Origin of the sequence: Paraburkholderia sp. SG-MS1 (assembly GCF_012275575.1) — a bacterium.
Lineage (GTDB): Bacteria > Pseudomonadota > Gammaproteobacteria > Burkholderiales > Burkholderiaceae > Paraburkholderia.
Genome location: NZ_NPIH01000245.1, coordinates 1 through 57,671, shown reverse-complemented (window position 1 = coordinate 57,671; position 57,671 = coordinate 1). Strand labels below are relative to the sequence as shown.

The 57,671-nt window shown below is 61.4% G+C and carries 47 protein-coding genes and 2 pseudogenes (1 of these 49 running past the window's edge); 32 read left to right on the top strand and 17 right to left on the bottom strand.

Translation table 11 applies throughout. The features are described 5' to 3' along the window. The 7 genes from ehuR to CIC12_RS24480 all read left to right on the top strand — a co-directional run. Positions 1 to 842, top strand: partial view of a MocR-like ectoine utilization transcription factor EhuR gene (gene ehuR / locus CIC12_RS24510; RefSeq protein ID WP_168667848.1) — the 3' portion only. Its footprint begins 556 nt before the window's first position; only the last 842 of its 1,398 coding nucleotides appear in the window; its start codon lies beyond the left edge, outside the window; it ends in the stop codon at positions 840 to 842. Between the two features lie 163 nt (positions 843 to 1,005). Beyond that, positions 1,006 to 2,025, top strand: a complete 1,020-nt coding sequence (gene eutB, locus CIC12_RS24505; RefSeq protein WP_168667846.1) for a hydroxyectoine utilization dehydratase EutB — start codon at positions 1,006 to 1,008, stop codon at positions 2,023 to 2,025. Next, positions 2,022 to 3,023, top strand: coding sequence for a cyclodeaminase (locus CIC12_RS24500; RefSeq protein WP_168667844.1), 1,002 nt, complete (start codon positions 2,022 to 2,024; stop codon positions 3,021 to 3,023). Before eutB ends, CIC12_RS24500 begins: the two co-directional genes overlap by 4 nt. A 109-nt stretch (positions 3,024 to 3,132) precedes the next feature. Continuing rightward, complete coding sequence (gene doeB, locus CIC12_RS24495; RefSeq protein ID WP_168667842.1) at positions 3,133 to 4,176, top strand: N(2)-acetyl-L-2,4-diaminobutanoate deacetylase DoeB; 1,044 nt, start codon at positions 3,133 to 3,135, stop codon at positions 4,174 to 4,176. Between the two features lie 7 nt (positions 4,177 to 4,183). Further along, positions 4,184 to 4,675, top strand: a complete 492-nt coding sequence (locus CIC12_RS24490) for an Lrp/AsnC family transcriptional regulator (RefSeq protein WP_168667840.1) — start codon at positions 4,184 to 4,186, stop codon at positions 4,673 to 4,675. Between the two features lie 144 nt (positions 4,676 to 4,819). Next, complete coding sequence (locus CIC12_RS24485; RefSeq protein WP_168667838.1) at positions 4,820 to 6,328, top strand: NAD-dependent succinate-semialdehyde dehydrogenase; 1,509 nt, start codon at positions 4,820 to 4,822, stop codon at positions 6,326 to 6,328. A gap of 41 nt (positions 6,329 to 6,369) precedes the next feature. Then, a complete protein-coding gene (locus CIC12_RS24480) occupies positions 6,370 to 7,767 on the top strand; it encodes an aspartate aminotransferase family protein (RefSeq protein WP_168667836.1) in 1,398 nt (465 codons plus the stop codon). 145 nt (positions 7,768 to 7,912) lie between these two features. Here CIC12_RS24480 and CIC12_RS24475 read toward each other — a convergent pair whose 3' ends face one another. Both CIC12_RS24475 and doeA read right to left on the bottom strand, forming a co-directional pair. Continuing rightward, positions 7,913 to 9,010 (bottom strand): alcohol dehydrogenase family protein, encoded by a 1,098-nt coding sequence (locus tag CIC12_RS24475; protein WP_168667834.1) that lies wholly within the window; start codon positions 9,008 to 9,010, stop codon positions 7,913 to 7,915. A gap of 61 nt (positions 9,011 to 9,071) precedes the next feature. Continuing rightward, positions 9,072 to 10,292, bottom strand: coding sequence for an ectoine hydrolase DoeA (doeA, locus tag CIC12_RS24470; RefSeq protein ID WP_168667832.1), 1,221 nt, complete (start codon positions 10,290 to 10,292; stop codon positions 9,072 to 9,074). Between the two features lie 441 nt (positions 10,293 to 10,733). Between doeA and ehuA the strand changes: the two genes are divergently transcribed. From ehuA to CIC12_RS24440, 6 genes are all read left to right on the top strand, one after another. Continuing rightward, a complete protein-coding gene (gene ehuA / locus CIC12_RS24465; RefSeq protein ID WP_168667830.1) occupies positions 10,734 to 11,636 on the top strand; it encodes an ectoine/hydroxyectoine ABC transporter ATP-binding protein EhuA in 903 nt (300 codons plus the stop codon). Positions 11,637 to 11,691: 55 nt separating this feature from the next. Further along, entirely contained in the window at positions 11,692 to 12,534 is an 843-nt protein-coding gene (gene ehuB, locus CIC12_RS24460; RefSeq protein WP_168667828.1) for an ectoine/hydroxyectoine ABC transporter substrate-binding protein EhuB, read from the top strand. A gap of 75 nt (positions 12,535 to 12,609) precedes the next feature. Beyond that, positions 12,610 to 13,269, top strand: coding sequence for an ectoine/hydroxyectoine ABC transporter permease subunit EhuC (ehuC, locus tag CIC12_RS24455; RefSeq protein WP_168667826.1), 660 nt, complete (start codon positions 12,610 to 12,612; stop codon positions 13,267 to 13,269). Between the two features lie 4 nt (positions 13,270 to 13,273). Then, positions 13,274 to 13,933, top strand: coding sequence for an ectoine/hydroxyectoine ABC transporter permease subunit EhuD (ehuD, locus tag CIC12_RS24450; protein ID WP_168667824.1), 660 nt, complete (start codon positions 13,274 to 13,276; stop codon positions 13,931 to 13,933). A 3-nt stretch (positions 13,934 to 13,936) separates the two neighbouring features. Beyond that, positions 13,937 to 14,716: an ectoine utilization protein EutA gene (gene eutA / locus CIC12_RS24445; protein ID WP_168667822.1), complete on the top strand. Its 780-nt coding sequence runs from the start codon at positions 13,937 to 13,939 to the stop codon at positions 14,714 to 14,716. A gap of 81 nt (positions 14,717 to 14,797) precedes the next feature. Then, positions 14,798 to 16,189 carry an MFS transporter gene (locus CIC12_RS24440; protein ID WP_168667820.1) on the top strand — a complete coding sequence of 464 codons (1,392 nt, stop codon included), beginning with the start codon at positions 14,798 to 14,800 and terminating at the stop codon, positions 16,187 to 16,189. Positions 16,190 to 16,369: 180 nt separating this feature from the next. On the opposite strand, the gene CIC12_RS24435 is transcribed toward CIC12_RS24440, so the two are convergent. Next, complete coding sequence (locus CIC12_RS24435; protein WP_168667818.1) at positions 16,370 to 16,771, bottom strand: GFA family protein; 402 nt, start codon at positions 16,769 to 16,771, stop codon at positions 16,370 to 16,372. A 408-nt stretch (positions 16,772 to 17,179) separates the two neighbouring features. Between CIC12_RS24435 and CIC12_RS24430 the strand changes: the two genes are divergently transcribed. Beyond that, positions 17,180 to 18,799, top strand: a complete 1,620-nt coding sequence (locus CIC12_RS24430; protein ID WP_168667816.1) for a glycoside hydrolase family 28 protein — start codon at positions 17,180 to 17,182, stop codon at positions 18,797 to 18,799. A 122-nt stretch (positions 18,800 to 18,921) separates the two neighbouring features. Here CIC12_RS24430 and CIC12_RS24425 read toward each other — a convergent pair whose 3' ends face one another. The 3 genes from CIC12_RS24425 to CIC12_RS24415 form a co-directional block, all read right to left on the bottom strand. Then, positions 18,922 to 19,362: a MarR family winged helix-turn-helix transcriptional regulator gene (locus CIC12_RS24425; RefSeq protein WP_168667814.1), complete on the bottom strand. Its 441-nt coding sequence runs from the start codon at positions 19,360 to 19,362 to the stop codon at positions 18,922 to 18,924. Positions 19,363 to 19,383: 21 nt separating this feature from the next. Beyond that, positions 19,384 to 21,279, bottom strand: a complete 1,896-nt coding sequence (locus tag CIC12_RS24420; protein WP_168667811.1) for an FAD-binding monooxygenase — start codon at positions 21,277 to 21,279, stop codon at positions 19,384 to 19,386. A 338-nt stretch (positions 21,280 to 21,617) separates the two neighbouring features. Continuing rightward, complete coding sequence (locus CIC12_RS24415; protein ID WP_238812872.1) at positions 21,618 to 22,835, bottom strand: ATP-binding protein; 1,218 nt, start codon at positions 22,833 to 22,835, stop codon at positions 21,618 to 21,620. A 1,070-nt stretch (positions 22,836 to 23,905) separates the two neighbouring features. On the opposite strand from CIC12_RS24415, the gene CIC12_RS24410 reads away from it, so the two are divergent. Continuing rightward, on the top strand, positions 23,906 to 24,931 hold the full coding sequence (locus CIC12_RS24410; protein ID WP_168667807.1) for a porin: 1,026 nt from the start codon (positions 23,906 to 23,908) through the stop codon (positions 24,929 to 24,931). Here the strand turns inward: CIC12_RS24410 and CIC12_RS33915 are convergent. Then, positions 24,889 to 25,862, bottom strand: a pseudogene (locus tag CIC12_RS33915) (hypothetical protein); the annotation flags it as partial. The gene CIC12_RS24410 and the pseudogene CIC12_RS33915 overlap by 43 nt on opposite strands. A gap of 3 nt (positions 25,863 to 25,865) precedes the next feature. Between CIC12_RS33915 and CIC12_RS33335 the strand changes: the two are divergent. After that, positions 25,866 to 26,006, top strand: a pseudogene (locus CIC12_RS33335) (alpha/beta fold hydrolase); the annotation flags it as partial. 63 nt (positions 26,007 to 26,069) lie between these two features. Here the strand turns inward: CIC12_RS33335 and CIC12_RS24400 are convergent. Together CIC12_RS24400 and CIC12_RS24395 are read right to left on the bottom strand one after the other, a co-directional pair. Next, the gene (locus tag CIC12_RS24400; RefSeq protein WP_168667805.1) at positions 26,070 to 29,249 is read right to left on the bottom strand and encodes a bifunctional diguanylate cyclase/phosphodiesterase; all 3,180 of its coding nucleotides are present in this window, start codon (positions 29,247 to 29,249) and stop codon (positions 26,070 to 26,072) included. 120 nt (positions 29,250 to 29,369) lie between these two features. After that, positions 29,370 to 29,516: a hypothetical protein gene (locus CIC12_RS24395; RefSeq protein ID WP_168667803.1), complete on the bottom strand. Its 147-nt coding sequence runs from the start codon at positions 29,514 to 29,516 to the stop codon at positions 29,370 to 29,372. 58 nt (positions 29,517 to 29,574) lie between these two features. On the opposite strand from CIC12_RS24395, the gene CIC12_RS24390 reads away from it, so the two are divergent. Then, entirely contained in the window at positions 29,575 to 30,450 is an 876-nt protein-coding gene (locus tag CIC12_RS24390) for a VOC family protein (RefSeq protein WP_168667801.1), read from the top strand. Positions 30,451 to 30,483: 33 nt separating this feature from the next. Here the strand turns inward: CIC12_RS24390 and CIC12_RS24385 are convergent, their stop codons facing one another. Next, the gene (locus CIC12_RS24385; protein ID WP_168667799.1) at positions 30,484 to 30,762 is read right to left on the bottom strand and encodes a hypothetical protein; all 279 of its coding nucleotides are present in this window, start codon (positions 30,760 to 30,762) and stop codon (positions 30,484 to 30,486) included. 106 nt (positions 30,763 to 30,868) lie between these two features. On the opposite strand from CIC12_RS24385, the gene CIC12_RS24380 reads away from it, so the two are divergent. Continuing rightward, positions 30,869 to 31,753 (top strand): LysR family transcriptional regulator, encoded by an 885-nt coding sequence (locus CIC12_RS24380; RefSeq protein WP_168667797.1) that lies wholly within the window; start codon positions 30,869 to 30,871, stop codon positions 31,751 to 31,753. 332 nt (positions 31,754 to 32,085) lie between these two features. Continuing rightward, positions 32,086 to 33,018, top strand: a complete 933-nt coding sequence (locus tag CIC12_RS24375; protein WP_168667795.1) for an MBL fold metallo-hydrolase — start codon at positions 32,086 to 32,088, stop codon at positions 33,016 to 33,018. 209 nt (positions 33,019 to 33,227) lie between these two features. On the opposite strand, the gene CIC12_RS24370 is transcribed toward CIC12_RS24375, so the two are convergent. After that, complete coding sequence (locus tag CIC12_RS24370) at positions 33,228 to 35,609, bottom strand: hybrid sensor histidine kinase/response regulator (protein WP_168667793.1); 2,382 nt, start codon at positions 35,607 to 35,609, stop codon at positions 33,228 to 33,230. Positions 35,610 to 35,803: 194 nt separating this feature from the next. Between CIC12_RS24370 and CIC12_RS24365 the strand changes: the two genes are divergently transcribed. Then, positions 35,804 to 36,934 carry an ATP-binding protein gene (locus CIC12_RS24365; RefSeq protein WP_168667791.1) on the top strand — a complete coding sequence of 377 codons (1,131 nt, stop codon included), beginning with the start codon at positions 35,804 to 35,806 and terminating at the stop codon, positions 36,932 to 36,934. 117 nt (positions 36,935 to 37,051) lie between these two features. After that, positions 37,052 to 37,564: a low affinity iron permease family protein gene (locus tag CIC12_RS24360; RefSeq protein WP_168667789.1), complete on the top strand. Its 513-nt coding sequence runs from the start codon at positions 37,052 to 37,054 to the stop codon at positions 37,562 to 37,564. Positions 37,565 to 38,096: 532 nt separating this feature from the next. On the opposite strand, the gene CIC12_RS24355 is transcribed toward CIC12_RS24360, so the two are convergent. Next, entirely contained in the window at positions 38,097 to 38,975 is an 879-nt protein-coding gene (locus tag CIC12_RS24355) for an alpha/beta fold hydrolase (RefSeq protein ID WP_168667787.1), read from the bottom strand. A gap of 112 nt (positions 38,976 to 39,087) precedes the next feature. Between CIC12_RS24355 and CIC12_RS24350 the strand changes: the two genes are divergently transcribed. Next, complete coding sequence (locus tag CIC12_RS24350; RefSeq protein WP_168667785.1) at positions 39,088 to 40,005, top strand: LysR family transcriptional regulator; 918 nt, start codon at positions 39,088 to 39,090, stop codon at positions 40,003 to 40,005. Between the two features lie 166 nt (positions 40,006 to 40,171). On the opposite strand, the gene CIC12_RS24345 is transcribed toward CIC12_RS24350, so the two are convergent. Continuing rightward, on the bottom strand, positions 40,172 to 41,086 hold the full coding sequence (locus tag CIC12_RS24345; RefSeq protein WP_168667783.1) for a LysR family transcriptional regulator: 915 nt from the start codon (positions 41,084 to 41,086) through the stop codon (positions 40,172 to 40,174). 383 nt (positions 41,087 to 41,469) lie between these two features. On the opposite strand from CIC12_RS24345, the gene CIC12_RS24335 reads away from it, so the two are divergent. The 4 genes from CIC12_RS24335 (at position 41,470) to CIC12_RS24320 (ending at position 47,248) form a co-directional block, all read left to right on the top strand. Then, positions 41,470 to 42,717 carry a serine hydrolase domain-containing protein gene (locus CIC12_RS24335; protein WP_238812869.1) on the top strand — a complete coding sequence of 416 codons (1,248 nt, stop codon included), beginning with the start codon at positions 41,470 to 41,472 and terminating at the stop codon, positions 42,715 to 42,717. 135 nt (positions 42,718 to 42,852) lie between these two features. Next, positions 42,853 to 43,719 (top strand): NmrA family NAD(P)-binding protein, encoded by an 867-nt coding sequence (locus CIC12_RS24330; RefSeq protein WP_168667779.1) that lies wholly within the window; start codon positions 42,853 to 42,855, stop codon positions 43,717 to 43,719. 88 nt (positions 43,720 to 43,807) lie between these two features. Continuing rightward, on the top strand, positions 43,808 to 44,830 hold the full coding sequence (locus tag CIC12_RS24325; RefSeq protein ID WP_168667777.1) for an aldo/keto reductase: 1,023 nt from the start codon (positions 43,808 to 43,810) through the stop codon (positions 44,828 to 44,830). A 261-nt stretch (positions 44,831 to 45,091) separates the two neighbouring features. Then, a complete protein-coding gene (locus tag CIC12_RS24320) occupies positions 45,092 to 47,248 on the top strand; it encodes a TonB-dependent siderophore receptor (RefSeq protein ID WP_168667775.1) in 2,157 nt (718 codons plus the stop codon). Positions 47,249 to 47,501: 253 nt separating this feature from the next. Here the strand turns inward: CIC12_RS24320 and CIC12_RS24315 are convergent, their stop codons facing one another. The 4 genes from CIC12_RS24315 to CIC12_RS32750 form a co-directional block, all read right to left on the bottom strand. Continuing rightward, a complete protein-coding gene (locus tag CIC12_RS24315) occupies positions 47,502 to 48,293 on the bottom strand; it encodes a DUF2182 domain-containing protein (protein WP_168667773.1) in 792 nt (263 codons plus the stop codon). Then, the gene (locus CIC12_RS24310; protein ID WP_168667771.1) at positions 48,290 to 48,934 is read right to left on the bottom strand and encodes a DUF1326 domain-containing protein; all 645 of its coding nucleotides are present in this window, start codon (positions 48,932 to 48,934) and stop codon (positions 48,290 to 48,292) included. The genes CIC12_RS24315 and CIC12_RS24310 overlap by 4 nt, the downstream gene beginning before the upstream one ends. Positions 48,935 to 49,287: 353 nt before the next feature. Then, complete coding sequence (locus tag CIC12_RS32755; protein ID WP_174772175.1) at positions 49,288 to 49,968, bottom strand: enoyl-CoA hydratase/isomerase family protein; 681 nt, start codon at positions 49,966 to 49,968, stop codon at positions 49,288 to 49,290. Further along, positions 49,965 to 50,426 (bottom strand): peptidase dimerization domain-containing protein, encoded by a 462-nt coding sequence (locus CIC12_RS32750; RefSeq protein ID WP_274597573.1) that lies wholly within the window; start codon positions 50,424 to 50,426, stop codon positions 49,965 to 49,967. Before CIC12_RS32750 ends, CIC12_RS32755 begins: the two co-directional genes overlap by 4 nt. A 472-nt stretch (positions 50,427 to 50,898) precedes the next feature. Here CIC12_RS32750 and CIC12_RS24290 point away from each other — a divergent pair, with 472 nt between their 5' ends. The 6 genes from CIC12_RS24290 to CIC12_RS24265 form a co-directional block, all read left to right on the top strand. After that, the gene (locus CIC12_RS24290) at positions 50,899 to 52,185 is read left to right on the top strand and encodes an FAD-dependent monooxygenase (RefSeq protein ID WP_168667767.1); all 1,287 of its coding nucleotides are present in this window, start codon (positions 50,899 to 50,901) and stop codon (positions 52,183 to 52,185) included. 20 nt (positions 52,186 to 52,205) lie between these two features. Then, a complete protein-coding gene (locus CIC12_RS24285; RefSeq protein WP_168667765.1) occupies positions 52,206 to 53,090 on the top strand; it encodes a fumarylacetoacetate hydrolase family protein in 885 nt (294 codons plus the stop codon). A gap of 71 nt (positions 53,091 to 53,161) precedes the next feature. Next, positions 53,162 to 53,959 (top strand): alpha/beta fold hydrolase, encoded by a 798-nt coding sequence (locus tag CIC12_RS24280; protein ID WP_168667763.1) that lies wholly within the window; start codon positions 53,162 to 53,164, stop codon positions 53,957 to 53,959. 119 nt (positions 53,960 to 54,078) lie between these two features. After that, complete coding sequence (locus CIC12_RS24275) at positions 54,079 to 54,939, top strand: VOC family protein (RefSeq protein ID WP_168667762.1); 861 nt, start codon at positions 54,079 to 54,081, stop codon at positions 54,937 to 54,939. Between the two features lie 11 nt (positions 54,940 to 54,950). Next, positions 54,951 to 56,141, top strand: a complete 1,191-nt coding sequence (prpF, locus tag CIC12_RS24270; protein WP_168667759.1) for a 2-methylaconitate cis-trans isomerase PrpF — start codon at positions 54,951 to 54,953, stop codon at positions 56,139 to 56,141. A gap of 123 nt (positions 56,142 to 56,264) precedes the next feature. Beyond that, positions 56,265 to 57,671: MFS transporter (locus CIC12_RS24265; RefSeq protein WP_168667757.1), on the top strand; the 1,407-nt coding region annotated here is incomplete at its 3' end.

Genomic DNA, 57,671 nt, shown 5'->3' with positions numbered 1-57,671 from the left:
GACCGGGCGACACGGTGCTGTGCGAAAGCCTCACGGATCACGGCGTGATCGGCTCGGCCAATGTGCTGGGCTTTACGCTGAAGGGCCTCGAGATCGACGAGTACGGCATTCATCCAGAACATTTCGAGGAGATGTGCGATAGCGAGCGCATCACGGCTCTCGTCTGCACGCCTACTTTGAACAATCCCACGGTCGCGCTGATGCCCGACTCGCGGCGCCGCGCAATTGCAAAGATCGCGGAGCGATACGGGGTGTACGTGATCGAAGACGATGTCTACGGTCCATTGCCCGCGAAAACCGCCACGCCGATTTCCAGTCTGATTCCGGACTTGTCTTTCTACTGCACGAGCCTGACGAAGTCGGTCATGGCTGGTTTGCGAATCGGCTATCTCGCCACGCCGCGGCGGCTCGCGCTGCGCGCCGAAAGCGTGCTGCGCGTGAGCAGCTGGATGGCGACCCCGCCGATGGCCGAGGTTGCGACACGCTGGATTACGGATGGCACCGCCGCGCGCCTCGTGGAGATACAGCGCGAACGGTTGGGGCGGCGTCAGGCGCAATTGCAGAAAACGCTCGGCAAGTATGTGCTCGGCGCGCACCCGCAAGCGCTCTCCGCCTGGTTGCGTGTGCCCGATCACTGGCGCACGGACCGTTTGGTGAGGGAGTTGCGCAATCGCGATATCGCGGTGACGTCTCCTGATCCATTTCTGGTGCGCGGCGCGGACCGGCCCAATGCCGTCCGCGTCTGCGTGGGCGCCGAAGTCGGCGAAGAGGTTTACAACGGCGCGCTGCAGACGATGCTCGACGTGTTCGAACAGTATCCGCAAGTGCACGATTTCGGGTGACGCAAGCCCGCTTTCGCACCCTGTGCATGAAATGAACTAGGACAATGAAAATCGCTTTTTAGAACATTAGACTGGGCCGGACTGAGAACGATGCAGCCGCCCCTAACGTGACAGGAAGGTACGGCGGCATCGGAAGCGAACCCTTTCGTGCAGAGCCAGGTCCATGTCCGTTCCTTCGCAGGCCGATCTATCGTTGGCCGATATCTACCGCGCGCGTCGCCGTCTCCAGGGGCATGTCCGTCACGCACCTCTGGTTGAATCGCCGAGCCTGGCGGCGATCGCGGGCGTGCCGGTCTTTCTCAAACTGGAGACCGTGCAGCCGACCGGCAGTTTCAAGGTGCGCGGCGCGACTAACGCGCTCGCTCACCTTGCGCAACAGGGCTGCCGGCAAGTCGTGACCGCCTCGACGGGCAATCATGGCCGCGCGGTTGCGCATGCGGCTCGCACGCTAGGTCTCGACGCGACCGTCTGCATGTCGGCACTCGTGCCCGCCAATAAAGTCGATGCCGTGCGCGCCCTCGGGGCGCACGTGCGGATTGTCGGAAAAAGCCAGGATGAGGCCGAACACGACGCGCTGAGACTCGTGCGCGAAGAAGGCTTCGCCTATGTCCCGCCATTCGACGATCCCCATGTGATCGCCGGGCAGGCGACGATCGGGCTGGAGATCATCGAGGCGTTGCCGGATGTCGCCAATATCGTCGTGCCGCTTTCGGGCGGTGGGTTGTTCGCGGGCGTGGCGTTCGCCGCTAAAAGCGCGAACCCTGCGGTCGGCCTCGCCGGCGTGACGATGGCGCGCGGCGCCGCGATGCACGCGAGCCTCGCGGCCGGGCAGCCGGTGCTGGTCGAAGAGGTCGAAACGCTCGCGGATTCGCTCGGCGGCGGCATCGGGCTCGAAAACCGCTACACGTACGCGTTCACGCGCGACCTGATCGACCAGACCGTGCTGCTCGACGAAGCGTCGATTGCGCGCGGCATCGCGCATGCCTACCGGCAGGAACGGCTCGTCGTGGAAGGCGCGGCGGCGGTGGGCATCGCCGCGGTGCTCGATGGCGTGCTGCCTGCTGAGCGGATTGCGCGGGGGCCGCTCGTGCTCATCGTGACCGGCGCCAACATCGATATGGATCTGCATAGGCGGATCGTCGATGCCACTTCGACGCGACCCGACCCGCACTCCACGCTATGACTTCCATCACGCTCCTCGGCGAAACCGAGCTTCGCAAGCTCGTGCCGCTCGATCTTGCCGCCATCGATCAGGTGGAAGCGGCCTTCCTCGCGCTCGCAACCGAAGCCGTCGCGATGCCGCCGATCCTTCGTCTCGACCTGCCTGACCATAACGGCGAAATCGACGTCAAGACGGCGTGGCTGCCACGCTTCGATAGCCTCGCGATCAAGGTGAGCCCCGGCTTTTTCGACAATCCGTCGCTCGGGTTGCCGAGTCTGAACGGGTTGATGCTGGTGTTGTCGGCGAAGACCGGTCTGACCGAGGCGGTGCTGCTCGACAACGGCTACCTGACGGCGGTGCGCACGGCAGCCGCGGGCGCGGTCGCGGCGCGTTGGTTGGCGAAGCCGCACACGCCGCAAGTCGCGGTGCTGGGTGCCGGCGAGCAAGCGCGTTTGCAATTGCGGGCGCTCATGCTGGTGCGGCGCGTGGAGCAGGTGCGCGTGTGGGCGCGCAACGCCGCCAGTGCGCGGGCTTTTGCGGAACAGATGAGCGCCTCGCTCGGCGTGCGATGCGACGTCGCGCGCGATGTTCACCATGCGCTCGCCGAGGCGGATGTCGCGATCACCACCACACCAAGCCGCTCGCCGCTGATCGAAGCCGCCGACTTGCACCCCGGTTTGCACATCACAGCGATGGGTTCGGATGCCGAGCACAAAAATGAAATCGCGCCGGCGGCATTGGCGGCGGTGCGCTACGTGTGCGACCGCGCGCAGCAAACGCGCGTGCTGGGCGAACTGCATCACGCGCTGGACGCGGGCGTGCTATCAGCCGACGCCGTGATAACGGAACTGGGCCAGGTGATTGCGCAACAGGCACTCGGCCGTGCGAATGACGCAGACATCACCCTGTGCGATCTGACCGGCACCGGCGCGCAAGACACCGCGATAGCCACGCTCGCAGTGAAGCGGGCGCGCGCGGCGGGCGTCGGTGCGACTTTCCGCAATGACGTAAAACGCTGAGCGTCGACAACATCAGGGGCGATCCAACTGGAACGGCACGGGAGCGTGGCTCCGTCGCCGAAGCGTTATGAGCAACGCCGCGTGAGCGGCTCGTGAAGGAGCAGTGCAGATGCGGGCATCACCTATTCAACCAACGGTCGATTTCAACGCGGACGGCGAACAGCACGGCTTTCTGAAGCTGCCCCATTCGCACGACGGGTCAGCGTGGGGCGCGGAAATGATTCCGCTCACCGTGGTCCGCAACGGCGCAGGACCGACCGCGCTCCTTACCGGCGGCAATCACGGCGACGAATACGAAGGTCCGATTGCGTTGTCGAAACTGGCCGGGTCGTTGAAGGCGAAAGACGTCACTGGGCGTGTGATCATCGTACCGTTCATGAATTTTCCCGCCTTTCGCGCAGGCAGCCGCACGTCGCCGATCGATCGCGGCAACCTGAATCGCAGTTTCCCGGGCAAGCCGGACGGCACGATCACCGAAAAGATCGCCGACTATTTTCAGCGCTATCTGCTGCCGCTCGCCGATTACGTGCTCGATCTGCACGCCGGTGGCCGCACGCTCGACTTCGTGCCGTTCGCCGCCATTCACCTGTTGCCCGATGCGGCTCAGCAGGCTCGCTGCGAAGCGGCGATGCGCGCATTCGGCGCGCCGTATTCGATGCGAATGCTCGAACTCGATAGTGTCGGCCTGTACGACACGGCGGCCGAAGATGCGGGCAAGGTGTTCGTGTCGACGGAACTCGGCGGCGGCGGCACGGCGACGGTGCAAAGCGTCGCGGTGGCGGAGTGCGGCGTGCGGGGCTTCCTGCAGCATGCCGGTATTCTCAACCAACACGACGGCGAACAGCATGCGCCGCACGAGACCGGGCGCGCACGTACGACGACGCTGCTCGACATGCCCGACGGCACCTGCTTCACGACGAGCGAGCACGACGGTCTGCTGGAGCTATGCAAGGATCTCGGCGAAACGGTCAAAAGCGGTGAAGTCATCGCGCGGATTTACGACGCGTCGCGCACCGGTGTCGCGCCCGTCGAATACCGCGCTCGCCGCGCGGGCATGCTCGCGGCACGGCATTTTCCAGGGCTCGTGCGAGTCGGCGATACGGTGGCGGTGGTGGCAGACGTCGTCGAACGCGGCATCCCGGTGACGGTGTGAGCATCCGATGAAACTCGACCGCTACGATCTCGCGATCCTGCGCATCCTCGCGCGCGACGGACGCATCACGAAGTCGCGTCTGGCCGAGGAGATCAATCTGTCGATATCGCCTGCATGGGAACGGGTCAAGCGTCTGGAAGAGGCCGGCGTGATTCGCGGTTATCGCGCCGATATCGACTGGGTGGGCGCGTTCAAGGGCAGCCGCGTGGTGGTGGAAGTCACACTCGCGCGCCATACCGCGCACGACATGCGGCGCTTCGAAGAGCGCATTGCCGCGGCCCCACAGGTCGTGCAATGTCACGCGACAGGCGGTGGCGTCGACTATGTGATGCACGTGATGTCGCGCGATATCGACCACTATCAGCGCTTTATCGATTCGCTGCTGACCGACGAACTGGGCATCGAAAAGTACTTTACCTATGTCGTCACGAAGGTGGTGAAAAGCGGCGTGGAAGATTTGCCGGATTGGGCGCAAGAGCATATCGGCGACAGCATATGAAGCGCTCGCCGCGCACGCCAGAAAATCACCCTAAGTCGCTGCGAAATCCAGAAAAAATCCCACGCTTCACCGCGCATCAACCGAAAAAAACGCAGCACCGCAGCACGTACAGTGACAGGCATACATCGCAGACAGGAGGCGGTCATGTTGCTGGGTCATCCGGTTCTATTCAAATCGCTGTGCTACGTCGATGGACGCTGGCTCCATAGCGCGAGCGCCGCCAGCGTTGCCGTGCAGAATCCCGCGGATCAGCAGGTACTCGGCCACGTGCCGATGCTCGACGCCGCCCAGATTACCGAAGCAGTGGATGCGGCGCACACCGCGTTCTCGACGTGGCGCTGGCTGCCGGTTGGCCAGCGTTCCGCACTATTGCTGCGCTGGCACGAGCTGATCCTGCGTCATCAGCATGATCTGGCCGCGATTCTGTCGCTCGAACAGGGCAAGCCGCTCGCCGAAGCGCGCGGCGAAATCGCCTACGGCGCCAGTTTCGTCGAATGGTTCGCCCACGAAGCGCGTCGCCTGAATGGCCGCACGATTCCGACGCATATCGACGGCGCGCATCTCGGCACGATGATGGAGCCCGTCGGCGTCGCGGCGCTGATCACGCCATGGAACTTCCCGTGCGCGATGATCACGCGCAAAGCGGCCGCGGCGCTCGCTGCCGGTTGCACCGTGGTCGTGAAGCCCGCGCATGAAACGCCATTCTCCGCGCTGGCGCTCGCGCAGCTGGCCGAAGAAGCGGGCTTTCCCGCCGGCGTATTCAACGTCGTGCTCGGCGAGCCGCAAATGGCGATGGAAACCCTGGTGGGCGATAACCGGGTGCGCTCGGTGAGCTTCACCGGTTCGACTCGCGTCGGCGCATTGGTCATGCAGTGCGCGGCCCGCGCCGGTATCAAGAAAACCGCTTTGGAACTCGGCGGCAATGCGCCCTTTATCGTGACCGGCGACGCCGATCTCGATCAGGCCGTGCGCGTGGCGGTCGCGGCGAAGTTTCAGACCTCCGGTCAAGACTGCTGCGCGGCCAATCGCATCTTCGTCGCGCGGCCGCTGTACGAAGCGTTCGTCACGCAATACAGCGAAGCCGTGAAAGCGCTGAAGGTCGGTGCTGCCTACGAGAGCGAAGTGGACGTCGGTCCGTTGATGCATCAAGCCGCGTTCGACAGCACGGCCCAGCGCGTCGCCGACGCGCAGGCCAAGGGTGCGCGCATCACTGCTGGCGGAAAAGCACATGAGCGCGGCGGCTGGTTCTTCGAGCCGACGGTGGTCGCGGACGCCGCTCCCGGCATGCGCATTTACGACGAAGAAAACTTCGCGCCGATCTCCGCAGTGTCGCCGTTCGACTCGCTCGATGAAGTCGTCGAACGCGCGAACGATACTGAATACGGTCTGGCCGCTTATGTCTGCGCGCGAGACCTCAATACGGTGTTTCAACTGATTCGCCGTCTCGACTTCGCAATGGTGTCGGTCAACGGCGCGAAATTCACCGGCGCGCCGATTCCGTTCGGCGGCGTCAAGGCGTCGGGCCTCGGCCGTGAAGGCGGGGCCGAAGGCTTCGAGCCGTTTGTCGAAACCCGCTATTTCTGCCTGGGCCAACTCGGTTTGCCGGTTGCCGACAGCGTTCCCGCTCACCGTATGGCGGCTGCCACGGCCTGAGCCCATCCAACTCATCCATCGATCACACGAAGGAGCTTCCGATGACCCCACTCGATCAACTCTTCGACGCCGACCGCGCGCACTTCATGCATCCGTCGACGCATGCCCACGATCACGCGAGCGGAGCGCTGCCCGGGCGCATCGTGACCGGCGCGAAAGGCATCCGCATCGAAGATCATCAGGGCAAGTCGTATATCGACGCGTTCGCCGGTCTGTACTGCGTGAATATCGGCTACGGCCGCACCGAGGTCGCCGAAGCGATCTACGAGCAGGCGAAGAAACTGGCTTACTATCACACGTATGTGGGCCACTCGACGGACACGATCATCGAATTGTCGGCGCGCATTATCGATTGGGCGCCGCAGGGCATGAAGAAGGTGTATTACGGCATGTCCGGTTCGGATGCGAACGAAACTCAGATCAAGCTCGTCTGGTACTACAACAACGTGAAGGGCCGTCCGAACAAAAAGAAGATCATTTCCCGGCAACGGGGTTATCACGGCTCGGGCATCGTCACCGGCAGTCTGACCGGCTTGCCGAGTTTTCATCAATGCTTCGATCTGCCGATCGAGCGCGTCAAACATACCGTGTGTCCCCATTGGTACCGGCACGCACCAGCCGGCATGAACGAGGCGCAATTCGTGGCGTACTGCGTCGAGGAACTGGAGAAGCTGATCGCGCAGGAAGGCGCCGATACGGTCGCCGCGTTCATCGCCGAACCGGTGATGGGCACGGGCGGCATCCTGCCGCCGCCGGCCGGCTATTGGCCGGCCATCCAGCAGGTGTTGAAGAAGCACGACATCCTGCTGATCTGCGACGAGGTAGTGTGCGGTTTCGGCCGGCTCGGCTCGAAGATGGGTGCGCAACACTATGGCATCGCGCCGGATCTGATTACCGTCGCGAAGGGGCTGACGAGCGCGTATGCGCCGCTATCGGGCGTGATCGTGAGCGAGCGCGTATGGGACGTGATCGACAAGGCGTCGCAGGAATTTGGTGCGATGGGCCATGGCTGGACTTACTCGGGCCATCCGATCTGCGCGGCGGCGGCGCTCGCGAACCTCGATATTCTCGAGCGTGAGAATCTCACGCAGAACGCGGCGCAAACCGGCGCCTATCTGCTCGAACAACTTCATGCAGCGTTCGATTCTCATCCGCTGGTCGGCGAGGTGCGTGGTGCGGGCATGCTGGCCGCGCTCGAATTCATGGCCGACAAGGACGGCCGTCAGCCGTTCGATGCCGCGCTGAAGGTCGGGCCACGCGTCTCCGCTGCTGCGTTGGAGCGCGGTCTGATCGCGCGTGCGATGCCGCACGGCGATATTCTCGGCTTTGCGCCGCCGTTGGTCACGTCACGCAACGAAGTGGACGAGATCGTGAAACTGGCACGCGCGGCGGTGGATGAGGTGGCGTCCGTCGTGCTCGCGTCAGCCGCTTCTGTCTGATGTGAAGATGGGCCGGTTGGTGTCGCGGTGGGTCGCGGCACTGCCGGCTGTCGGCGCATCCGTTGGCGAATGGACGGGAATGATATCGAGTAGAAAATAGCCGGAACCGCGCTGGTTCCGGCTGCAAATCATTGCTGCCAGCTGTTCAAGCCTGCTTTGCCATGGTTTCGCCGTAGTGCCGGTCAGGAACCACGACGATATTGCCCACAAAGCGCTTTGCCATGAACTGTGTCTGCGCTTCATGAAACATCGACAGCGGATAGGTGGCGGCGAGTACTGGCTTGATCGTGCCGGCCTGAATATAATCCAGCACGCGTTTGAACGCACCGCGTGTACCTTGCGACGATCCGTTCAGCTGTAGCTGCTTCAGGTACATCGTACGCAGATCCAGCTGCACGACGGGCCCCGCGATCGCGCCCGCCGTCGTGTAACGGCCTTCGGCGCGCAGCACGTTCAGCAGTTTGCCGAACAGCGCGCCGCCGACCAGATCGGCGACCACGTCGACGGGCTGGCCGTTTGTCATCCGTTCGACCGCCGTGGCGAAGTCCTCGCTGTCGCGAAGCATCACGCCTTGTGCGCCGAGCTTGAGCACAGCCTCTTCCTTGCCCTTGCTGACAACCGCGTAAGGGATCGCGCCGCGCGCCCGGCACAATTGAATGATGGCCGAGCCCACGCCGCCGGATGCACCGGTGATCAACACCGTTTCGCCCTCGGCGACGGCCGCGCGCTCCAGCATCTGTTCGCCGGTGTGATACGCGCACCAGAAGGTTGCGAGTTCGGCATCGGAATACGTTGAATCGACGCGATGAGCACTCTGCGCGGGCACCGCCGTGTATTCGGCGTAGCCGCCATCGCGGCCGTGACCGATGTAGTCGATATCGGCAAGGCTGTCGTCGCCGCGGTTATAGATCGACGCATCGACGATCACGCGCTCGCCGAGACGCGCATCGCTGACTCCGCTGCCGACGGCGACCACGCGACCTACGATGTCCGCGCCCTGGATGCGCGGGAACGACAGCGTCGAGCGGCCGCGCCGCCAGGTGGACACGGCTTGCGGGTCGTCGTCCGTGCCATAGGCGCCTTCGCGTACCCATACGTCGGTGTTGTTCAGTCCGCACGCGGTGACGTCGAGCAATACCTCGTCCGACCGGCACACAGGAACCGGCACGTCGTCGCGATAGACGAGTTGATCGAGGCCGCCGTGCGCGGTCAGCACGATGGCCTTCATGGTCTTTGGAAGCATGGTTCTCCTCTCGTGATTCCCGCTGCGCGGCGCGCAACGGGAGCACCTTCAGGTTGGCATCTTATGGTTTGACGAACAGCTTGCGCGGCGTGTTGCAGAACGTCTCGACGCCGGTCTCGGTGATCAGGATGCTTTCGGTGATTTCGAGGCCCCAGTCGTCGAGCCACAGGCCCGGCATGAAGTGAAACGCCATACCCGGTTCGAGGACCGTTTTGTCCCCCGGACGCAGGCTCATCGTGCGCTCGCCCCAGTCGGGCGGATAGCTCGCACCGATCGGATAGCCGCAGCGGCTGTTCTTTTCGATGCCGTATTTGTGCAGCATCGCGAAGAACGCGTTGGCGATGTCTTCGCAGGTATTGCCCGGCTTCGCCGCGGCCAGCCCTGCCTCGATGCCTTCCACCACCGCTCGCTCGCCGTCGATGAAATGCTTCGGCGGCTTGCCGAGGTACACCGTGCGCGACTGCGGGCAGTGGTAACGCTTGAAGCAACCGGCGATTTCGAAAAACGTGCCGGCGTCCTTCGCGAACGGTGTGTCGTCCCACGTCAGATGCGGCGCGGCGGCGTCGGCGCCGGTCGGCAGCAGCGGCACGATCGCCGGGTAGTCGCCGCCATAGCCGTCCACGCCGGTGATGCCGGTCGCGTAAATTTCGGCGACCAGATCGTTCTTGCGCATGCCGGGCTCGATGCGCTCGACGATATGTGCGTGCATCCGTTCGACGATGCGTGCGGCGACGCGCATGTATTCGATCTCGCGCGGCGATTTGACCGCGCGCTGCCAGTTCACGAGCGCGGTGGCGTCCTGCCATTTCGCGTTGGGCAAGTGTGCGACGAGCGAACGATAGGCCGCAGCGCTGAAATAGTAGTTATCCATTTCGACGCCGATCCTGAGCGCGCCCCAGCCGCGCGCCTCAATCACGTTGCGGGCGAGGTAGTCCATCGGATGCCGTACGGGGGACTGCACGTAATGATCCGGATAACCCACGATCTGCTCGTGCTGCATGAACACCGTGCGCTTTGCGCCGTTGGCATCCTGGCCGCGGCCGAACCACACCGGTTCGCCGTCGAGCGCGAGCAGCACACACTGATGCACGTAGAACGACCAGCCGTCGTAACCGGTGAGCCACGCCATGTTGGTCGGATCGGACACGATCAGCAGCTCGACCCCTGCCGCCTGCATTGCCGTGCGTGTCTTGCCGATGCGGGCGGCGTATTCGGCGCGGTCGAACGGCAGGCGTAACGTCGGCGCCGCGACGCGCGATTCCAGTTGCGTTGTATCTGACATCTTTCCCTCTCTTTGAGCGTGACGTCGTTGCGGAAGTGTCGCGCCTCATGCACACGATGGGGCGCTTGTGAATGCTTGTGGGTGCCCGTGGGTATTTCTCGCCGCAGTCTAATGCCGCGAAAAAGCGCCTTTTAATGTGCTAGTTCAATCTTCGTTGCTGGCCTGAAGCGCGTTGCACGGAACGTGAAAAACTGCGCCGGACGTTCGCGCTGCGTCGCATAGGTATTGCCCCTGATGCGCACCGATCCGCACGCCGGCCTGGTGCATGAAAGCCCTCTCGTGCGGCATCGCGCGGCCCGTTTTGGGGCGCGAAAAATAATTGTTCTAGAGCAATCGGATCATGAATATGGCTTTGTATTCTGATTTGCATAGCGGCTCTGCCTGCGCAGCTGCACCGCCTCCAGTCAAGCCTTGGTATGAGGAACGGGAACCCGAATCGAGATGAATACCGCGCGAGTCACCGATCTGCTGAGCGTTTCAGATATCGCCTCAGCGACCCTTCCGTCCGGCTTGCCGGCGGCGCCGGGCAGCACCTTTGACCCACGCCCCGCGGCGCAGGCGAGCCGTCCGTTGATCAGAATCGATCGCATGACGAAGCGTTACGGCGCGCTGACCGTGCTCGACGAGCTGTCGCTCGACGTCATGCCCGGCGAGAAGCTCGCGTTGATCGGTCCATCCGGGTCCGGCAAGACCACGATCCTGCGCATTCTGATGACGCTCGAGTCGATCGACGGCGGTCACGTTGAAATGGACGGCGAGCAGCTGTTTCATATGCAACGCGGCGCGCACATGGTGCCCGCGAACGAGCGGCATCTGCAGAGGATGCGCGAGAAGGTCGGCATGGTCTTCCAGCACTTCAACCTGTTTCCTCATAAGAACGTGCTCGATAACGTCACACTCGCGCCGATGCTGACCAAAGGCGAGAGCCGTGAATCGGCGGAAAAGCGCGCGCTGGAACTGCTCGACATGGTCGGCATGGCGGACAAGGCGAAGAGCCGCCCGGCGCAGCTGTCCGGCGGGCAGAAGCAGCGCGTGGCGATTGCGCGGGCGCTTGCTCTTGCACCGAAGATCATGCTGTTCGACGAAGTAACGTCAGCGCTCGACCCTGAGCTCGTCGAAGAAGTCCTGAACGTCATGCACCGGCTCGCCAGCGAAACCGATATGACGATGCTGCTTGTCACGCATGAAATGGGTTTCGCCCACGATTTTGCCGACCGCGTGCTGTTTTTCGATCGCGGCAGGATCGTCGAGGAAGGCAAGCCAGAGGACATATTCAGTCATCCCAAGCATGAGCGCACCCAGGCGTTCCTGCGCAAGATCATCGCCGCGGGTCACCGGCTCTGAACGGCGCCGGCCACGCAGGCCGTTGATCACTACCACGCTCCAGGAGAAAAAAATCATGAAATTGAAGGGAATGCTGATCACGGGGACGTTGTCGCTGCTGACGCTGACCGGCGTTGCAGTCGCCGCGCAGGATAAGCTCGCTCAGCTCAGGGAGCAGGGTTTCGCGCGCATCGCGATTGCCAACGAACCGCCGTTCACCGCGGTCGGCGCCGACGGCAAGGTGACGGGCGCCGCGCCCGATGTGGCGCGCGCGGTGTTCAGGAAGCTCGGCGTCAACGACATCGTCGCGTCGATCTCCGAATACGGCGCGATGATTCCCGGCCTCGCGGTGGGGCGGCATGACGCGATCGCGGCCGGTCTCTTCATGACGCCGCAGCGCTGCGCAGCCGTGGCGTATTCCGAGCCCGTGCTGTGCGCGGTCGAAGCATTCGCCGTCAAGAAGGGCAACACCAGAAGCATCAAGACTTACGAGGAAATCGCGAAGGACCCGAAGGCGGTGATTGGCGTGGAGGGCGGCACTACCGAACAGAAACTCGCGACCGCCGCGCATATCCCGACCGAGCGCGTCGTCATCGTGCCGGATGGCCAGAGCGGGTTGAAGATGCTGCAGGACGGCCGTATCGACGCATTCGCGCTTCCGCTGCTGTCGATCAGCGATCTGCTCGCGAAAGCGAAAGACGCCAATCTGGAATCGATCGCACCGGTGCAGGGCACGCCGGTGCAATGCGACGGCGTCGCGTTCCGCAAGCAGGACACTGCGTTGCGCGACGCGTTCGACGTCGAGTTAAAGAAGATGAAGGAGTCCGGCGAGTTCGCGAAGATCGTCGAGCCGTACGGATTCTCGGCCAAGGCCGCAATGTCCACGAGCCGCGACAAGCTGTGTGCTGCGAAGAACTGAGCCCACTCGAGCCTGTTCGATGTGCTGTGCGGTAGCACATCGAACAGCCAACCCGAAGCACGACGAGGTGCGTTCATGAACGACTGGTCCGGCTACCTGCTGCTGATTCTGAAAGGCGCGCAGACAACCGTCGAACTCACTGTAATGGGGACTGCGCTTGCGCTCGTCATGGCGTTCATGGCTGGGCTCGGGCGGCTGTCGCGCTTCGTCGTGGTGCGCTCGCTGGCCACCTCGTATATCGAGTTCTTTCGCGGCACGTCGGTATTCGTCCAGTTGTTCTGGGCGTATTTCGTTTTGCCGATGGTTGGATTCACCCTCACGCCGTTGCAGGCCGGTGTGCTCGCACTCGGGCTGAACGTGGGTGCATATGGCGCGGAAGTGGTGCGCGGTGCGGTCGTCGCGATTGGTGAGGAGCAGCGCAACGCATGCATTGCGTTGAATCTGTCCCGCTATCAGCGCATGCGCCACGTGATCCTGCCGCAAGCGTTGCCGCTGATGCTGCCGACCTTCGGCAACAACGCCATCGAGCTGCTCAAGGGCACGGCCGTCGTATCGCTGATCTCGCTGGGCGACATGACGTTTCAGGCGCAGGTCGTACGCTCGCAAACCGGCAATACGTTGATACCGTTCGCGACGATTCTCGCGCTTTACTTCGCGATGGCGTGCCTGATTGGGTTCGGCATGCGCAAGCTGGAGCGGCGCATGAGCCTGGGTCTCGACGGGATGAGGAGATAGTCGCATGGAATGGGACTGGAGTTTCGCACGCGAGATTCTGCCGATCTTGCTGCAAGGTATGAAGATCACCGTACTCGCGACTTTGCTCGGCGCGATCGTGGCGGCGGTGGTCGGTATGGCGTTCGCGATTCTGCGCCTGTCGCCAAATCGCGCGGTGGCGCGTGCCACGACGCTGGTGGTGAGCTTCATCCGTGGCACGCCTTTGCTCGTGCAACTGTATTTCGTGTTCTATGTATTGCCCGACATCGGCGTGCGCATGCCCGCACTCGCGGCCGGTGTGCTCGCGCTCGGTGTGCACTATGCGACCTATACGGCGGAGGTCTACCGGAGCGGCATCGAAAACGTGCCGCGCGGGCAGTGGGAAGCGGCCAAGGCGTGCAATCTGAGCCCGTCGCAAACGTGGCAGCACATTATCCTGCCTGAAGCGGTTCCGCCGATGCTGCCCGCGCTCGCGAACTATCTGATTTCTATGTTCAAGGAAACACCGCTGCTGTCCGCGATCACCGTGCTCGAATTGATGAACGAAGCGAAGATCATCGCGAACACGGACTACCGTTACCTCGAACCGATGACGCTGGTGGGTGTGCTGTTTCTGTGCATCAGTCTGGTCGCGGTAACCGGTGTGCGGTTGCTCGAAAAGCGCTTTCCCGATCTCGGGCATTGAGCGATGCAAACCGCCATCCAGTCCTCAGCCTACCCGCCACGTCTTGACGAACGTGCCGTCCACAAACGTATCGGCCTCGTGATTCTGGCAACCGATCACACGACCGAGCCGGACTTTGCGGCGCTCGTGGCGAGCGAACGCATCGGCATTTACGTGAACCGTGTGCCTTACGCGAATCCGGTGACGCCGGTCAATCTGCGGGCGATGCAGCCGTCGCTGACCGCGGGCGCCGCATTGATCCTGCCCGACGAAGCGCTCGACGTGGTGATGTATTCGTGCACGTCGGCGTCCGTGGTGATCGGCGACGCGGAGATCGAGCAGGCGATTCAGGCGGCGAAGCCGAAGGCGCGCGTGGTCACGCCGACGGCTGCCTCGGTGGCCGCGCTGCACGCGCTCGGCGCGCGGCGCATCAGCGTGCTGACGCCGTACACCGTTGAAACGAGCCAGCCAATGGCGGAGTACTTTGCCGCGCAAGGTTTTGTCATCGACCGGTTTACGTGCATGGGCCTCACCGATGACCGCGAGATGGCGCGCATCTCACACGACGACATCATCGCGTTCGCCCGCGCCGCGACGGCGGCGGAATCCGATGCGCTTTTCATTTCGTGCACGGCGGTACGAGCGGCGGCCGTCATTGCGCGGATCGAGGCGTCGATCGGCAAGCCCGCTGTGAGCAGCAATCTCGCGACCGCCTGGATGTGTTTGCGCCTTTGTGGCAGCAATAACACCGAACCCGAACGGGGACGATTGATGACATTACCGCTGCCGTCGTCTGTACGTTGAGGTTCGACGAACGGCTTACCGATATTGATGAATTCGACGCGGTTCTGAATGCGTCGCATCGCTCGACATTCAGGAGGAACAATGGACTACGTACAGTCATGGGACACGGACAGCGAGACAGTGCAAGCCGGCTCACGGAGCCAGTTGCGGCGCGCCATCGCCGCATCGGCACTCGGTAATGCGACGGAATGGTTCGACTACGGCATCTATGCCTATGGCCTGACCTACATATCGGCCGCGCTCTTTCCCGGCGGTACGGCTCAGGCCACGCTTTTCGCACTGGCCACCTTTGCGATTTCATTTCTGGTTCGTCCACTCGGCGGACTTTTCTGGGGCCCGCTCGGCGACAGGCTGGGCCGCAAGCACGTCCTGGCGCTGACGATCATCCTGATGTCGGTGGCCACGCTACTGGTCGGTCTCGTGCCGACCTATGCGCGCATTGGATGGTGGGCGCCGGCGCTGCTGATCGTTTTGCGGATGATTCAGGGTTTCTCGACCGGTGGAGAGTACGGCGGCGCGGCCACCTTCATGGCTGAATACGCACCGGACAAGAAACGCGGCTTTTGCGGGAGCTTTCTCGAATTCGCGACGCTAGCAGGCTTTTCGCTCGGCGCGTTTTTAATGCTCGGCTGTTCGGTCGCACTCGGCAACGCCGCCATGCACGAGTGGGGATGGCGGCTGCCGTTCCTGATCGCCGCGCCGCTCGGCCTGATTGGTTTCTATCTGCGCTCGAAGCTGGAGGACACGCCCGTCTTCATCGAGCTGGAACAATCGAGCCACAAGGCGCAGCAGAGCTGCGTTTCGCTGAAAGCCCTGCTGGCCGGATACTGGAAGCCATTGGTGTTGCTGGGCGGCCTCGTCGTGGCGCTTAACGTCGTCAATTACGTGTTGCTGGCTTATATGCCGACTTTCATGCAGAAGCAACTGGGCATGAGCGACAACATGTCGTTGCTGGTCCCGCTTATCGGCATGCTGGCGATGATGGTGTTTCTTCCTTTTGCCGGCACGTTCTCGGATCGGATCGGGCGCAAGAACGTCTGGTGGTTTTCTCTCGTCGGACTCTTTGTCGCTGCGATTCCGATGTTCCTTCTGATGAAGCATGGCATTGCCGGAGCACTCATCGGGTTTTCCGTGCTCGGCCTGCTGTATGTTCCGCAACTGGCGAGCATCTCGGCGATGTTCCCCGCGATGTTTCCCACGCAGGTGCGTTATGCAGGGATGGCGATTGCCTACAACGTGTCGACGTCGATCTTCGGCGGCACGGCGCCGATGGTGAACGAATGGTTCATCGCTCGCACCGGCAATGTGCTCGTGCCGGCGTACTACATGATGGGCGCGTGTGTGATTGGCGCGTTGGCGCTGATCTTCGTGACGGAGACATCGGGCTGTTCGTTGCGCGGGCGCGAGATACCCGGAAAGGAAAAGGCCAACCGGACCCGGAAGCATATTGGCGCGGCGGGAGAAGGAGTCTGAGTGGCCCCCGGCCGGCAATTTCAGATGTCTGTGGCGGGGCAGAAGTGGCCCGATGCGACGCTTGCGTTCGACAATGCGAAGAGACGGTGACGCGGATGATTTCCGCGTCAGCCCGGCGCAAAGGGTTCTATCGCGTCGCCGACATTGAACCGATAGTCCGGGTGCAACAGCGTCTAACCATCAGTCGAATTCTTCGTGCTGTGGCAGGTGATCGGTGATGGCATGCCACGGCGCCTTTGAACCCACAAAAATATGAGCAGTGGGGCGAATGGTGGGTGTGTCGGTGAGCGTTCCCAACGTGACGTGCGCGAACTCTCCGTTACGAACCACTGAAAACATCAGGCTGCCGCATGTCTTGCAGTGCACATCGTGCGACGCTTGTTCGTCACCGAAAACCAACAGGTTGTCTTTGCCCTCAGTGATACACAACTTGTCGCGCTCGATTCCCGCGAATGGTTTGAACGCTGAACCGGTCGCGCGCCGACAGTTTGAACAGTGGCAGTTCAACGCGTAGACGAACTCGTCTTTTACCGAGTAATGGACAGCGCCGCAAAGGCATCCGCCGGCAAGCAATGGTTTCATGGCTGGTTTTCAGTCAGTAGGCACGTCGCAGAAATGGATTGGGAAATAGTACATCCATGATTATTGATGGTCCGAAGGTCAGCGTCCAATAGCCGGATTCGGCTGCGAATCTGCGAGTTCGCAGCGTGAGTTTAATGAGTGCGGAATATCGTGATGTGACGTCATATCACAGAGTTGCTGCGGATCATGCCGCTGGAAAGGTGCGACTGCATAATCGATATGGACGCGGCGCAACTCCCCCGAATCGGCTCACAGTATGGGACATCTTGTCGAATTTTGGGGTGTGAATTCAAACCGTGCGTGATAAATCATTCGTCGAGGGTAAACTCTATTGTCTGACATCGCATGAATGCCGAGAATGGCCTCCAACAAAAATTTCGAGTTCCAACTTGGAAAGAAGGAGGAGGCATGAAAACAAAATTGTTGGCGATCGCGAGCGCGTGCATGGTTCTGGCAGGGTGTGGTGGGGATGTAAGGTCGAGCAATGATCCAGGGAAGCCGGCCGCGTCGGCACCCCCGGTTACGCCCGCGGATCCCGCCATTAGCCAGACGTACAACGTCAAAGACTTCGGCGCCAAGGGCGACGGTACGAGCGACGACACGGCAGCGATTCAGAAAGCACTCAATGCGGCGAGCGCCGCAAAGGGGACGGTCGTATTTCCACAGGGCACGTTCATGACCGGCGCGTTGTTCGTCGGTTCGGATACGACCTTGCAAGTCGATGAAGGCGTGACGCTGAAGGCCATTCAGGCTCAGACATGGTGGAACATCGAGACGACCATCGCGTCCGGCGCAACGAATGGCTTTTATCCGGATGGCCTGTCTCTCTACCCGCAGGTGCCGACCCGCGTGCAGGGCATTGAGATGAACTGGGCATCGGCGATCATCAATGTTCGCAATGCCAATAATGTGACTATCACCGGTAAAGGCGTGATCGACGGTAATGGGCAAGCGTGGTGGTCGCACTATTACGGCGATGGTACGTCGTTTCACAAGACGCTCGGCGTGACATGGGCGCTCAATTGGGACGAGCAGCGCCCGCGCGGCATCGAGACCTTCAATTCGACGAACATCACCATCAAGGACGTAACCGTTCAGAACTCGCCGTTCTGGACCGTGCACATCTGTTACTCGGATCAGGTGCATCTGGATGGCGTCAAAGTCTACAATTTCCCGAGTGCCACGACGGGGATCATGCCGAGTACCGACGGTATCGATCTGGATTCCTCGACGAACGTTCTTGTAGAGAATGCGGATATCGTTGCAAACGATGATGGTTTCGTCATCAAGTCCGGACGTGACGGAGACGGGCTTCGCGTCAACAAGCCGACCGCGAACGTGGTGATCCGCAATTCAGTGGTTCGGGCTGGTGCGACCGCATTTACCATCGGCAGCGAAACGTCCGGTGGCGCGAACAATATTGAAGTGTCCAACATTCAGGTCACGCCGCTTACCGGGCAGATCAACAGCAACGTCGGATACAAGGCGGGCGGCCCGGCAGTCTATAGTGCGTTCGTATTCAAGTCGGCGCCGACGCGCGGTGGCACGATGGAAAATGTCTATATCCATGACATTACCGTCGACGATGCGTACTACTTCATGCAAGGCAACGAAGCGTGGCCGGCCGGCGGCACGGTTCCGGCCACGTTTGGTTCGACGTACATGGAGCCTTCGTACTGGCCGCCGATTCTCGTGATGCCGGCCACACCCGAAGATGGATATCCAATTTTCCGGAACTTCAAATTCGAGAACATCACGATGAAGCGTGTCGAAACGGCCGTGTTCGGCGTGGCGGGCTATACGCTTGCAGGCGAAGCAGAGAAGGGCCGGTTCACGAATTTCACGTTCAATAACGTGAATATCACAGCAGTCAATTCAGCTGGCGCGTCGGTGGGCGCCGGGTCGATCGCCAACGCCGGCAATTGGGTGTTCACTAATAGTACGATCAAGAATGCTGGCGGTGCGAACATCGTTCCGACTTTGTCCTCCACCACGACAAGCAACATCACCGGCTTGCCAGCGCAATAGGCCCGGCAGCGAGGACGATCGCGACCGCCTGGATGGGGCGCGATCTCCTGGTCGATCTCGTTCCGGGCGAGTTCGGCGCAACGGCGTTCAGATTGCGAGAGCGGCCGTGCGGGAACGCGACGTTACGCGCGCTCCGACAGCAAAACTGCGAGCAGTCGTCGCAACTCAGCACTTTCCAGCGGAGAAAGCGCTGCGGTGAGGATACGATCGACATTGTCGACGCGAGGGCGCAAAGTGGCGAGCTGCTTTTTCCCTGCTGAAGTCAGGAACAGGATATAGCTGCGCTTGTCGGCGGGGTCGTCCTGCCGCTCGATCAGGCCATTTCGCACCATGCGTGCAACCAGATCGGCAATCGTGGAACGGTCCACGTCCAGCTCGTCGCCGAGTTGTCGCTGGTTGACGCCCGGCGTCTCGTGAAGGACGACGAGCGCCGCATATTGCACACTCGTGACCTCAGCCGAAACCTCACGAAGCCATACCGCCAAGTGTCGCTGCTGAGCGCGGCGTACCAGGCTGCCCGTGTGTCGGGCAAGCCCTCTGAGGTCGTCGGATTTTGTTGGCAATTTCGCAGTGTTCCGCGCAGGTTAATTGATTCGGAAAATGGGCCGCAGAAAGGTGCTCAACTCCGCGTAGGCGTTCAACGGGAGAACGTGAGCAACGTACTGGTCCGGGCGGACCACAACCACTGCGCCCCGCTCACGGTCGATGCCGCGCTCGTCGAAGATATCAGTCGCCGCGTCGCTCGTAAATGCTTTCTCGTAGTCGATAAGCCCATGGCGTCCCTTGCATGGCAGCAGCAGACGCGGCAGTTCTTCGAGACACACTTCCCGATGGTCTTGCTGAAGCACCGCGCGCAGATCAAGCACGCTGTCCGGGTCGGTGTCGGTGGGCGTAATTTGCCTCAAGATGGAATCGGGAGAGTTGATGAGATGGTCGCACAACGCCTCAAACGCTCTTTGACTAGCATCGGCGAAAACATACAGGCGCCAGCGGCCATCCGCCTGCGCGGCATGTCCGAGATGGACCGGCTTGGCGTCGGCGATGCGAATCACCGGTGAAGAGTGGAACCGCGTACCGATCGTAAAACCGCTCGCGAGCGCCTGATAACTCGACCCTCCCGTGAGCATGCCGGGCCGGTAGCGGGTCGCGACCCCCGCGGTGTACCTGCCTGCGCGCACGAAGTACGCTTGCAGTTCAGCGGGATCGACCGCGCCTGCTTCCGGCCGGGCTGGATCCTTGGGGGGCGCCGCCATCATCGCCGACCACTCCTTGTCGAACTCGATCAACTCCTTCGCGATGGGTTGGCGCTCGCCGGAATACGTGCGTAACAGAGCGGGGCTGCTGCGTCCCTGAAGAACCGCAGCCAGTTTCCAGCCGAGATTGAACCCGTCCTGCATGGAGACATTCATTCCCTGGCCCGCTTTGGCGCTATGCGTATGGCAGGCGTCCCCGGCGATGAACACGCGCGGATCACGATCGACGCCGTCTGCGCTGATGGAATCGTCGAAACGGTCGGTCAGGCGCTGTCCCACTTCGTACACCGAGAACCATGCGACCTCTTTCACATCGAGGGTATAGGGATGCAGAATCCGTTGCGCTGTCGCGATGATGCGGTCAACCGTAATCTGTTTGATCGCGTCACGATTTTCAGGCGTTACGTCGCCGAGGTCGACATAGAAGCGCACGAGATGGCCACCTTCGCGCGGAATGATGAGCAGATTGCCTTCGCGGGCGGACTGAATGGCTACCTTCAGCCGGATGTCGGGGAAGTTGGTGACGGCAAGCGCGTCCATCACGCCCCATGCGTGATTGGCGGCGTCGCCGCGCAACGTTTGCCCGATCGCGGCGCGTACTCGACTGCGCGCGCCGTCGCAGCCCACGACATAGCGGGCGCGCATGCATATTTCCTCGCCGAGCCGCGTTGCATCGGTGCGGCGCAACGTAACCCGCACCGGGTACTCGCCGACATCATCGCGTTCCACGGCCACGACTTCGAGATCGTAGTCCGGTTCCAGCCGCCGCGCGGACAGCCGCATCACATCGAGCAGATAGTCCTGGATACGGGCCTGATTGACGATGACGTGGGGAAACTCGGAAAGCCCTGGTTCGGTATCCTGAACACGTCCGGTACGCCGGATCTCGCCTTGCTCGTCGGCGTCAGGACGCCAGAAGACAGTTTCGTTGACCCAGTATGCTTCGCGCAACAAGCGTTCAGCGAGGCCGAACGCATTGAACATCTCAACGGTCCGGCACGCGACGCCGTCTGCCTGGCCCATCAAGAGCGGCCCTGACCGGCGTTCGACCACACGGGTCGTGATACCAGTGAATTTCGATAGCTGAGCGGCGAGGACGAGCCCCGCGGGCCCCGAGCCGGCGATCAGAACGTCAACGTGGTCGGGCATCTCGGGGCCGTGCATGTCCTCGGCGACGGGTTCGATCACTGGGTCGCCGACACGAAAACCGTTGAGATGAAATTGCATGATGTCTTCCTCCATGTTGGTGCGTACCGCGTTGGAGGGAATATACTCCGTATGCCAACTATTTCAATAGTTTTGTGCGTTCTCACGGTTTACCCTTGAGAAACCAAGGTCCACGTGACGCCAATCTCGGCCTCGCCGAGATCGCTTCGTACGTGAAATTCCGCCGAGCTTTGCCCGCCGATATCTCCGTTGTCGCTGGACTTTACGACCGCGTCCGGCCCCTGCCGCCGGAAGACGCGCAGATGGGGTTCGCGAACGGCCTGGCGTTCGCATGTCGGGACGGAATCACTCGCCTCCTGGTCTCACCGGCTGTTGAATGCAATTACCAGTCGGCGAGTTCACCGAACTCGACTGGCCGCGCGCGGCGCCGAAAACATCATGCGCACAAACAGTCCTCCGCCAGAATGATTCCCCAGAACAAGTCGGCCTTCAGCGTCCGCGACGAGTTTTTTGACCAACGCCAGACCGAGTCCCCAATGGCGACCGCTATCTTCGGGACGACCCAGGCGCACGAATGTCGAAGTTGCGTGCGATAGCTCGGACTGTTTGATGCCAGCACCATGATCTCTGATGCTCAGGATCCACTCGTCACGCAGTCGCGACGTTGTAATTTCGATCGGCGGGACCCCATGTTCCAGTGCATTGTCGACGAGGTTCGACATGACGCGCTCGAGAAGCGTGCGCGGCAATTTGAACTCTGCGCCTGCCCCGAATCTGCAACTGAAGAGTGCCGCGTCCAGTGAACTTGTCATCATGAACCGGTCGCGTATGAATGCTTCCACCGATAGATCAGACTCCTGCTTTGGCGAGCACCTGGTTACTTCGATGAACTGCCTCGCAATATGTGAGAACAGATCGACATCCTCCACCAGCGCAACGCGTTTCTGCCATTCTTTTACCAGCAGCGCAGTTCCACGAAGGCGGATCGCCTGGGATTCCAGGTGCGTGGCGAGGGCCGCAAGTGTCGCCGACTGTTCCTCTCTAGCATGGCAGCGCCGCGTCAGCATTTCATTGAAAGTCCGTGCGAGCCGTCGCAATGTTTCGGGGCCGGTTTCCCGAATGCCGTTGGAAGGATGGCAATCGCCTGCAATTTCGCGGAAGGCCGTCGCCAGATTGCGCAGTGGCCGGCCGGCTACCCAGTTGCCGGCTAGTCCGAGCGCGACTGATAGCAGGACAATCATCCCGGCGGATATCGCGGTGTTGTCTGCTGATAGAGATCCCAGGTCTTCCTCGAACGCGAGCGAATCATTTGTTGAGGGGTCTTGCGAGGGAAAGAGTCGTTCCACCGGGAAACTGGAGCGCGTGTGAGCGAACAACGTTTCATCGAAATCCTGGCGGAGGTGGACCAGCGTTGCCCGCTCGACAACCACCACCGCGGGCGGTGCGATGGAGAAGGGCATCATCCGTTCGGAAGAAGTCATGTGCCCGGAGTGGTCTTGCCGAGACTCCAGCCATGCCTGATGACGTTGCGGCTCGTAGACATGAGTAAAGGCCGTAGGGCTGGCCGGCTGCGAAGTTCTTGCCATTACGTTCGAACCGATGCTCGATATCAGCATCGCGGTCAATACGATGGCTCGTTGAAGCAATCTAGTCAATCGTTCCTCTTCGGTTCTGATCGAAAACGGGTGGTCCGACGAAAAGAATACGGATGGCGAGCGTGGGCCGCACTACGAACCAGCAAGCTGGGCCAATGATCGGCCATTGGGACGCATCGGGAAGCCGCGAACACTGGCCGTATCGCCTGATTGCTTACCAGATGTTTCGGGCTTCCATCGACTCGACCCATGCGACGTCTTCGGGCGGAATCCGGCCTTCAGCACTGCACGATCAGATACCGGATGGCGTCAGCGTTATCGTGAACGAGCGGGTGCTTGACCGCTTACCTCCAGCGGCATTGGATCGGAGCGCCTGACCGCTTCAAGAGCGGCCTTGTCCCTGGCCCGGTCGCCACTCTAGCGGACAATCTTCACCGCCGCCAGGTTGCCGAAGGGCGCAATGAACTCCGAGCACTGGATGCCTCTGTAGCCCTGTGTCCACGCCTGGATGTTGTCCGAAAGTCCTGGCGAACCTCGCTTTTGTGCAGGGACCTTCGATGGTCAATCAAGTACTTTGTTCGTCATCGGCTATGCACGCCGTGACGGCGGTCAGCAAAGACCTCCGCAACGAAAAGCAACGGAGACAGACAGTGTTCAGTAAAACGCCAATGGATCGCTTGATCGCCGGTATTCATTCCCCCACAAAGCACGGTCCGCTAAACATCAAAGACTCGTGGTAGGCGTCACCGGTATCAGTGACGCCGCTCGATGCTCTTATGTGGCCCTTGGCTGCTTGTCAGCTTTCGATCCGGGCAACGGTTCATCGACGGCAGCCGAACAGGGCAGATCCCGATCCACGATGCGTTCGACTGTAGTCAGCCGAGATGCCTGCTCTCTTAAGCGCGCGTCTGGTTTTGCCGCGCGGCAGGGCGAACGTTTAATCCTGCCTTATCGCAACAGGAATTCATTTGGCAGACCGACAACGGACTGTCGAATTGCTTGTCCTTTTCAGTGATTGAGATTTGCCACGTAACAATCAGGAGAAAAGTGCTCACTCATAGGCAAATCATTTAAAAAAGGTGCTTAGAAAAATGAAAAAGAGACTCACTCTCGCAGCTCTTGTCGCATCTTCAGGCATGTTCAGTACCGCGTATGCCCAATCGTCGGTGACCCTCTACGGCGTAGTGGACAACGGTATCGAATATCAGAACGGAGGTGCCGGCTCGGTGGTTCGCGCGCAGTCCAGCGGACTGTTTGCGACGGTGTATGGCATGAAAGGACGCGAGAATATTGGCGGTGGATATGCCGTCAATTTCCAGTTGGAACAGGGCTTTTCCGGCGTGACGGGTGCAGCGACCGTCGCTACCGCAGCGTTCAATCGGCTCGCGTGGATCGGCATATCTGGAGGTTTCGGCGAGGTGCGTTTCGGTCGGCAAAAGAAGCCAGAATACCTCTATATGAACGGGGAAATGGATCCGTCCGGGGTGAAGAGCATTGCCTCCCCTATCAATAACTTTCAGGACGTGTCGGTTCGGGCGAACAACGCAATCGCGTATTTCACCCCGGCGTTCTCGGGCCTTACGGGGCAGTTCATGGTCGCGATGCGTGATTCGACCACTAAACCGACCAACGGACTCGAACTGTACAACACAGTAGTCCGTTACGTGAACGGGCCATTTCATGCGACGGTCGGATATGAGCGGTGGAGCAATGCGGAGGGAACGTCATTGCAGAAAGTTTGGCGTGCAGCCGCGTCTTATAAGGTCGGGGCGGCGCGGTTTTATCTCGCGTATCAGTCGGAGCGTCAGGACGACAATAGTGACAAGGTGGACATCTACCAGGCGTCAACTTCGTATACGTTCAATCCGTTCAACGTGCTCTCTGTCATGTATGGATATGCCCACGACCGATCCGGCCAAGGAAACAACGCGCAGCAGATCGGCCTGCTTTACGAATACTTTTTTTCGAAGCGGACCATCCTGTACACGGCCGCGGGGCTTATCCAGAATCGGAATCAGGCGCAATACACGCTCGATGGCACGCAGTATTCGGGTATCGCAGTTGTGCCTGGGGCCTATGCCAGGGGCGTGATAATCGGCATGACGCACAAGTTCTGATCAACGGCGTCCCGGCGATCGTCTGGGTGCGAACATATGCACCCTAGACCGCACTGGCACATCCTCGTATATCGCGCACGATTGCCAGCATGAACGCTGCACCGCCGCAAGCCGCAAGCCGCAAGCCACAAGCCACAAGCCGCAATCAGCGCGATCAGCGCAGCGTTACCCATGTGAACCAGCACCCATCCACCGACCGCCGGGAAACCGAATGCGCCGACGAAGTACGCCACAGCAAACAGCGTCAACGCGGCTTGACGGTGCGAGACCCGGGAGTCGTTCACTGCCTGCACCTGGATAAGCGGATAGGCGAGCCCGTAACCTGTCCCAAGTAGTACCGCGCTGGCTGGGTGGAACATCGCGTGATATGGCACGGCGAACATCGACACGATGCCGAGCACCATCACGCCCAGCAGTACTTTGGCAGCGGCTTCGCGATGCACTTTAAGACCAGCCGCCCCAGCAGCCGGCGGGCCAGCACAACGGTTACCGGGGCTGCGCCGAGCTTACGCAGCCAGCGCTCCTCTACGGGTGCCGTAGACGAGTGCGGCGAAAGCCGGCCAAAGATTTCCAGCATGAGTGCAGCGACGAAGCACAAGCCACCGACGACGCGGAACACATTGTTGACCGTCCAGTGCAGTGAACGAATCGCAAGTCCCGCCAGCGCCGGGCAACCGCCGATGCCGACCATCTGGATCGTGCCGGAGCGCATGAACCAGGATCCGCGATCCGCGTCATTAGTGCGTTCCGCGAGTGTCATCGGCGCGGCAAGGCTGAATGCTCCCCAGCCGGAATTCACCAGAAAGCCAGGTGCCAGGCCGAGCGCGCTGATGGATGAGATCAGCGCGAATCCGGTCAGGCCCGTACCCATGGACAGTGCTGCGAGCGCCGTTATCCGGGCAGCGCCGATACGAGGCGCGAACCAGTCGACAGTGCCGGGCGGCTGCCGATGCCGCTGCCGGTAGCACGTCTCGCAGTCGTCGAAGGCGCGGGGCACATGGGTCCGCTGACGCACGCAGACAACGTCAACGCGGCGATTGTGCGGCATATCGCCGAGGCGGATGCTGCGGCTTGATACGGTCTTGCGTATTCAGCGATTGACGTCTTGGTACGCGCTACCTGAGCCCAAGTTGCACGCTCACGCCGCCAGCCGCGCATTGCTCCACGACCACAAATCAGCAGGCGACAGCGCCTTCGAGAAAAGAAACCCCTGCAGCTCATCGCACCCGATATCCCGCAGGATGCGAGCCTGATGCTCGCTCTCGACACCCTCGGCGACCACCTGTAGACCTAATTCATGGCCCAGATCGATGATCGCCCGGATGATGGCGAGGTCGGCCGGCGCCTCCAGCATGTCCTGTACGAACGCGCGATCTATTTTGAGCCGATCGAGCGGGAAGCGGTTCAGATAGCTGAGGCTGGAGTAACCGATGCCAAAGTCATCGAGGGACAGTTTCACGCCGAGCTTGCGAATCGCGTTGATCGTCGTGAGATAGTCTTCCGCACTATCCATGAGCACCGTCTCGGTGATCTCCAGTTCGAGCCGCTCGGGGGCGACGCGATGCGATGCGAGACTATGTGCGAGTGTTTCGAGCAGGTCGGGGTCGCGCAGCTGGACCGCCGACAGATTGATCGACACGCGCAAGCGCATCGCCCCTTCCATGTCCCATGCCGCGATCTGCCGGCATGCTTCGTCGATGACCCGGGCGCCGAGTGGAATGATGAGCCGCGTGTCTTCGGCAATGGGAATGAACTGCGCGGGCGACACCGTGCCGATCTGCGGGCTGTTCCACCGCAGTAAGCCTTCTACCGCGACCAGTTCGCCCGTGAGTGCATCAACGCAAGGCTGGTATTCGAGCCGGAATTCGTGCGTTGCGATCGCGGTGCGCAGGCAAGCTTCGAGCCTTAAGCGGTGGCGCGCGCGTTCGGCCATCTCGGGCGCAAAGAACTTGACGAGGTTGCGTCCGGCGCCTTTCGCTTGATACATCGCCGCGTCGGCATTCTGCATCAGCGTTTCGATATCCTCGCCATCGTCGGGGAACAGCGCGACGCCGACACTGCACGACACCGGCAACGCGACGCCGCCTAGTTCGTGCGGCTGACGCACGAGCGGCAGCAGGCGGTCCTCGATGGTTCGGCTGACGTCCGTCGCATTGCTCACGCCATTCAGAATCACCGTGAACTCGTCTCCGCCGAGTCGGCTCACCGTGTCGTTGCTGCGCACGCCTTGCAGGAGGCGTCGTGAGACCGAGCGCAGGAGGTTGTCGCCGATGTGATGGCCCAGCGAATCGTTGATGTTCTTGAAGCAGTCGAGATCGATGAACAGCACGGCGACACGCTGCCCCGTGCGGCGCGCGTTATCGAGCACCATGCCGAGGCGCTTCACGAACAGCTCGCGGTTCGGCAGTTCGGTCAGCACGTCGTGTTCGGCGAGGAACTGGATGCGGGCCTCGCTCTTCTTGCGGTCCGTGATATCGATCAACGTACAGATATAGTGCGAGAGGTTCGCGCGCCGGTCGCGCACCGCGCTCACCATGAGCCATGCCGGGTAGTCGCTGCCTGCACGGCGCCGCACATGCGCTTCGCCATGCCATGCGCTGAGTCGATCCACGGAATCGATGATGGCCGGAAAGATGTCGCCTTGCTCCTGCGTGCCGAAAAGGAAAGCGGGCTCCTTGCCCGCTACGTCGTCGGCGCGATATCCGGTCGCACGATAGAACGATGCGTTGGCGGTCACGAGCCGCCGCTGCGCATCCAGAATCAGAATCGCCTCGGATGATGCCTCGAACACCTTGCCCCACAACTCGAGGCGCTGCTCCATCAGCTTGATCTGGTTGATCGGGGTGAATGCGGTCAACACGGCGTCGCGCCCCTGAAAGTCGAGGCGTCGCGCGGACAGCATCGCCCAGGTCGGTTCGCTGCCGGCCTTCCAGCGCACCTCGAATTCGTCCACGGCCTCGCGGTCGGAGAGTTGCTGGAAGAAGCGCGCGCGCACTTCCGAGTCGAGCCCGAATCCCCATGGGTCTACCGTGCAGCCATTGAGCCAGGCAAGCGCAGGTCTGTTCGCGTGCAATACCTCATGCCCCGGGATTGCCGTGACGACCATCGGCACGGGTGTCGCCTCGACGAGCGCATACTGCGCGGCCGACGCGCGGGCTGTCGCCGCAAGCTCTTTCTGCGCGTCACGCTCGCGGTCGAGCTGCGCGAGCATGTCGTTAAAGCCCTGCACGAGCTGGCCGATCTCGTCCTGGCTATGCCAGTTGGCGCGCAGGGAGTGGTCGCCGGTGCGGCGCACGGTGTCCATCACACGGGCGAGCTGGCGCAGCGGCCGCGAGATCTGCTGCGCGACGAAGTACACCATGCTCAGGATCGCGCACAGCAGGAAGAGGGCGGTCCCGAGGTGCACCCACATCCGCTCGAAGAGGCCGCGCACGCGCTCATGCAAAAGTCTTTCGAGCTGATTGCCGGTCACGCTCCACGCGTTGCCGATGCTCGTCACCACGCGCTGCTGGGCAGCATCGAGCGCGGCGAGCCTGGCCGCATCGGGGCCGGCGTCGACAGCGGCGCCAGCCGCACTGCGATAGGCGTCGATCGCGGCGAGCATGCGTGCGATCGGCGGTCCGATCGTGCCGCTCAGTGCGCCGTTCGCGGCCGCGGCTTCCGAATAGTCCGAGCGCAGCCCCTGCAATACCGCGTCGAGTTGTCCCTCCAGCACGAGGTAGCGGGTACGCATCTCGTCGCGGCTCATCGGTGCGGCGCGGCGACTCGCGCCGGCATCGTGCAGGTGGCGGCCAATCCGGTTGACGTCGGCGAGCAGCTCTGGATAACGCAGAATCGACAGCGACATGGAGTAGTAGCTGTCGAGGTCTGGATCCAGGATCAGGTTCGACTGGTTGCCGACGCGCGTCACCAGTGCACGCGTCGCCTCAAGGCCGCTGTCCACCGTCGCTGCACTCGCATGGGGTGCCGAGCTGGCTGCGAGTGCATCGAGCACCCGTTCATTGAGCGCAGCGCTCTGCATATTCGCGCCTAAGTGGCGCTGCGCATCCGCGAGTTTGCCGGCCGTGCGCTGCAATCGAGCCGCAGTCTGCGGTTGCCCGGCACCCGCGAGTGCCAAGTCGATAAACGCGTCATGCACGGCCGCGACGTAGGCATTGCCGATCAACTCCTTGTCAGAGAAGTCGATCGCGATGTACTTCTCGTGGATCAGGATGCCGCTGATGTACAGCACTGCGCTCAGGTCGAGCAGATAGATCAGCAGCAATTTGCGGCCGACGCGAAGGCGTCCGAGAAACCGGAAGAACAGGTTGCGTTTCATGGGTGTGATCGCGTGATCGCGAAGCTTGCGTCCCGGGGGTGATAAGCCAGACGTTTCACTGCGTTTCTCCGTGCTGGGAACGGCGGACCTCATCAGGTCCGCCGGGGGAGAAGCCCCTGATCACGCTATCGACCAGTTGGAGAAGTTCTTTAGTTTTTGCTTAAAACGCCCCGGGAAGGTGCCGAAAACGCAACAAGATGGTGCGGGTTTCGGGCTCATGTTCATCGGCGCGGTGGCCGTACTGGGCGCGGCGTCATCCATCTTCATGAGCGCCGCCTGAGTGGTGTATGTTCGATCTATCGCGTCATCCTTCGAGGACAAACAGATGGAGCGTTCCGACTACGCACGTGAAGACATCGGCAATCTTGTGCTGCTGGAACACGTCAACCTCGCGATCCCGGACCAGCGTCTCGCGACCGCGTTCTATGTCAGTGCACTCGGTCTGACGCGCGATCCGTTTCTGATGACGGGCGCGACCAACATGTGGATCAACGTCGGCCGCTCGCAGATTCACCTGCCGCACGGCGACGCGCAGCGCCTTCGTGGACATGTCGGGCTGATCGTGGGCAGGCGCGCGGCGCTCATCGAGCGGCTGCGCGCCGTTCGGCCTCTGCTGGAGCAGACCCGATTCGGATGGACCGAGCGGGACGACCGCGTGGAAGTGATCTGTCCGTGGGGAAATCGTTACGACTGCCTCGATTCCGATGCGTGCGCGGCGAGCGACCCGTGGGCGGGCATCGATCTTGGCATCGCGTATGTCCAACTCGACGTGCCCGTCGGGCGTGCGGTCTCGATTGCAACGTTTTATCGCGAGATCTTCGATGCGTCTGCCGAGGTACGCGAGCGTAACGGTTCGCTGCAAGCGGCGGTCGCGGTCGGCAGGCATCAACAACTCGTCTACGCCGAAACGCCATCCGCGAGCGAGGAATACGACGGACATCACATTCAGATCTACGTGGCCAATTTTTCCGGACCTTATGAGCGGCTCGCCGGACGCGGGTTGACTTATGGCGAGGAGGCTCACCAGTATCGCTTCGCCGAACTCGTCGATCCTGTGAGTGGTACGCCTTGCTTCACGCTTGAGCACGAAGTGCGGAGCTTGCGTCATCCGCTGTACGCGAGGCCGCTGGTGAACCGGAACCCGGATGTGACCAACCGTAACTATGGAATAGGTAGCGAGACGTGTGGCGGGATGGTCTGACGGGTAAGCCGGCCCCGGGCATTGTCGGCTACGTCAATGTGAACAGGCGCGCACCGCCTCGACGATTGCGTCCTGCTCCGGTGACGTCTGGAACGAGGCTTCGAGGAGAGTGTGCCCGTCGTTCATTTTTTTCTGGAAACACGCCTGATTAACGTGACGGGGAGCCGTCACGACCGACAGGGCGGCGAGGACCAGAATGGTCATCAATAAACCGGTGAGCGTCAGCGCAGCTACCCATTGTTGCGTCTGCTCATCGCAAGCGGACAGGTGCCCGCCTTCATCACCCTTCATGCTCTCCTTGATACCAGTCATTTTCTATCCTCCTGAACGGATAACGCCGATCCTGGTTCAAGAGATAAAATATGAAAAGTTGAATTTCCTGAAACTTACGTTCAGTTATTCTTAATCTGGTACTGCCATGCGAGACATCAGTCTGGACCGCCTGCGCACGTTGGTGACGATCGCAGACCATCGTTCCTTTGCGGAGGCCGCACGTGTCCTGCACCTGGCAGCGCCAACTGTCAGCCTTCACATTCAGGAACTGGAGGAGCGCATTGGCGCGCCTCTGCTGTCACGCAAGCGCGGACACGTTCACCCCACAGCGATCGGGGAGACCCTTCTGATAAAGGCGCGGCAGCTCCTCGCCGACGCGGGGCGCGCGCTGGACGATGTTCGGCGGCAAGTACAGGGGCTGGAAGGCCGTGTACGGCTTGGCGCGTCGACGGGCGCAATAGCCAACCTCCTGCCGCGGGCTCTTGAAGCGTTGGGACGGCAGCATCCCGCGATCGATGTCCAGATTACGGTGCTGACGTCGCAGGATACGCTTGGCCGCCTCGCGCAAGGGGCATTGGACGTTGGACTCGTAGCGTTGCCTCAACCCACGACGGCGGGCCTTGTCATCAAGCCCTGGCGCAGGGATCCTGTCATGGCCTTCATGCCTGCCCAGTGGCAATGCCCGGCCCGCGTCACTCCCAGGTGGCTGGCCAGTAAGCCTCTCGTTCTCAATGACTCGACTACACGGCTTTCGCACCTGAGCACCGAATGGTTCGTAGCAGGAGGGCATCATCCTGTGCCGCGCATTCAGCTCAACTACAACGACGCCATCAGAAGTCTGGTCGCGGCGGGCTATGGCGCAGCGTTGTTGCCTCATGAGGCCACTGCTCCGTCGCACGATCCGCGCATTGTCATGCGCCCGCTTCGACCGGCGCTGTGGCGTCGGCTCGGTATCGCGCATCGAGCGGGGCGCATCGAGAGTTCTACGCAACACGTGCTCGATGTCTTGTGGGATTTGCGAGTGGTCTAGAACTCGTCATCCGGTGCGTCGGTTCGTGCGTTGAACGCACGCATGCCTGCATCATTTCCGGCGCCTTCGGCCTTCGTATTCGTTTCGAGCGCCGTAATGGCATTCACGCGCCTTCGCGTTCCCTCTCATTGCCTGTCCATCGTCGATTGTTGCCGTTCGGACAACATGCTGGACACATTCGCGATGCTACTGGCGTTCGCCCCCGCTGACTAGAATCAGCCACACGGTCGGTCGAAACGCGAGCAAAAAGAAGCGCGCGAAATTCACGGTCGTGCTCGAGAATCACGCCGCCCAGTGCGGCTTACCCCATTTAATTCACAGGACTATCGACCATGAGCGAAACAACCCGCAATGTGCAGCCGGTCACCGCCAAACTCGGCAAAGAAGGTTCAGGCGAACTCGTGCCTTCCCGCTACGCCGTGCGCGTCGGTGACGTCGACGTCGTCGTGATCAGCGATGGCGTTCTGCCGCTGCCGACCTCCACCATGTCCACTAACGTGAGCGAAGCGGACCGCAACGAATGGTTCGACGGTCGTTTCCTGCAACGTGACATGTTCGACTGGGCGCTCAATATCGCGCTCGTGCGCAGCGGCGAACGCCTGATTCTGATCGACTCGGGCGTGGGTGATGGATTTGAATACTTTGCGCGCGCCGGTCGGTCGGTGATGCGCCTGGAAGCGGCTGGCATCGACCTGGCTGCGATCACCGATATCGTGGTTACGCATATGCACATGGATCACGTCGGCGGGCTGAATGTTGATGGCGTCAAGGCCAAACTGCGTCCGGACGTGCGCGTCCACGTGGCCGCCGCGGAACTGGAGTTCTGGAAGAATCCGGACTTCAGCAGGACGGTGATGCCGGAAACCGTTCCTCCCGCGCTCCGCAAGGCTGCCGCAAAATTCGCAAAACTTTACAGCGAGAACATCGTGCAGTTCGATCAGACCGTGGAAGTCGCAGCGGGCGTGTCGGCGCGCGTGACGGGTGGGCATACGCCGGGGCATTGCGTGGTGGACGTCGCCTCAAACGGCGAGCGGTTGACGTTCGTAGGCGACGCGATTTTCGAAGTCAACTTCGACAATCCCGACTGGCAAAATGGCTTCGAGCACGACCCTGAAGTCGCTGCGGACGTGCGTATCGCGCTGCTCAACGAAGCCGCTGAAACCGGCGCTCTGCTGGCTGCGGCGCACGTCGCGTTTCCGTCTGTCGGTCATATTGCAAAGAACGGTGAAGGCTTCCGTTTCGTGCCAGTTCAGTGGGACTACTGATTGATGATCACCTATGAGGCATCGTCGAACAGTTCGCACTGACGATTGTCAGAAATCCACCACGAGTTCACAGGACTCGCGGTGGTTTTTCGCAAACGATCCTTTTGGATCACGTAACGTTCAAGCAGTGTCGCCCGCATGAATGACCCGTTAAACGACGATTAATTCTTTGCGGCCAGTTCCTGACGTCTGCCGGCCAAGGCGCCCGATCAGCGTGTCTGCCGCGAATTGCCGGTGAACTGCACGGCGGCGCGCAATTCATCGAGCGTATAAGGCTTGCGCAGCGCCTTCCATCTGAAGCCGAACTGCTCATCTACCGCAACGGCGTTTCCAGAAGCAAAGATAACATCAAGGTCTGGACGCATAGAAACCGCGCGCCGGGCAAGGTCAATGCCGGACATGCCCGGCATCGTGATGTCAGTCATCAGCACATCGAAGACGCCTGCCTTGAGCGCCTCAAGGGCGGCTTCCCCGTTTTCCGCACGCTGCGGGCTGGTCCCGATCAGCGCAAGGAGTTCGCAGGTCGCGTCCAACGAAGCCACGTCGTCCTCGACAACCAGAATTCGCAAATCTTCCAGACGTTGTGTCAGTGGTGCATCGACACCCGTCTGTACGTTCGCCGGGGCGACAGCTTGCTCCTCGGCCTCCCTGACTCCAAGTACCTGTCGGACCTTGATTGCGAGCTGCTGTCGACTGTAGGGTTTGCTCAGCAGTTCCACACCGGGATCGAGTCGGCCGCCATGGACGATCGCGTTTTGCGTGTAGCCCGACGTATAGAGGACCTTCAGTTCCGGCTGCATCTCCACGGCTTTGCGCGCCATCTCCGTGCTTCGAATAGGGCCGGGCATAACCACATCCGTAAAGAGCAGGTCGATATGGACGCCGCTCGCGAGGACAACCAGTGCCTGTTCTGCATCGTTAGCCTTGAGTACGGCATAGCCGAGCGCAGCGAGCAGTTCAATTACCGTCGACTGTACCTTCGGGTCGTCCTCCACGACGAGAATCGTCTCGCTGCCGTGCCTGACCGGACCTGCCGCCGCCCGTGTGACTTCGACCACCGTTCCGGACGAGCGCGGCAGATAGATCTTGACGGTCGTTCCGTGTCCGAGTTCGCTGTAGAGCCGGATATGTCCTCCACTCTGCCTGACGAAACCGTATGCCATGCTTAGTCCCAGCCCTGTCCCTTGACCTTCGCCCTTCGTGGTGAAAAATGGGTCAAACGCGCGTTCCATGACATCCGGGGTCATGCCTGAGCCCGTGTCCGTCACCGCCAGCATCACATACTGCCCAGCCGGAACGTCCGGGACTGTTGCGACGTATCCGTCGTCCAGGTCGGCATTGGCGAGTTCCAGCGTAAGCTTGCCGCCGTCGGCCATCGCATCGCGCGCATTGATCGCCAGATTCAGGATCACATTTTCGAGCTGATGAGGATCGACGAGCGTGTTCCACAGGCCGCCAGCAACCACCGATTCAATCTCGATTGTTTCCCCGAGAGCGCGCCGCAGCAGATCGTCCAGGGCGCGCAGATGCCGCGCGGGATTGATAACGACGGGCGCGAGAGGCTGCTGACGGCCGAATGCAAGGAGCTGGGACGCGAGCTTTGCACCGCGGTCTACCGCGTCGAGCGCGTTACCGAGACGCTCGCTGCTCCAGTGGTCCCGGCCGTACCGGCTTTCGAGCAGTTCAAGGTTGCCCCTCAGTACCTGCAGCACATTGTTGAAATCGTGCGCAACGCCGCCCGTGAGCTTGCCCAGTGCTTCCATCTTCTGCGCCTGAAACAGCGCAGCCCGCGTCTGTTCCAGCAATTCGTCTGCTCGTCGCCGCTCGGTAATATCACGTGTGACTTTTGCAAAGCCCACGAGCTCACCATCATCCCGGATTGCATCAATGATCACGTGCGCCCAGAAGCGGGTTCCGTCACGACGCACGCGCCACCCCTCCGCCTCGAAACGGCCCTCCCGTTTCGCCGTCTCAAGGCCCCGCATCGGCACGCCGGCCGCTGCGTCCTCCGGCGTGTAGAAACGGGAAAAATGCGAACCGACGATCTCGTTCTCGGTGTATCCCTTGATACGCCGGGCGCCGGCATTCCAGTTCGTGACGTGCCCGTCCGGCGACAGCATGAAGATCGCGTAGTCCGTTACGCCCTGGACCAGCAGACGAAAGCGCCGTTCGCTTTCCAGCACCGCATCGTGCGCGGCCTTTTTGTCGCTGACGTCGCGGATCACCACGCCGAAACCCGCGATGCGACTACTGGCGTCATGCAGCGCCGTCGTTACGACATTCGCCCAGAACGTCGTGCCGTCCTTGCGTACGCGCCAGCCCTCATCGACGTGGCGACCGGTCTCAGCTGCCATGCGCAAGGCTAGTTCGGGCGCCCCGGCAGCACGGTCGGATTCCGTGTAAAAAAGAGAAAAGGGCTGTCGTGCTATTTCATCGCCCCGGTAGCCCTGGATACTCTCGCCACCGGGGTTCCACGTCAGGACAGTCCCTGCGGGGGTAAGCGCAAAGATCGAATACTCCAGGGTGGATTCGGCCCAGAGGCGAAGCCAGACCGAAGTGAAATCGTCAGCGTACGGGGTAGGGAAGCTCATTTTTGGACAAGGCATGCAGTAGATCTGCCCGGCAATAGTAAATGCTGGCGCGCATTGAACCGGATTAGGCAGCAATTATCGAACCCGTCGCAGTGGGGGCGGCCCTTCATCGTACCGGACGGGCGAAGGATGGGATACGATCAGAAAACTTGGGCTATTGGCCCGCCACGAAGTTACCGCTTCCGGGGAAAACCATGCGACTGGCCCAATTCATTTCGAAAGAAATGGAAGCAATTCTTGCCGAGTGGGAATCTTTTGCTGCTACCTTGCTGCCCGCTGCGCAGGGGCTGACGTCGCCGGAACTACGGGACCACGCGCAGCAGATCCTCGACGCGATCGCGAAAGACCTGTGTACGCCGCAGACGAGGCAGGCGCAACTCGCGAAGTCACACGGACGCATGCCGCCCATGATCGACGCGCCGGAAACAGCTGCCCAGACGCACGCCGTGCTTCGTGCGCGGGGCGGCTTCGATATCAATCAGCTGACCGCCGAGTATCGCGCCCTGCGGGCGGCGGTGCTCAGGTTATGGCTGGATAGTTGCGGCCCGCAGACAGATGAACTCGACGACGTGATCCGGTTTAACGAGGCCATCGACCAGGCGCTGACCGAGTCGGTGAATTTTTTCACGGCCCAGGTCGATCAGAGCCGTAACCTGCTGCTAGGTATGCTCGGCCACGATATGCGCAGCCCCCTGCAGACCATCCAGGTCACCGCGCATCACCTCGCGAAACTGAACGATGGACAGGAAGTGTCGACTGCAGCAGCGCGGTTGATCCGAAGCGGCGCCCGGATGCAGGCGCTTCTCGAGGACATGCTGGACTTCAGCCGGACCAGGCTGGGGCTGGGCATCCGGGTGACGCAGACGTCAGTCGATCTTGGCGCGCTGGTGGCCGACGAGCTGGATCAGTTGCGCGCCGCACATGCGGGACGGACGGTCAAGCTAGAGATCACCGGCGATACCCGAACGACGTGCGACGGTCGGCGCATCCAGCAGATGCTGGGCAACCTTGTCGGAAATGCATTCAAATACGGAGAACCGACTGCCGATGTGAAGGTACTGGTCGCCGGCAATGGCGGAGAAGTGTCGATCGAGGTGGTCAATCGCGGACCGGCGATACCACCGTCGGCATTGCACCGAATCTTTGAACCTCTCGAGCGCGGTCCGGGTGCCGAGGGCAAACCCGGAGAACAGGATAGCCTCGGACTCGGGCTTTACATTGCGCAGGAAATTGTCCGGGCCCACCGCGGCGATATCAATGCCCGCTCGGACCAGGCGGAAACGGTCTTCACAGTCCGCCTGCCACGTCATTCTGCGAGCGCATAGAACACGAGCGCGGGCTCTCGGGGCACGAATTTTCCTGAGTCGTGTTCTGTTCCGGGCATCGACCTTGTCCGGCATGAACGTTGCTTGCGCCATGCTATCCATGACGGGGGTACCACCATGAACACGCAATCAGACCGGTCGTCGCTCGACGTCCTTGAAACAGTTCCGGACAGTTCAAGTCCCGCGTATGCGAGCGCCCATCCTTTCACGCGTATCTTCGACAGGTTCGCCAGCGTGGTGACCCGCTTCGCGGGCTCGCCAGTGGCATTCGGACTGGCCGTCATAACGGTGATCGCCTGGATCGTGACCGGCCCGATCTTCCATTACTCCGACGGATGGCAACTGGTGATCAATACCGGCACCACCATTGTGACGTTCCTGATGGTGTTTCTCATCCAGCAAAGCCAGAACAAGGATAGCGTCGCGCTTCATCTCAAGCTTAACGAACTGATTGCTTCGCACCGTGCCGCGAGCAACGGCATGATCGGCATCGAGGATGCAAGCGAAGATGAGTTGCGGCGCCTCGCTGCAGCGTACCTTCGCCTGGCCGGCGCGGACGCCGACGGAGGTAGCGGCGCGACCAACGGAGCAGGCCAGTCTGACAAGACTTCGAAGGTTGAAGCCGGCTGACGCAGGATTGACGTGGTCTGCAAAGGATAAGCCGCTGCGCCAACAGTTCTTCACAGCTTGCCAGACCGAGCCGGCGGCGCAGGCCGATGTGAACCCGCAGCGCGATGAGGTTGGGCTGCATCGCGCCACTGAACGCCCCGCTGCGCTGCGCGGCAAGATGGGCGGCGTCCAACGCTGTGCTGGCGACCGGCGTCCCACTGACGTTGCGCCTCTCGCATCGCATTTTTCCATTGCGTGAAGCCTGGCGTGACGTTCGCGTGATGACACGCTTGCAGGACTCGCCACATTTCGACCAACGTGCCAGGCGGGATGACGGCGAGCTCGGGGGGCCGCCGCCATAGCGATAGCGATAGCCTTGACGAAAACGACGCGCCTCAGTGCTCGTGGTGAGGACGAACGGGCTTCCGACTACGCCCCGAAGCGACTGGACAAGTTCACGCATGACTGCATTCACGTTACGTGAGGGCTGATCGGCCATACTTACGTATCTGCCTGGCGGCGTGCGCCGGTGATGCACCTGGTGTTCTCGCCATTATGTTTCGGATGGCGAACTATCAGTTATCGCCTTGCTCCGGTCAGTGCCGGCCGTGCTCCGTGTGCTCTGTTCGGGCGTGCCGGGAACGGCGGGTCTATCCTCGATCGCTGCAATGAATGTCGCTATCACTCGCGCAAGTTCGGCGGGCGCTTCCAGCGGTGACAGATGGCCGACTCCGGGCAGCACGTGCATCGCCGCGTGGGGAATGCGCGGCAGCAGTTCCGCCTCTAGCGTGGCGACGCGATCAACCTGATCGAGCGCTCCTGAGATGACGATGGTCGGGACGTCGATCGACGCAACCGCCGCGGTAATGTCCTCGCGCATGGCCACGTTGGGCCACGCTGCCTTTGCCTGCGGCGCGGCCTTCAGGCTATCTTCGATGACTTGCTCGCGGCATGCGGCATCGAGCGGCTTCGCGGTCAGCACATGGTCGATGACGAACTCGACTGATTCCCGGCTCTGATAGGCGCCGGTCAAGGTCGCACGTTGCTCGTCCGACAACGGCGTCGGCGACGGCGGCGATGGCGCGACGAGCACCAGTCCCTGAAGCCCGCGCGGCCGACGAGAAGCAATCAGCTGCGCAACCTTGCCACCCATCGAATGGCCGACAAGGATGTAGCGCGCGAGCCCCAGCGCGACGATCACGCCCTCGGCGTCGGCAGCAAGATCGGCGATGTGGTAACCATCGGCGGGCGCATCGGACTCACCCCAGCCGCGATGATCGGTCGCGATCATGCGATACCGGTCGGGCAAGTTGCTCGCCACACCTTCCCACGTTCGCGACGAGCCGCCGTAGTAGTGCAAAAACACGAGCGCCAATTCTCCGTTGCCGCGCAGCGTGACATGAATTCGCGTACCGTTCGTTTCGATTTCCATCGCGTTTCCCCCATTCCGGTTAAGTGTGGACATGGTAGGTCGGCGTCCACTGTTTGATAATTGCCGGAAAAGTGGTGACAGTCGATAATGCTGTTATCGAATCGGGGGTGGAATGGATCGACTAACGGGCCTCGGCGTGTTCGTCGCCGCAGTGGAAGAAGGCAGTTTCGCCGCCGCAGCGCGGCGGTTCGGACTATCGCCGGCAATGGCCGGCAAGCACGTGAGCGCTATCGAAACCGAACTGAATGCGCGTTTGCTTCAGCGGACCACGCGGCGTCTAAGTCTGACCGATACCGGCCATACTTACTTCGAGCGCTGCAAGCAGATTCTCGAAGCGTTCGACGACGCGAACCGGGAAGCCCGCGATTCGCACGAAACGGCACGCGGCGTGTTGCGCATCGCGGCACCCGTGACGTTCGGCGCCATGCATCTGGGCCAGGTCATTGCGCGTTATCTGGAAGATCATCCGCAGGTCAACACGGAAGTGCTGCTCGGTGACCGTTATGTCGATCTTCTCGATGCGGGTGTCGATGTTGCGATCCGGATTGGCCGGCTACAGGACCCCGCGCTCGTGACACGCCGGCTGGCGCCGTGTCGAATGGTCGCGTGCGCGTCGCCCGCTTATCTCAAGCGACATGGCACCCCGCGCAAGCCTGGGGATTTGCTGAAAGCACCGCGACTCACATTCAGCGAGGCCGTATCGGGCGGCGACTGGACCTTGTTCGGTGAAAGAAACCGCGCGCATGTCATCGACGGACCTTGCCGGATCGCGGCCAACAACACGCAGATGCTGATGGCCGCCGCGCTTGCGGGCGCCGGCATCGCGTATGGCCCCACCTTCGTTTTCGGTGAACACATGAGGCGCGGCGAGCTCGTACCACTTCTGCCGCGGTATCGAACCACCGAGCTGGTCATTCAGGCGGTTTATCCGAGCGCCCGACGCATACCGCTGAAAGTGCGCGGGTTTGTCGATTACCTGATTGAAGCTTTCGGCGATGAACCGTATTGGGATCGCAAGGCGAAGCTTTGAAGAAGCGGCGACCGGCTGAGCAATCTGGGACCGTTGGCGCGGATTCCACCGTTGGATGCAAGACGCTGGGGACTGCCGCAGAGCAAAGTCCGGCACCCGACAATCGACTTCACCATCGCCATTGATTCCCACGTACTCCCCAGGCCACGCAGCCAATGTCGAGCGCCTAGCCTGTACTCGTCAAAGCGACGATAAAGTCAAGAAATGCCCTTGTTTTAGCCGGTGTGTGATGCCGCGACGGATGGTATGAATAGAGCGGAAAGCGCTCGTCCGGCCAATCGGGGAACAGGTTGATGAGCCGTCCGTCCCGAATCAGATCGTCGGCTGCGAGCAGGAGCATCTGCGCAATGCCGGAACCCGCGAGGCACGCGTTGATGAGTGCGCTCGGATCATTCACCGTCAGTCGCCCGTTCGTTTCCACCACAAGCTTCTTGCGCTTGCGATGAAACTGCCACGGATACGGCTTTCCGGTTTCCGGGTTCCGGAATTCGAGGCAGCTGTGCACGCCGTGACTCAGTTCTTGAGGTTCTCCCGGCCGCCCCCGGCGTGCAAGATACGAGGGTGCGGCGACCGTGACCACTGCGGTGTCCAGAAGCTTTCGCGCGATCAGGCTGGATGAACGCGGTTCGCCGAATCGCAAGGCCAGGTCGAAGCCCTCCATGACGAGGTCGCCAAGATGATCTCTTGCAATGAACTCGAGTTTGAGTTCAGGATGCGCATCCATGAATTCGTCGAGCTTGGCGCCCAGAATGATTCGCGAGAAAACCGGATCGAGATTGATACGCAAATTCCCGCGCACCGTTGCGGCGCCTCGTGCCGCGGCGGCAGCCGCTTCCTCCATTCCTCTCAAGTGCGGCATGACCTGCTCGTAGAATCGTCGACCTTCTTCAGTCAGGGAAACGGCGCGGGTCGTCCGATTGAAGAGCCGTATCTTCAGCCGCGTTTCGAGCCGGGCGATTGCCCGACTCACCCCGGGCGGCGACATACCCATCGCTTCGGACGCGGCCGCGAACGTCCCCGCATCGACGACAGCAGCAAACACGCTGATCCCGCTAGAAATATTCTCGCTCGACGCTCTCATGGCCACTTGTTCCGCTCACTGGATGTCTGGAATTCGTGAGCCGCGGGCCCGCCTTTCAAGGCTCCAATAGCACGCGACGACACATTAGTAACTATAAGTCACCTCTGAAATGCCATTCATGTCATTTAGTTTCTGATTGCGTTTACCCACAATGCGTCCCAACAGCACGTTTTAACCGCAGGAAGCCAAGGGAGCATTGCCATGAATACCCGTCGTCTCTTACTCACCATCGCAGCCGCCGTCGCTTTGCCTGTCGCCGCACAGGCTCAGGAATCCGTTTCGACCGTTACCCGTGCGCAAGTGCGTGGCAATTCTCTGTACGCGCACCGTTGATCGGCGCGTCGCATCGATCGCCGTTTAGGCCATTTTTGAGGGAGCCTCAGATGACTGTCCTACTTGCTCGCCGCGACCTGCTGAAGAAAGCAGCCGGCCTCATGGCGGTTGCCGCAGTGGGCGGATTGGCCAGCCAGGAAGCCGGGGCCACGGAAGTCCACCAGCGGCGGGATCGCGTTCTGGTCCACAGCCCTGCGTATGCCACGATTGACCGTTCGCTGCAACAGGCCGTGGACGACGGCACCGTCGCCGGTGTGGTAGCAATGGGCGCCACGCAACGCGGGCTCATCTACGAGGGCGCATTCGGCCACGCCGATCGGCGGACCGGTTCGGCGATGACGCCCGACACCGTCGTCTGGCTGCTGTCGATGACCAAGGCATTCACGGCAACCGCCTGCATGCAACTCATCGAACAGGGCAAGCTCCGGCTCGATCAGCCGGCGGGCGACATTCTCCCGGAACTGCAGTCGCCGCAAGTGCTGGACGGCTTCGATGCGTCCGGACAGCCGACCCTGCGTCCCGCGCGAAACACGATCACGGTGCGTCATCTGCTGACTCACACATCGGGCTTCACTTACAGCATCTGGAGCCGGAACATCAGCCAGTACGAGAAGGTGACGGGCATGCCGGATATCGGGTACTCGATGAACGGCGCGTTCAAGGCCCCGCTCGAGTTCGAACCCGGCGAGCGCTGGCAATACGGCATCAGCATGGACTGGGTGGGCAAGCTCGTCGAGGCCGTCACCGACCAGTCCCTTGAAGTCTATTTCCGCGAGCACATTTTCGCGCCGCTCGGCATGAGCAACTCGGGCTTTCTGCTTGGTAGCGCGCAGAAGCGGCGCGTGGCGACGATGCACAACCGGCAAGCCGACGGATCGCTCAAGTCCGCGCCGTTCGAGATTAACCAGCGTCCCGAGTTCTTCATGGGTGGCGGCGGTGCCTTCAGTACGCCGCGTGATTACATGGCGTTCCTGCAGATGCTCGTGAACGGCGGAACGAACGAGGGTGAGCGGGTCTTGCGTGCCGATACCGTGGCGGCGATGTTCCAGAATCACATCGGCGATCTTCAGGTAACCGAAATGAAATCGGCGCAACCGGCGTGGTCGAACAGTTTCGACCAGTTCCCCGGCATGGCACACAAGTGGGGACTGTCGTTCGACATCAACACGCAGCCGGGGCCGCATGGCCGTAGCGCCGGGAGCATCAGTTGGGCGGGACTGCCCAATAGCTACTTCTGGGTCGATCCGAGTGAGGAAGGTGACGGGCGCGCTGTTCACCCAGATCCTGCCGTTCTATGACCCGCGTGTGGTGGATCTTTACGGACGGTTCGAGGAGCGGCTGTACGACGGTTTGGAGCGCGTCTGAGTGGCGGATCGCCGCTTAGGGCGCGCCAATGATACGAAACACGGTTATTCGAGCAAGGAGAATCACAAATGTATGCGATCACCGGAATAACAGGAAAGGTCGGCGGCGCCGTCGCCCGTACGCTGCTCGCGGCGGGGCAGCCGGNACGTGCGGTCGTACGCGATGCCAATCGGGCTCGCTCGTGGGCGGAATGCGGCTGCGAAGTAATGACGGCCAACATGGACGACGCGACCTCGCTGACCGCCGCCTTCGAGGGCGCGCGGGGCGTCTTCATTTTGCCGCCGTCCGAATTCGATCCAACGCCGGGCTTTCCTGAAGCGCGTGCGGTCATCGACGCGGTGCGCGGGGCGCTTCAGTCGGCGCGGCCGGGCAGGGTCGTCTGTCTGTCGACGATCGGCGCGCAGGCCGCCGAGACCAATCTGCTCACGCAACGCACGCTGTTGGAGCAGGCGCTTCGCGACTTGCCGATGCCCGTGACTTTCTTGCGTCCCGGCTGGTTCATGGAAAACGCCGAATGGGATGTCGCACCGGCGCGCGATAGAGGAGTGATTTCCAGCTTCCTGCAACCGCTAGACAAGGCTGTGCCGATGGTTGCAACCGCAGACGTCGGCCGGGTCGCCGCACAACTGCTTCAGGAAACATGGAGCGGTGTGCGTGTCGTCGAGCTCGAGGGGCCGCGTCGTGTGACGCCGAACGATATTGCGGCCACGTTTGCCGGAATCCTTGGCCATGCGGTACGCGCCGAGATCGTCGCGCGCGACAGCTGGGAGGCGCTGTTCCGCTCGCAGGGCATGAAGGAACCGTTGCCGCGCATGCGCATGGTCGATGGCTTCAATGAAGGCTGGATCGACTTCGAAGGTAGGGACGCCGACATCGTCAAGGGCGAGGTGCAACTGGAAACCGTTCTGCGCGCACTCGTCTCGGCACACGGCTAACACGCGCACCTTGCGGCGCGTACAGCATGTCGCGTGTCTGGGTGCTCCGCGCGTCGTTCATCAAGTGATTCATATCAAGGAGGTCGCTATGGAATACAGCACACTCGGCCGATCGGGGCTGCGCATTTCCCGTTTTTCTCTGGGCGCCATGACCTTTGGCGCTGGCAGCGGCATCTGGGGCGACATTGCAGGCCTCGACCGTGTCCAGGCCACGGAGCTTGTCGCGATGGCCGTCGAACGCGGTATCAACCTGATCGATACGGCTGACGTCTATTCACAGGGGCACTCTGAAACGGTCGTCGGGCAGGCGTTGGCTGATCTGGGACTCGACGAATCACGCATGCTGGTGGCGACCAAGGTCCGGCTGCGCACGGGAACCAGCCATAACGACGTGGGTCTTGGCCGCTCTCACATCATGCGGTCGGTGGAAACGAGTCTGAGGCGCATCGGGCGGGATCACATCGACCTCTTCCAGTTGCATGACCGCGATGCGCTCGTTCCGCTGGAAGAAACGCTTCGCGTGCTGGACGATCTCGTGACGCAGGGAAAAGTGCGGCACTTCGGCGTTTGCAATTTCAGCGCGGCCGAGCTGGAGCGTGCCCAGGGAATGACGGATCGTACACATTGGGCTCGCATCGTCAGTAATCAGGTTCACTATGCGCTGACGAGCCGCGATGTCGAGCATGAGATCGCGCCCGTTGCCGGGGCCAATGATGTTGCGCTTCTGGTCTGGAGTCCGCTCGCAGGCGGGTACCTGAGCGGGAAGTACACGCAAGGAAGCGGCAGCCAAACGGGGCGTCGAACCAGCCTGAATTTCCCGCCGATCGACCCCGCAAAGGCGGATCCTATCGTGAACGTGTTGCGGGAGATCGCTACGGAATTGAGCGCGGCGCCGGCTCAGGTGGCATTGGCCTGGATCCTCCAGCGCAGAGAAGTCGGTTCGATCATAGTCGGCGCGCGCACGGCCGAACAACTGGCAGCGAATCTCGACGCACAGCAAACCGTGTTAAGCGAGACACAGACCGAGCGGCTGAACCGGGTTTCGCAGCCGCACGTACCGTATCCGTACTGGATGCAGCAGTTCCATGATAGGGATCGAATCACGGCGTGATGGCTGAAACCCACGGGCGCGTCCCTCGTCTCCTGGCGTCGCAAACCCGAGTTCGGCGTCCCGCCTGACAGCATAGTAGGGACGCAACTGTTGTATTTCTGCGACGTTATTTTGTGAATGCGAATCATAATCATTTAGTATGCATTCTTTTTTAAAAGAATACATACTATGGGTCGGCTTTCTTCTACGCGAGCTCAATCGCGCACCTGCACTCAAACGTCCGGCAACGGGGCGGCGCCCGGAAACCTCCGATCGCTCGTTATGATGTTGGCGATCGCCGGCCTATATCCGACGATTTCCTGGGCCCAGACAAGCACGGACGGTATCAGCAACCCCGTCGCCGCGACCCAGGCAAAGGCCGCCACTGACACGGCGCAAGATGCCCAATTGCCGACCGTCAAGGTCGAGGCTAGTACCGACGGTGAGCAGCCGCCGACCGGGAAGACGCATTCCTACACGATCCAGTCAACCACCGCAGGCAGCAAGATTGCGTTGTCGCCCAAGGAAACGCCTCAATCCGTTTCGGTGTTGACGCGGCAACAAATGGATGATTTCCAGCTCAACGGCATTAACGATGCACTGCGACACGTGACAGGGGTGACCGTCGAATCGTACGACTCCTACGCGACGGATTACACGTCGCGCGGATTTCACATTACCAACCTGCAATTCGACGGGGTCGGCATACCGCTGATTTACACCGCGCAATACGGCGACCTCGACATGGCGTTGTTCGACCGGGTCGAAGTGCTACGCGGCGCCGACGGGCTGAATGCCGAGACCGGTAACCCATCCGCGACCGTGGATTTCATTCGCAAGCGCCCGACCTACCAGTTTCAGGCGTCGGGCAATGTTTCGTACGGGTCGTGGAATACGAAACGGATCGATGTCGATATTTCCGGACCTTTGAACAAGGCGGGAACCGTGGCGGCCCGTCTGGTCGCCGTTCACCAGGATGGCGATTCCTACACCGACCGCCTGGAGCCGAGCAAGGACCTCGTTTACGGCGTCGTCGACGTCAATGTGACGCCGGACACGCTGGCGACGGTGGGTTTCAGCTACGAGTACAACCGGCTGAAAGGCGCGAGTTGGGGTGGCTTGCCCTTCCTCGACGCATCGGGCCAACAGCTCAGTTATAACGTGGGCGCAAGCATGGCGCCGAAATGGGCCTACTTCAACACTCAGGAGCAGCGCGCTTTCGCGGAACTGACGCAGCAGCTCGGCCAACGATGGTCGTGGAAAACGTCGGTCAACTACAACGACATCTACAACGACGCCAAATTTTTTTACCCGTATGGTTCGCTAGCTGCGGATGGATCGGGGGTCAACTCCTACACTTCGTCATATGTATCGTCGAACCATCAGTTGGTGCTGGACTCGAGCGTGACAGGCAAAATCGATCTGTTCGGCCGAACGCATGACCTCGTTTTCGGCGCCAATTTCTCGCGCTCCCAATTCTCGAATCCGTCCGCGGAAGGCGACGGCGATGGCGTGCCTGTCAGTTACGCGGACCTGCTGGCGGGTAACTATCCAGAACCGGTGTTCGGGGACGCCACTTCCCACATCAACTATCTGGATGTGAGGCGCTCGCTCTACGCCTCGTCACGCTGGAGCCTGACGGACCGCGCGCATTTGCTTCTCGGGGTCAACTACACGCAATCGGCGAGCAGCGGAAGCGCCGATGGCAGTCCATACGACCAGCAATCATCGGGATCCGCACCTTACGTCGGCTTGACCTACGATCTGACGAAGCAGATCACGGCGTACGCGAGCTTCACCAAGATCTTCAATCCGCAATACCAACTCAACATCGACAATCAGTTACTCGGACCTGCGCGCGGACGCAGTGCTGAAGCAGGCATCAAGGGTGCCTTCTTCGATAACCGCCTGAACACTGCGCTCACAGTGTATCGCGTGCATCAGTCGAATATCGCCACGTCGGCGGGATTCAATCCGAGCACGGGTAACTACTATTACTCGGGGGGCGATGCCACGTCGCAAGGTGTCGAAGCGGAGGTTTCAGGGCAGATCACGCGTGACTGGAACATCAGCGCGGGCGCCACGATCCTGCGCGTGACCGATGACAATGGACAATCGACACAGCTCTTCATTCCGCGTAAATCCGCGCATTTGACCACTACGTACCGCTTTCCCTATTTCGACCACAAGCTGACCTTGGGCAGTAGCCTTCGCTGGCAGAGTGCGACGAGTTACGTCGAGGATGGAGTGGGCACGGCGACTCAGGGTGCCTACACGGTCGTGGACTTCATGGCTCGCTACGATGTGAACAAGCACTTCACCATCACGGGAACACTGAACAATGCGTTCAACAAGAAATACTGGTCGACGATGGAATACAACTATGGGACTTATGGGGCACCGCTCAATGGTAGCGTCAACTTGACGTGGCGATATTGACCGACGTAATGGTACGTTTGGCGACATCAGCCACATGAGGAAGAAACCCGGATGTGGCGAAGGGAACGGAACTGAGGCCCCTCACAGGCCTTCTCCCCCTTACGACGTTAGCACCGTCGCAAGCGAATCGACCTGGCTTGCACCGGCGTAGGCGTCTGGTAATAATGTGAGGTTTGTTTTCTAAGGGGCGCTGAGTTACTAACGGATGCGATCGTTTGGTCATTCAAACGACCGGATGGAAAAGAAAAGTCGATCACACCAGCAGCGTGAGGCCTGCCCAGGCGATCAGCACGGCGCCCAGCACGCGGCCGACGCGTTCACCGCCGGGCAGGATTTTCTCCATGAAAACAATTAGCGCCAGCGCGGCGATCCAGACGAGATTCATGATGCCGCCGACGAACAACAATGCCATTAGCAGCCAACAGCAACCTACGCAGTAAATTCCATGGCGCATCCCGAGCAGGAAGCCGCCTGCGACGCCAGGACGCCAGTGCGTAGTGAGGAAATTGACTGGTGACCGGCACTGCGTCAGGCAGGCGCGCTTGAGTGGCGAGAACTGATAGACACCCGCCGAGGCCAGAACGATCGCGGAAAGGGACGCGCTCTTCGACCACATCATCATTCCCGAAATGAGGCCGGTCGGCTGAAGCACCTTCTGGAGCAACGCCGCGCATATTGAGAATGCTAGCCATGCGGTCAGGTAACCGGCCAGGAGAAACAACGACGGGACGGTCGAGCTGGCGTCGATGGCGGCGTGGTGCCGCAATACGCGTCGATATAACAGGACCAGCGGCGCCGCGCTGGGCGTCATCATGGCGATCATCATCACCCACCACATCAGGATCACGGTCGGCAGCGACGGATCCATCCCCCCGCCGCCGTCTGGCAGTCGATGAGGGAACAGCGCGACGGCCGTCATGTCTAGCGCGGACATGCCGATTCCAGCGCCTGTCCACAAGTAGGCCCACGACAATGCGATGACGACGACGATGCCGAGCGCGGTGATCACGCGCTCACGTCCCAGGATATTTTCGACGCTGCTCATGCGGCAGCGCGACTCCGGATCGGTCCTTTGTTATTCAGGTGCAGTCGCGCGAACTGCGCATACGTCCCCTTGAGATCCAGTGCGATGTTTCCATGCGATCGGCTGGTGCCGGAGCCGATCTCGGCAAGTTCGTATTCGAACCCGTGGGGCAGGTCGATCCGGACGCGGTGCTCGTCGCCCGTCACCGGATTGCGGATCGGTTCACCGACGACGTCGAATACGCCCTCAACATGAACCCGGCCGCGTCTGGCATCGACATCGACATCGAAGTCGATCTTCGTAAAGATCGGATCGAATGCAAGCTCGAGTGTCGATGCGAAGACGGAGAACATCGTGGCGAACGGCTCGGTATCCTGACCCTTTATGATTTTCAGAAGGGCTTCCCGTTGCTCCGGGCTGGCCCGTTCGTCGACGATCGGCTGGCACTTGCCCTTACCCTCGTGGATCGGCCCGGGCCACTGAAACACGACCGCGATGTTGAGGTCGTCTAACCGCACGTCGCCGTAGTAACCATTGCTGATCGAGATGGCGCCCATCGCTTCGCAGAAGCCGTTGTTCGGCAGTGCATTGAATTGGCACGGGCAACCGTATGAACAATTGCAGTTGACCAGTTCGGTGCCTTGGATTTCCCAGGGAGTCATGGTTGTCCTCCGTGTGCCCCACGACGGGTAACGTGGTTCGAATCTAGTGTATGTGAGGCGAAAGGGAAGTTAAAGCTTGGGTTGAGTGGGCGCGCGGGCCAGAAGCGGCCTTTGGCTCGCGAAAGGACCTGGACATTCGACATTTACGCCGGACGCGGCCCTGGCCCTCAGTTTCAGACCGACGAAACCAGCATCGATCATGGGCATTGTCTTGCGCCAAAGTTGGCGCGTCGGCATTACTCGCGAAAGCTTGCTACTTGCGTCCTCCTCTCAAGTCTCTCTTCACGATGTCGCGTTGATCGGGCGGCTTAGGCATCAATCGGGCGCCAAACGTGGAATCAGCCTTAATGGATTCATCCTTTAATCCAAAGGAGGTTCCAAGGGGCGATTGCCAGCGCGGCGTCGTCGAGTTCCTGCTTGTCGAAAAGATCAGTCGCGAGCCCGCTGTTCAAGGCAACCTCGGCGCTTATCTCGTCTCCTGTCAAAATCATTCTCATTGCCACCCCAAGGCCCACGATTTTGCCGAGTCGCTGTGTGCCTCCGCCTCCGGGCAGGATTCCCACTTCACCTCGGGCAGCGCGAAGCGTGCATTGCGCGTGGCAATACGAATGAATATCGCAGGCTAGAGCCAGTTCCAAACCCCCTGCAACACAGAAACTGTCGATCGCAGCGATCGTCGGCTGAATTACATTTGGTGTGCGGTCAGTCCACCGAAGCTGACCGTCACGTTGCTCGACGGTTTTTGCGCCATCTGTTGACGATGCGGATGTAATCCAGGATATCTGCACCTGCGGTCGATGATTTTGAAGTCGATTGACATGGACGGATGCCTCGATGGTGGCGGAGGATGTCTCATGCTGGTCACGACGAACCTCGGCCCTCTCACCGGCACTCGTGGTGCGGTTCGAATGTGATGAGCATCGTTTAGCCTGTGAACACAAAGCAGGCAACGCACGGCGTACCGCGGACGCAACCATACTGATCGTATTTGATGCCTGCGGCGCGCAATGCTTCGCGATATTCGAGGTGCTCAAGATGGCTGAACATCAGATTTCGGGGCATGCACGAGGGCGATTCGCCCTCGGTGAAGTACGAGAACGTCGCTGCCGGCCGGACGTCGCCGCGTGACGTTCTCGACGGCATCAAAGACGCATCGCGCGAGTGGATCGTCGCCCCTCGTCGAGGCAGGCATCATGTCGATGGACTTGCGCAACTGGATCTGCGCACCGAGAGATCCGCTGTGCGACGCCTCGATCTCGCCACGATCGAGGCCGCCCGATGTCGGCACGTCGATCGTGAAACGCACGAGATTGGGCACCGAATTGTTGTTCAATCCGTCGCTGACCATGCCGACTTTAATCGTCGGCCGGGTTTCCAATATATCTTCAACGCCGAAGTCGTAACGTGCGGTCCTGCCGATGGTGGCCGCCTCGTCGATCGCGGTTTCTCCCATCTCCGGCATCGACGAGTGAACCGTCTTGCCTGTCGCCAGCCGCCTCGAAGAGAAGGGCGCGATAGCGCAGAGGCCCGCCGCTTCGCTCTTTCACCCACAGCACGACGCGTTTGCCACGACGCTGCCGCCGCAATACTCCCCACGGGTGCAACGTGCGCTTTTAGAAACCAAGCTTTCGCACCGGAAAGCTCATCCGCGCGTACGCCTTAAGGCGCGAACCCACGAGTCTTGGAGCGCGCAACGATCTCCAGAAATCGCGCTAGTCCTCGCGCGGGCATTAACGTGTCGACCAGAATTTTCCCTGAGCGAGCGACCACGCTCGCGCCGCGCACACATTAGCGAACCTAATGTTTTCCGCGCAATTGTTGAGTTGTTGTGGCGGCGGCGCGTCCCGTATATTCATTCGCATCGAATCGGATTGCATCGCAACCACGGCGCGGGACACCGTGCGCGAAAGACTGGCTGTGGCGCGATCACGCGAAAGCGATTCATAAGCTAACAGGAGACTCGCATGATTACGAAATGCCGCATAGCGATCGTCGGCGGCGGACTGGCTGGCACGGCGACAGCGAATGCACTGAAGACGTTCGGCGTGGACGCGGAACTGTTCGAGGCGGCGCCCGCACTGGGTGAGATCGGCGCGGCGGTAAGCTGCAGCCCGCAGGCAGTAAAGGCATTGTGGGGATTGGGGGCGCGCGAACGGGTGGACGCAGCGGGTCACCGCTCGCCCGGCGAATACACCCGCAACATGCAAACCGGCGAGTTCCTGGAGTTCCGCGACCGTTTCAAGCTCGCGGAAAAATGGGGCGCGCCGTACTACTCGTTCCATCGTGCCGATCTGCTCGACGCGCTCGCGTCGACGCTGCTCAGCGCGCACATCCATCTGGGCCATCGTCTGGTTCAGGCGACGCAGCGTGCCGATGACGTCAAACTGGTGTTCGACAACGGCCGCACGGTGCACGCGCAATACGTGATCGGGGCGGACGGGGTGAAGTCGGTGCTGCGCCAGGTGCTGTATGGCGACGACAATCCGAGCTATACCGGGCAGGCGGCGTGGCGCTCGTTGCTCGATGCGCGCGACGTGCCCGAGTGGATTTTAGAGCCGACCGGCCAGACCGAATGGGTAAGTCCGGGCGCGCACGTGCGGGCGTATTACATCCGGCAGAAGAAGCTGGTGAACATCGTCACGCAGCAGGATACCGGCGAATGGGTCGAGGAAAGCTGGAACAAGCGAGGCGATCCGCAGGAGATGCGGGCCAGCTTCGCCAATCCGGAGCCGCGCCTGAAGGCGCTCCTTGATCTGGTGACGGACTGCATGAAGTGGGGGCTGTTCGCGCGGCCGATCAACGACAACTGGGGCAATGGGCGCATCCAGCTGATCGGCGACGCAGCGCACGCGATGGTGCCGAACGCCGGGCAGGGCGCGTGTCAGGCATTCGAAGATGCGTATGTGCTCGGGCGCTGGCTGTCGTCTGGGCTGGAACCGCAGGAAGCGTTCGAAAATTTCCGTCGCGTGCGCATTCCTCGCGTGCACGGCGTGCAGCGGCTCGCGCTGGCGAACCTCAAGTTCAAGCACATGAAGGATCTCGACGCGCAGAAGGCCGCGCTGGCGGCCGGCACGGGCAGCATGCACGGCAAGAACGACTGGCTGTATGGCTTCGATCCGGTCGCGCAATGGAACCAGATGCCGGTGGTTGCCGAGCAGTATGCGGACCCCGTTGTCGGCCCGGCAGGAAGCACCACAACGAACACGACGACGCGCCCGGCAACGACGACGAGCCCGGCTGCGGCCTACTGACCTCAATCCATTCGAACACGATGAAGATCTGTCGCTACAACGAAGGGCTGCCCGGACTGATCCTGGGCGATGCCATCTATCCCCTGGCCGAAGCACTGGCGACGAGCGGCGCGACGCGCGCGGGCGCGTCGATGGCCGATGTCATCGACGCACTCGCGAATCATCCAGCCGCGCAGGATGCGCTTGCCATCGCGCAGCGTGGCACGCCGGTGGCGCTGTCCTCGGCAACGCTGCTTGCGCCGATCGACAACCCGCCGGCGATCTGGGCGGGCGCGGCGAACTACCGCTCGCACCAGGTGGAGATGACCGGGCGCGTGGGCGCGTATGACCGCTCGCAGTTCCCGGCCGACGACCTGATGGCCGAAGTATTCCTGAAGCCGTCGTCGGCGATCGTGGGACCGGGCGGCACGGTGATCCTGCCGAAGATCGCGAAGCACGTGGACTTCGAGTGCGAGTTGTGCGTGGTGATCGGACGTAGCGCGAAGGACGTGCGCGCGGAGCAGGCGCTCGACTACGTGTACGGCTACACGATGTGCTGGGACATCAGCGTGCGCGATCCATGGGGCCGCCGGCACAACACGCGCAACATCCGCAAGGGCTTCGACACGTTCTGCGGGGTGGGCCCGTGGTTCGTGACGCGCGAGGAGATTGCCGAGCCGCAGGATCTGCATATTGAAGTACAGCAGAACGGACAGACGGTGATGCGTGCGCACACGGCGGACATGATCAACGGAGTACGCGAGCTGATCCGCTTCCTGTCGAGTGTGACGACGCTCAAGCCCGGCACGCTGATCACGACAGGCACGCCGGCGGGGGTGTCGCAACTGGCGCACGGCGACCGTCTCAAAGGGACGATCGGCGGCATCGGTGCGATGGAACTCGACGTGGTGGCGGCCGCCGCCTGAAGCGGCCCAGCACCCGCCACCTTTCATCTGCGATTGCCACTGCCCGATCAACGCATAACACGGACAACACCATGCTGCTCCCTTTGCAACAACGCACGATCAGTTACGACATCCTCGGTCCGGAGCGCGGACCGGTGGTGGTGTTTTCCCATTCGTTGGCAGCGGATCTCGGCCTGTGGGCCGAACAGGTGCCTGCACTGCTCGCTGCCGGTTATCGGGTGCTGCGCACCGATCTGCGCGGCCACGGCGGCAGCACCGCGACGCCTGCGCCCTACACGATCGATCTGCTCGCGGATGACGTGATCAACGTGCTGGACGCGATGCACATCGAGCGATGCCACTTCGTGGGGCTGTCGATCGGCGGCATGATCGGCCAGTCGATCGGACTGCGTCACGCGAACCGCGTGGCGTCGTTGATGCTGTGCGACACGCAATCGGAATCGCCGTCCGATGCCGCCACTTTCTGGGGGCCGATGATCGAAGCGATCAACAAGGCTGGCTCGCTGGAACCGATCGCCGATAAAACCATGGAGCGCTGGCTGACCGCTGCGTACCGCGAAGCGCATCCGGGCCGCTGGAAGCAGATTCGCGACACCGTTGCAGGCTGCACGCCGACGGGCTATGTCGGCTGCGCACAGGCAATCGGCAATTTCAGGTTCACCGACCGTTTGCACTCGGTCACCACGCCGGTGCTGGTCGCCTGCGGCACGCACGATCCGCGCGCGACGCCCGAAGAAAGCCGGCGCATTGCCAGCCTCTTTGCGCGTGGCAGCTATGAGGAATTCGTCGGCGCCAAACATGTGCCGAACGTCGAACAGGCCGAGGCGTTCAATCGCGTGCTGCTGCAGTGGCTCGCTTCGCATCGCTAGGCACGCCAGACGCCTGTCGATGTCCAGATTTTCTATCTTGAACAGGAGGCGGTCGGCTCGGAGGGCCGCTCACAGATAGTCGGAGACGCATAATGCATTTACGCAGTATCGAGTTTCAGATGCCGGATCGCCAAGCGGCGGTGGATTTCCTCACGGACCCTTGGGGCCTGAGAGAAGTGACCACGCGCGGCACGACCACATGGCTGCGTGGCACCGCGGGTCAACACTATTCGGTTGCCATTACCGAGGGCGCGGAACGGGCGCTGCTGTCCGCGACACTGACCGGCACGCGCGAAGAAATCGACGGCGTGTACCGTCGTGTACGTGAGGCCGGCTTGCGGCATAGCGAATGGATCGATCGTTTCGACGAGCCCGGTCAAGGCAGCGGCTTCTATGTGTCGGGTCTGGAAGGCGAGCCGTACCGTTTCGTCGTGGAGAACGAGCCGGCGCCTGACGCATTGCCGACAGATCGTGCGAACCCTGTTCGCATCGCCCACGTCGTGTTCAATACAACAGACCGTGCTGCCGCGTCGCGCATGCTGACGGACGTATTCGGCTTCAGGCTGAGCGACAGCACCGGCTTCATGAACTTCCTGCGCTGCGACGAACTGCACCATGTGATCGCCTATGCCGACTCGAAGCTGTCGACGCTGAACCACGTCGCGTTCGAAATGCACGACACCGACGCGGTGTTGCGCGGCATGGGCCGTCTGAAGGATGCCGGCTGGGGCACGGTGTGGGGACCGGGCCGTCACGGACCGGGCGACAACGTATTTGCCTATTTCGTCGGGCCGTTCGGCGCGTGTATCGAGTACACCGCGGAGATCTTGCGGGTGAACGACAGCTACGTGACTGGCACGCCGGACTCCTGGAAATTCCCGAGTGGCCGTTTTGACCAATGGGGCATTTTCACGCGCGACATGGAAGCGATGTCGGCGTCGAACTCGACTTTTCCTTTTCATCGGTTGATCACCGGCTAATCGCGACACGTATGACTCATCCTGCACCCCAGATTCGCATCCCCGCCATTTATATGCGCGGCGGGACCAGCAAAGGCGTGTTTTTCCGGCTCGAAGATTTGCCGGGGTCCTGTCAACAACCCGGCGACGCGCGCGATCGTCTGATGCTGCGCTTGATCGGTAGTCCAGACCCCTACGGCAAGCAGATCGACGGCATGGGCGGCGCAACGTCAAGCACCAGCAAGTGCGTGATTCTTGCAAAGAGTACGCGCGCCGGGCACGACGTCGACTATCTGTTCGGTCAGGTATCGATCGACTCGGCGTTCGTGGACTGGTCCGGCAACTGCGGGAATTTGTCGGCGGCGGTCGGTGCGTTCGCGCTGAACGCTGGCTTTATCGACAGCGAGCGCATTCCCGATGATGGCGTGTGCGTCGTCCGGATCTGGCAGGCCAATATCGGCAAGACGATCGTCGCGCACGTTCCGATCTTGCGACGCGCAGTGCAGGAAACGGGCGAATTCGAACTCGACGGCGTGACGTTCCCGGCCGCCGAGATCGTGCTGGAATTCATGGACCCCGCTGAGGACGGCGAAGAGGGCGGCGCCATGCTGCCCACCGGACACGTAATCGATGCATTGCAGGTGCCAGGTCTTGGCACGGTGCAGGCCTCGTTGATCAACTCTGGTATTCCGACCATTTTCGTCGCCGCGCGCGAAGTCGGTCTCGATGGAACCGAGTTGCAGGACGCGATCAACAACGACCCGCAACGGCTGGCCACGTTCGAATCGATTCGCGTCGCGGGTGCATTGCGCATGGGCCTGATCAATCATGCAGACGAGGCCGCGAAACGCCAGCACACGCCGAAAATTGCCTTCGTTGCGGCGCCCACCGACTATACGGCGTCGAGCGGCAAAAAGGTGCGTGCGAGCGACGCCGATCTGCTAGTGCGGGCCATCTCGATGGGCAAACTGCATCACGCGATGATGGGTACCGCGTCGGTTGCGATCGCAACCGCTGCGGCGATTCCGGGCACGCTCGTGAATCTCGCGGCGGGCGGCGGTCCGCGCGAGGCCGTGCGTTTTGGACACCCGTCGGGAATTTTGCGCGTCGGCGCCGTGGCGCAGCAGGTAGACGGAAAATGGACGGTGAGGAAAGCGGTGATGAGCCGCAGCGCGCGCATCCTGATGGAGGGCTTCGTGCGCGTACCGGACGAGGGGTATTGAACGAATCACCACGCGAGGCCTCGTATTCGCCCTTGCCCGATAAAACGTAATCCAAAGCTAAAAATAAATCCAGACGCGGAACTGCGCTGAAACCGCACCACGCGGACTGGAAGGAGACGAAGCATGGCGGAGCTGGCAGAAGGTCGGGGAAGATTCGAAAGTGGTACTGCGCAGGCGGCGTCGCCGTTCGCGGGCGCGAGGAAGATGAGTTACACGGACTTTCTCGACCATTGTCCGATGAACGGTTTTCTATGGACGCTGCTGCTGGGCTGCATCGTCGCGCAGGTGCTGGACGGGTTCGATTTCCAGACGACCTCGTTTGCATTGCCTTTGATCATCAAGGAATTCCACATCAGCGCGACGCAGGCGGGCGCGATCGGCTCGGTGACCAATATTGGTCTTCTTCTCGGCGCGCTGCTGTTTGCACCGCTTGCCGACCGGATCGGGCGCAGGCCGATCTTTCAGTGCGCGCTGTTCGCGTACGCGTTCGGCACTTTTCTGAGCGCGATTGCGCCGAGCTACGAAGTGCTGCTGATTGCGCGTTTTATCGCGGGAATGGGCATCGCGGCTGAGTTTCCGGTGGCGTTCTCGCTGCTGGCGGAGTATTCGCCGAAGCGCCTGCGGCACATCTTCATCGGCTCGGGCGCGATCGGCTATTCGACGGGCTGGTTCGTGTGTGCGGTCGCGGCCACGCTGATCGTGCCGAGCTTCGGCTGGCGTGCGCTGTTCTGGGTTGGCGTGAGTCCGGCGTTGATGATCATCTACGTACGCCGTTTCATGCCGGAGTCGGTGCGGTTCCTGCTGCAGCAGGGGCGCGTCGAGGAAGCGGGGCAGATCGTGCGGCGGCTCGCCGACCGCGCGGGATACCGGTCGCTCGAACTGGTTGCGCCGGACTCGAACGCGCAGCCGGCGAACACTGCGCGGCCGTCGATGGGGCAGCAATTCTCCGTGCTGCGCTTCTCGGCGCTGACGATTGCGGTACTCGGGCTGTTCCAGCTCGCCAACAACATCCAGGTGGTCGGCTTCGGCACGTGGCTGCCGTCGATCTTCATCCGCCAGGGCTTCACGCTCACGCGCAGCTTCACGTTCACGATGATCGTGCTGGCGACCACGCCGCTTGGGCAGATCTTCGGTATGTGGCTGCAGGAGCGGATGCCGCGCAAGTGGGCGATGCTGCTGCTCTCGGGGCTCAGTGCACTGTGCTTTTTCGGCTTCGGTCTGGCGTTCGAATACCGCTATCCGATCGCGATCATCGTGGCGTGCAACGTGGGTTACCAGTTCTTCTCGGGCGGGGTGGTGCCGATCTTCTACACGCTGAGCAGCGAGCTGTTTCCGACGCGGGTGCGAGCGCTCGCATCGGGGCTGGTGGTCGCGTGTGCGCGGATTGGATCGATTACGGGGCCGTTCGTGCTGGGCTGGCTGCTGACGCTGGGCACAATGATTCATCAGATCATCTACTACTTCACGCTGCCGCTCGTGGGCGCCGCGGTCATTCTGGTGTTTACCGTCAAGGTCGATTCGCGGCAGAAG

Bases quoted from the DNA above. Each gene is read 5' to 3' on its own strand.
- CIC12_RS24350 (WP_168667785.1), top strand. From the start codon at position 39,088: ATGGATCGACTAACGGGCCTCGGCGTGTTCGTCGCCGCAGTGGAAGAA.
- CIC12_RS24380 (WP_168667797.1), top strand. From the start codon at position 30,869: ATGCGAGACATCAGTCTGGACCGCCTGCGCACGTTGGTGACGATCGCA.
- CIC12_RS24325 (WP_168667777.1), top strand. From the start codon at position 43,808: ATGGAATACAGCACACTCGGCCGATCGGGGCTGCGCATTTCCCGTTTT.
- CIC12_RS24355 (WP_168667787.1), bottom strand. From the start codon at position 38,975: ATGGAAATCGAAACGAACGGTACGCGAATTCATGTCACGCTGCGCGGC.
- CIC12_RS24400 (WP_168667805.1), bottom strand. From the start codon at position 29,249: ATGAAACGCAACCTGTTCTTCCGGTTTCTCGGACGCCTTCGCGTCGGC.
- doeA (WP_168667832.1), bottom strand. From the start codon at position 10,292: ATGTCAGATACAACGCAACTGGAATCGCGCGTCGCGGCGCCGACGTTA.
- CIC12_RS24420 (WP_168667811.1), bottom strand. From the start codon at position 21,279: ATGCAATTTCATCTCAACGGTTTTCGTGTCGGCGACCCAGTGATCGAA.
- CIC12_RS24285 (WP_168667765.1), top strand. From the start codon at position 52,206: ATGAAGATCTGTCGCTACAACGAAGGGCTGCCCGGACTGATCCTGGGC.
- CIC12_RS24360 (WP_168667789.1), top strand. From the start codon at position 37,052: ATGAACACGCAATCAGACCGGTCGTCGCTCGACGTCCTTGAAACAGTT.
- CIC12_RS24500 (WP_168667844.1), top strand. From the start codon at position 2,022: ATGACTTCCATCACGCTCCTCGGCGAAACCGAGCTTCGCAAGCTCGTG.
- doeB (WP_168667842.1), top strand. From the start codon at position 3,133: ATGCGGGCATCACCTATTCAACCAACGGTCGATTTCAACGCGGACGGC.
- CIC12_RS24480 (WP_168667836.1), top strand. From the start codon at position 6,370: ATGACCCCACTCGATCAACTCTTCGACGCCGACCGCGCGCACTTCATG.
- eutB (WP_168667846.1), top strand. From the start codon at position 1,006: ATGTCCGTTCCTTCGCAGGCCGATCTATCGTTGGCCGATATCTACCGC.
- CIC12_RS24395 (WP_168667803.1), bottom strand. From the start codon at position 29,516: ATGAAGATGGATGACGCCGCGCCCAGTACGGCCACCGCGCCGATGAAC.
- CIC12_RS24410 (WP_168667807.1), top strand. From the start codon at position 23,906: ATGAAAAAGAGACTCACTCTCGCAGCTCTTGTCGCATCTTCAGGCATG.
- CIC12_RS24345 (WP_168667783.1), bottom strand. From the start codon at position 41,086: ATGAGAGCGTCGAGCGAGAATATTTCTAGCGGGATCAGCGTGTTTGCT.
- ehuD (WP_168667824.1), top strand. From the start codon at position 13,274: ATGGAATGGGACTGGAGTTTCGCACGCGAGATTCTGCCGATCTTGCTG.
- CIC12_RS24290 (WP_168667767.1), top strand. From the start codon at position 50,899: ATGATTACGAAATGCCGCATAGCGATCGTCGGCGGCGGACTGGCTGGC.
- CIC12_RS24375 (WP_168667795.1), top strand. From the start codon at position 32,086: ATGAGCGAAACAACCCGCAATGTGCAGCCGGTCACCGCCAAACTCGGC.
- CIC12_RS24365 (WP_168667791.1), top strand. From the start codon at position 35,804: ATGCGACTGGCCCAATTCATTTCGAAAGAAATGGAAGCAATTCTTGCC.
- CIC12_RS24315 (WP_168667773.1), bottom strand. From the start codon at position 48,293: ATGAGCAGCGTCGAAAATATCCTGGGACGTGAGCGCGTGATCACCGCG.
- CIC12_RS24490 (WP_168667840.1), top strand. From the start codon at position 4,184: ATGAAACTCGACCGCTACGATCTCGCGATCCTGCGCATCCTCGCGCGC.
- CIC12_RS24390 (WP_168667801.1), top strand. From the start codon at position 29,575: ATGGAGCGTTCCGACTACGCACGTGAAGACATCGGCAATCTTGTGCTG.
- CIC12_RS24430 (WP_168667816.1), top strand. From the start codon at position 17,180: ATGAAAACAAAATTGTTGGCGATCGCGAGCGCGTGCATGGTTCTGGCA.
- eutA (WP_168667822.1), top strand. From the start codon at position 13,937: ATGCAAACCGCCATCCAGTCCTCAGCCTACCCGCCACGTCTTGACGAA.
- CIC12_RS24370 (WP_168667793.1), bottom strand. From the start codon at position 35,609: ATGAGCTTCCCTACCCCGTACGCTGACGATTTCACTTCGGTCTGGCTT.
- CIC12_RS24275 (WP_168667762.1), top strand. From the start codon at position 54,079: ATGCCGGATCGCCAAGCGGCGGTGGATTTCCTCACGGACCCTTGGGGC.
- ehuA (WP_168667830.1), top strand. From the start codon at position 10,734: ATGAATACCGCGCGAGTCACCGATCTGCTGAGCGTTTCAGATATCGCC.
- CIC12_RS24435 (WP_168667818.1), bottom strand. From the start codon at position 16,771: ATGAAACCATTGCTTGCCGGCGGATGCCTTTGCGGCGCTGTCCATTAC.
- prpF (WP_168667759.1), top strand. From the start codon at position 54,951: ATGACTCATCCTGCACCCCAGATTCGCATCCCCGCCATTTATATGCGC.
- ehuB (WP_168667828.1), top strand. From the start codon at position 11,692: ATGAAATTGAAGGGAATGCTGATCACGGGGACGTTGTCGCTGCTGACG.
- CIC12_RS24415 (WP_238812872.1), bottom strand. From the start codon at position 22,835: ATGCTGATATCGAGCATCGGTTCGAACGTAATGGCAAGAACTTCGCAG.
- CIC12_RS24485 (WP_168667838.1), top strand. From the start codon at position 4,820: ATGTTGCTGGGTCATCCGGTTCTATTCAAATCGCTGTGCTACGTCGAT.
- CIC12_RS24320 (WP_168667775.1), top strand. From the start codon at position 45,092: ATGATGTTGGCGATCGCCGGCCTATATCCGACGATTTCCTGGGCCCAG.
- CIC12_RS24335 (WP_238812869.1), top strand. From the start codon at position 41,470: ATGACTGTCCTACTTGCTCGCCGCGACCTGCTGAAGAAAGCAGCCGGC.
- CIC12_RS24385 (WP_168667799.1), bottom strand. From the start codon at position 30,762: ATGACTGGTATCAAGGAGAGCATGAAGGGTGATGAAGGCGGGCACCTG.
- CIC12_RS24310 (WP_168667771.1), bottom strand. From the start codon at position 48,934: ATGACTCCCTGGGAAATCCAAGGCACCGAACTGGTCAACTGCAATTGT.
- CIC12_RS24280 (WP_168667763.1), top strand. From the start codon at position 53,162: ATGCTGCTCCCTTTGCAACAACGCACGATCAGTTACGACATCCTCGGT.
- ehuC (WP_168667826.1), top strand. From the start codon at position 12,610: ATGAACGACTGGTCCGGCTACCTGCTGCTGATTCTGAAAGGCGCGCAG.
- CIC12_RS24440 (WP_168667820.1), top strand. From the start codon at position 14,798: ATGGACTACGTACAGTCATGGGACACGGACAGCGAGACAGTGCAAGCC.
- CIC12_RS24475 (WP_168667834.1), bottom strand. From the start codon at position 9,010: ATGCTTCCAAAGACCATGAAGGCCATCGTGCTGACCGCGCACGGCGGC.